The sequence below is a fragment of the Photorhabdus khanii NC19 genome (genome assembly GCF_000517265.1).
Classification (GTDB): Bacteria; Pseudomonadota; Gammaproteobacteria; order Enterobacterales; family Enterobacteriaceae; genus Photorhabdus; species Photorhabdus khanii.
The window spans coordinates 163,793-206,579 of sequence record NZ_AYSJ01000006.1 but is presented as its reverse complement, the minus strand read 5'-3'; the positions used below and the strand labels follow the sequence as shown (position 1 = coordinate 206,579).

At 40.8% G+C, this 42,787-nt stretch carries 28 protein-coding genes, 1 rRNA gene and 1 pseudogene (1 of these 30 only partly in view); 9 read left to right on the top strand and 21 right to left on the bottom strand.

What is annotated here, in order from left to right; translation table 11 throughout:
• Positions 1-11: 11 nt before the first annotated feature.
• The 4 genes from rrf to gntU all read left to right on the top strand — a co-directional run bounded on the left by rrf (position 12) and on the right by gntU (position 4,323).
• Positions 12-127 (top strand): 5S ribosomal RNA (gene rrf, locus PTE_RS07825).
• 1,156 nt (positions 128-1,283) lie between these two features.
• Positions 1,284-2,279: a gluconate operon transcriptional repressor GntR gene (gntR, locus tag PTE_RS07820; RefSeq protein ID WP_023045065.1), complete on the top strand. Its 996-nt coding sequence runs from the start codon at positions 1,284-1,286 to the stop codon at positions 2,277-2,279.
• A gap of 167 nt (positions 2,280-2,446) precedes the next feature.
• Positions 2,447-2,986 carry a gluconokinase gene (gene gntK, locus PTE_RS07815; RefSeq protein ID WP_036844718.1) on the top strand — a complete coding sequence of 180 codons (540 nt, stop codon included), beginning with the start codon at positions 2,447-2,449 and terminating at the stop codon, positions 2,984-2,986.
• On the top strand, positions 2,986-4,323 hold the full coding sequence (gene gntU, locus PTE_RS07810) for a gluconate transporter (protein ID WP_036844715.1): 1,338 nt from the start codon (positions 2,986-2,988) through the stop codon (positions 4,321-4,323). Before gntK ends, gntU begins: the two co-directional genes overlap by 1 nt.
• 116 nt (positions 4,324-4,439) lie before the next feature.
• Here the strand turns inward: gntU and PTE_RS23500 are convergent, their stop codons facing one another.
• The 13 genes from PTE_RS23500 to PTE_RS07745 form a co-directional block, all read right to left on the bottom strand.
• Entirely contained in the window at positions 4,440-5,234 is a 795-nt protein-coding gene (locus PTE_RS23500) for a GNAT family N-acetyltransferase (protein WP_274534111.1), read from the bottom strand.
• Positions 5,235-5,572: 338 nt separating this feature from the next.
• A complete protein-coding gene (locus PTE_RS07805) occupies positions 5,573-6,793 on the bottom strand; it encodes an SGNH/GDSL hydrolase family protein (protein WP_036844712.1) in 1,221 nt (406 codons plus the stop codon).
• On the bottom strand, positions 6,780-7,916 hold the full coding sequence (locus PTE_RS07800) for an SGNH/GDSL hydrolase family protein (protein ID WP_036844709.1): 1,137 nt from the start codon (positions 7,914-7,916) through the stop codon (positions 6,780-6,782). Before PTE_RS07800 ends, PTE_RS07805 begins: the two co-directional genes overlap by 14 nt.
• Complete coding sequence (locus PTE_RS07795) at positions 7,903-9,315, bottom strand: MBOAT family O-acyltransferase (RefSeq protein ID WP_036844781.1); 1,413 nt, start codon at positions 9,313-9,315, stop codon at positions 7,903-7,905. The genes PTE_RS07800 and PTE_RS07795 overlap by 14 nt, the downstream gene beginning before the upstream one ends.
• A gap of 195 nt (positions 9,316-9,510) precedes the next feature.
• On the bottom strand, positions 9,511-10,299 hold the full coding sequence (locus PTE_RS07790; RefSeq protein ID WP_036844706.1) for a protein bax: 789 nt from the start codon (positions 10,297-10,299) through the stop codon (positions 9,511-9,513).
• Positions 10,300-11,575: 1,276 nt separating this feature from the next.
• Positions 11,576-12,655, bottom strand: a complete 1,080-nt coding sequence (locus PTE_RS07780) for a fimbrial protein (RefSeq protein WP_036844700.1) — start codon at positions 12,653-12,655, stop codon at positions 11,576-11,578.
• Positions 12,656-12,666: 11 nt separating this feature from the next.
• Complete coding sequence (locus tag PTE_RS07775; protein WP_036844698.1) at positions 12,667-15,141, bottom strand: fimbria/pilus outer membrane usher protein; 2,475 nt, start codon at positions 15,139-15,141, stop codon at positions 12,667-12,669.
• 25 nt (positions 15,142-15,166) lie between these two features.
• Positions 15,167-15,865, bottom strand: a complete 699-nt coding sequence (locus tag PTE_RS07770; RefSeq protein ID WP_036844696.1) for a fimbrial biogenesis chaperone — start codon at positions 15,863-15,865, stop codon at positions 15,167-15,169.
• Between the two features lie 67 nt (positions 15,866-15,932).
• On the bottom strand, positions 15,933-16,511 hold the full coding sequence (locus tag PTE_RS07765; protein WP_036844694.1) for a fimbrial protein: 579 nt from the start codon (positions 16,509-16,511) through the stop codon (positions 15,933-15,935).
• A gap of 815 nt (positions 16,512-17,326) precedes the next feature.
• Positions 17,327-18,439 carry a DUF4056 domain-containing protein gene (locus PTE_RS07760; protein WP_036844691.1) on the bottom strand — a complete coding sequence of 371 codons (1,113 nt, stop codon included), beginning with the start codon at positions 18,437-18,439 and terminating at the stop codon, positions 17,327-17,329.
• Complete coding sequence (locus tag PTE_RS07755; protein ID WP_036844688.1) at positions 18,436-19,581, bottom strand: BamA/TamA family outer membrane protein; 1,146 nt, start codon at positions 19,579-19,581, stop codon at positions 18,436-18,438. The genes PTE_RS07760 and PTE_RS07755 overlap by 4 nt, the downstream gene beginning before the upstream one ends.
• The gene (locus tag PTE_RS07750; protein ID WP_036844685.1) at positions 19,581-20,567 is read right to left on the bottom strand and encodes a hypothetical protein; all 987 of its coding nucleotides are present in this window, start codon (positions 20,565-20,567) and stop codon (positions 19,581-19,583) included. Before PTE_RS07750 ends, PTE_RS07755 begins: the two co-directional genes overlap by 1 nt.
• Positions 20,568-20,714: 147 nt before the next feature.
• Positions 20,715-21,908, bottom strand: a complete 1,194-nt coding sequence (locus tag PTE_RS07745) for a benzoate/H(+) symporter BenE family transporter (RefSeq protein ID WP_036844682.1) — start codon at positions 21,906-21,908, stop codon at positions 20,715-20,717.
• Between the two features lie 267 nt (positions 21,909-22,175).
• Between PTE_RS07745 and PTE_RS07740 the strand changes: the two genes are divergently transcribed.
• A complete protein-coding gene (locus PTE_RS07740; RefSeq protein ID WP_036844679.1) occupies positions 22,176-22,844 on the top strand; it encodes an epoxyqueuosine reductase QueH in 669 nt (222 codons plus the stop codon).
• A gap of 74 nt (positions 22,845-22,918) precedes the next feature.
• Here PTE_RS07740 and PTE_RS27205 read toward each other — a convergent pair whose 3' ends face one another.
• Together PTE_RS27205 and PTE_RS07735 are read right to left on the bottom strand one after the other, a co-directional pair.
• Positions 22,919-23,023 carry a DUF3761 domain-containing protein gene (locus tag PTE_RS27205; protein WP_422615319.1) on the bottom strand — a complete coding sequence of 35 codons (105 nt, stop codon included), beginning with the start codon at positions 23,021-23,023 and terminating at the stop codon, positions 22,919-22,921.
• Between the two features lie 8 nt (positions 23,024-23,031).
• Positions 23,032-23,262, bottom strand: coding sequence for a hypothetical protein (locus PTE_RS07735; protein WP_036844676.1), 231 nt, complete (start codon positions 23,260-23,262; stop codon positions 23,032-23,034).
• Between the two features lie 960 nt (positions 23,263-24,222).
• On the opposite strand from PTE_RS07735, the gene PTE_RS07730 reads away from it, so the two are divergent.
• A complete protein-coding gene (locus PTE_RS07730; RefSeq protein WP_036844673.1) occupies positions 24,223-25,827 on the top strand; it encodes a hypothetical protein in 1,605 nt (534 codons plus the stop codon).
• A gap of 149 nt (positions 25,828-25,976) precedes the next feature.
• Here the strand turns inward: PTE_RS07730 and PTE_RS07725 are convergent, their stop codons facing one another.
• From PTE_RS07725 to PTE_RS26975, 5 genes are all read right to left on the bottom strand, one after another.
• Positions 25,977-28,841, bottom strand: a complete 2,865-nt coding sequence (locus tag PTE_RS07725) for an RHS repeat protein (protein ID WP_036844671.1) — start codon at positions 28,839-28,841, stop codon at positions 25,977-25,979.
• A gap of 61 nt (positions 28,842-28,902) precedes the next feature.
• A complete protein-coding gene (locus PTE_RS07720; RefSeq protein ID WP_036844669.1) occupies positions 28,903-33,366 on the bottom strand; it encodes a SpvB/TcaC N-terminal domain-containing protein in 4,464 nt (1,487 codons plus the stop codon).
• Between the two features lie 865 nt (positions 33,367-34,231).
• Positions 34,232-34,819: a hypothetical protein gene (locus tag PTE_RS07715; protein WP_245219003.1), complete on the bottom strand. Its 588-nt coding sequence runs from the start codon at positions 34,817-34,819 to the stop codon at positions 34,232-34,234.
• Between the two features lie 522 nt (positions 34,820-35,341).
• Complete coding sequence (locus tag PTE_RS07710) at positions 35,342-36,361, bottom strand: fucose-binding lectin II (RefSeq protein ID WP_036844666.1); 1,020 nt, start codon at positions 36,359-36,361, stop codon at positions 35,342-35,344.
• Between the two features lie 92 nt (positions 36,362-36,453).
• Positions 36,454-38,166, bottom strand: a complete 1,713-nt coding sequence (locus PTE_RS26975) for a fucose-binding lectin II (protein WP_339366716.1) — start codon at positions 38,164-38,166, stop codon at positions 36,454-36,456.
• Between the two features lie 614 nt (positions 38,167-38,780).
• Between PTE_RS26975 and PTE_RS07695 the strand changes: the two genes are divergently transcribed.
• Positions 38,781-39,674: a type 2 periplasmic-binding domain-containing protein gene (locus PTE_RS07695; RefSeq protein WP_036844664.1), complete on the top strand. Its 894-nt coding sequence runs from the start codon at positions 38,781-38,783 to the stop codon at positions 39,672-39,674.
• 227 nt (positions 39,675-39,901) lie between these two features.
• Here the strand turns inward: PTE_RS07695 and PTE_RS07690 are convergent, their stop codons facing one another.
• Complete coding sequence (locus PTE_RS07690) at positions 39,902-40,321, bottom strand: hypothetical protein (protein WP_036844662.1); 420 nt, start codon at positions 40,319-40,321, stop codon at positions 39,902-39,904.
• Between the two features lie 683 nt (positions 40,322-41,004).
• Between PTE_RS07690 and PTE_RS07685 the strand changes: the two genes are divergently transcribed.
• Both PTE_RS07685 and PTE_RS22740 read left to right on the top strand, forming a co-directional pair.
• Positions 41,005-41,901, top strand: a complete 897-nt coding sequence (locus PTE_RS07685) for a hypothetical protein (protein ID WP_036844661.1) — start codon at positions 41,005-41,007, stop codon at positions 41,899-41,901.
• A gap of 394 nt (positions 41,902-42,295) precedes the next feature.
• Positions 42,296-42,787 (top strand): annotated as a pseudogene (locus tag PTE_RS22740) (ISAs1 family transposase) (it continues 551 nt past the right edge of the window).

Sequence of the window (42,787 nt, the reverse complement as noted above, 5' to 3'; positions counted from 1 at the left end):
AAATGAATTTGCCTGGCGGCGATAGCGCGGTGGTCCCACCTGACCCCATGCCGAACTCAGCAGTGAAACGCCGTAGCGCCGATGGTAGTGTGGGGTCTCCCCATGTGAGAGTAGGGAACTGCCAGGCTTTATATCTAGTGAATACCCTCAGCATAAGCTGGGGGTTTTTGCGTTTTTGGGAGATGGTTTTATTGATTGATTGACCTGCTTCGCCTGATGCCTATCTACTTTAAGAAACACACCGTTGGTTCATCAATCTGTGAATAATCAAAATACGCTATAGCAGTAGCCGACATAAAAAATAACTTAAACAGCTTTTTAAAGCGGATAGAAAAGAAGATGAGTCACGATATTTTAAGTTCAGCTTGTTATGATGGAAATCTTCCAAAATATTCATAAGTCTAGCTTATATACAAATAGTGAGCCCGAATATCTGCTTTAGAATAACCAGAAATTTTTACCTTTTCATTGTTACGGTTATAACTTTTGCTCTGAACCTCTTTCGTTAGCTGCCTGGTTTACTCATGTAGTAGGAATCATGTATGCATTATGTTTATATAATCTAATAACGTTCCATCTTTATATCGTTATGAATATAATTACAATCAGCCCCAGGCGATAATTAATTACTTATTTTTCCATTTACATCACAACCAAAACTGGAATATATCAGCCTTGCCATTATTATGGTTATGTAAAATATTATCATTAGTATGATTAGTTAGAATAGTATTTAGAAATACAGTTGTATTAGTACTGACCGATATTTGGGGTTGAATGCTCTTTTTAATGCTGGTAAATGACGGTAATTAGGCATAGAAAATAGGAATCCGTCACTATTCAATTATATTTGCCGGTTAAAGCATACTGATTATAATCATTGCAGTAAATGGCTGTATCGTTTCTCTTGCATTTTATGTTGTTACCGTTCTCGTATTAGTCCCCATAATGGTGCTTTTCTGGGAGATAATGTCAGTAACAGCAGATTAATCAGTAGATTAGAACTTCAATCTTATCTGAGGTTAACCGACAAATACCATAGAAAACATTGCCTGTTAAATTTTACATTTTTGCTGGAATTGTAGATAAATGTTATCGTTGTATTTTACAATATATATTGAATGAAAATTGTCCTACCAAAGTCTGAATAGATAATAAATCGGGATCACTGTTCCACTACCAGACTAAACTCAAAAAAAGCGTGTTCTGATAGTGTATAAATATGTCATAGCGCTGTGTTTATTATCCTAAATTTTTTTACTAATTTTGTATTGTATTGAAATATGAAGAAAAAACGTCCTATTTTACAAGATGTGGCTGATCGTGTTGGTGTTACAAAAATGACAGTGAGTCGTTTCTTGCGTAACCCCGATCAAGTTTCTGAGCAATTGCGAAAGAAAATAGCTGATGCTTTGGATGAATTAGGTTATATCCCGAACCGAGTTCCGGATATTCTTTCTAATTCTACTAGTCATGCTATCGGTGTTTTGTTGCCTTCTTTAACTAACCAGGTTTTTGCGGAAGTTATCCGTGGTATCGAATATGTGACAGATCGTAATGGTTATCAAACCATGCTGGCTCACTATGGTTACCATTCAGAGAAGGAAGAGGAACGTTTAATTTCCCTGCTTTCCTACAATATTGATGGCTTGATTCTTTCTGAACGTACTCACACACCGCGCACTTTGAAGATGCTGGAAACGGCAGGGATCCCTGTCGTTGAGCTGATGGACTGTGTTTCTCCCTGTATCGACACGGCAGTCGGTATTGATAACTTTGAAGCAGCCCGACAGATGACTGCGGCAATGATTGAGCGTGGTTGCCAGCGGGTGATTTATCTTGGAGCAAGGCAGGATGAAAGGACCATTATTCGCCTGGAAGGTTATGAAGCTGCAATGAAAAGCGTAGGTTTAAAGCCAGGTAAGGTAATGACACCTGACAGCTCTTCTTACACCTTAGGGGGGAAACTACTGAATGAAGCACGAACAAAGTATCCTGATGTGGATGGTCTGTTTTGTACCAATGATGACCTCGCTATCGGAGCAATTTTTGAGTGTCAACGTCAGGGGATAGCTGTACCGCATGATATTGCGATAGCGGGTTTTCATGGTCACGATGTTGGTCAGGTGATGACACCAAAACTTGCCAGTGTGTTGACATCTCGTGACCTAATGGGACGGAAGGCTGCTGGATTATTGATGGCACGGCTGAAAGGTGAACATTTACCACAGAAAATGATCGATATCGGTTTTCAGTTATCCTTAGGAGAAAGTATTTAATCGGTCAACTGGATTCACATTTTTTGAATTCATTTGCGATAAACATCACATTTCCATTTCTTGAATATTCCGTGTTGTTGCGAAATTTCCCTCTACTTCTGATAATGTTACCGATAACAGTTACCGGTAACATTTTGTGGGTGAAATATCTGCGCTAAGGAGTTTATATGAGAGATACCCAGCATTCGAATCATGTTTTTGTGCTTATGGGGGTATCCGGCAGTGGTAAGTCTGCTGTTGCCAATGCTGTGGCTTATAAACTGGACTCCGCTTTTTTGGATGGTGATTTTTTACACCCAAGATCTAACATTAATAAGATGGCTAAAGGTCATGCACTGAATGATGAAGATCGTAAGCCTTGGTTGAAATCACTAAATGATGCGGTTTTTGCTATGCAACGCACAAATCCGGTTTCCCTGATTGTTTGTTCTGCTTTAAAAAAGCATTACCGGGATATGTTGCGTGATAATAATAAGAATCTGTCATTTCTTTATATGAAAGGTGACTTTGATTTAATTGAAAATCGGTTGAAAGCACGTAAAGATCATTTCTTTAAACCTAAAATGTTGGTATCTCAATTTGAGGCATTAGAAGAACCGGGTAGTGATGAAAAGGATGTTTATCTGATCGATATTAGATCGTCTCTTGATGAAGTGATTAATCACTCAATAAGAATAATTAATAGTGTCATTTCAGGGGAAAAATAATGAGTACTTTGACTTTAGTGCTGACAGCAGTTGGCTCGGTTCTTTTACTACTGTTTCTGGTGATGAAGGCCAGAATACACGCTTTTGTTGCGTTAATACTGGTTTCTATGGGGGCGGGTGTTTTTTCTGGTATGCCATTGGATAAAATTACCGAAACAATGCAAGAAGGCATGGGTGGAACATTAGGCTTTCTGGCGATTGTTGTTGCACTGGGAGCGATGTTTGGTAAGGTGCTGCATGAAACAGGTGCGCTGGATCAGATTGCGATTAAATTATTAAATAGTTTTGGTGAAAGCCGTGCGCATTATTCATTGGGGATCGCTGGTCTGGTTTGTGCTTTGCCGCTGTTTTTTGATGTAGCGATTGTTTTATTGATTGGTGTGGCGTTTGCAGTAGCGCGCCGTACTGGCGGTAACGTAGTGAAACTGGTTATTCCTTTGTTTGCCGGTGTTGCGGCAGCCGCAGCGTTTCTGTTACCTGGCCCAGTTCCGATGTTGTTGGCTTCACAGATGAATGCTGATTTTGGCTGGATGATCCTGATTGGTATCAGTGCAGCAATTCCTGGGATGTTACTGGCTGGTCCAATCTTTGGTAGTTTTGTCAGTAAATATGTTACTTTGGATTTACCCGCGGATATAAGTGAACCAAGTCTTGGTCAAGGTAAGATGCCATCTTTTGGTTTGAGCTTGTTGCTGGTTTTATTCCCTTTGGCTTTGGTTGGATTAAAAGCTGTTGGTGAGCGTTTTGTTGAACAAGGTTCTGGATTGTATTTGTGGCTTGAATTCATCGGTCATCCATTCTCTGCGATTCTGGTTGCTTGTCTTATTGCCATTTATGGTCTGGCAATTCGCCGTGGGATGAGTAAAGAAAAAGTGATGGATATCTGCTCTTCGGCTATTCAGCCTGCTGGAATTATTTTGTTGGTTACCGGGGCCGGTGGTGTATTCAAACAAGTGTTGGTGGATTCCGGGGTTGGTCCTGCGTTGGGGAACGCATTGATTGGCGCGGGCCTGCCAATTGCATTAGCCTGTTTTATCCTTGCTGGTACCGTGCGTGTTATTCAAGGGTCTGCGACTGTTGCCTGCTTGACAACCGTTGGTTTGATCCTGCCGGTTGTTGATGTATTGGGATATTCGGGAGCTCAACTTGCAGCTCTTTCAATCTGTATTGCGGGGGGATCTCTGGTATTGAGCCATGTTAATGATTCCGGTTTCTGGTTGTTTGGTAAATTTACTGGTGCGACAGAATCTCAGACACTAAAAACATGGTCAATGATGGAAACTATTCTTGGAATAACGGGAGCTGCGGTTGGGATGATTTTCTTTGCCATGATGTAATGTTTCTTCTGAGTTTTTAAGATGCTGTCACAAGATGGGAAGATGAAGATCTTAAATTAATGCCGTTTTCTAGGAAAACGGCCATATAAGTTAGTTATGTAAAGATATCGATGAAACTAGAATAGGCTCCTTACTAATGGATGACGATTGCACCAGCGATCTTTATAGCTAAGAGAAGGTCTGCCAATAGAATAACGCATAGTTTTTTGATGTTGCTGGCAGAGGTCTGAAGCATTCTGAATATTTAACCACATTAAAATACTGCCAACACTGAGATTGGAATATTCAGGATCGAGCCCGCCGTCTACTGCGTCAAATGAAATCCATTGGGGACTGTCTGCTTTTATGACTAGATCATAGGCTACCGGGGCACCATTGATAGTTAATACATTCCCGTACAGATGTTGTTTGAGTTCGGTATATAATTCAATTAATTTTTCTTTTTCTTCTTCATTGTGCGTTTTATATGTCCAGCGTTTTTCGTACAGTGCAGTGTAAATATCGACGAACTCTTGACAGGTAAAATCGTCAATTTGATGTATTTCCCCGCCAGAACGCTTAAATTTGTTAATTTCATTACTTCGATTTCTTCTTGTTTTATAAGAAAAATTATCTTTAGCAAGACAAACTGTTCGTTTGTTTAACCGACCATAACAAACGTTGATAAAATTTTCTTTGTGCAGGAGCGAGATGGTTTTAGATTTCCCTGGGATTAGGGTTTTTAGATGTTTGGCGATAGGAAAGATAATTTCATCATAAGTGAAGAAGTGGTAATCTTTTTGATGACTTGCTGCCAGATGATGATCTTTGCATGTAAAGTATGCACCTTCGATAACGTTTTCTATTGTTGGGTTTTCTTTAACGTAAAAGATAAAATTATTCCCAAATTTTTTGTTTAAAAAACTTACAATATTAGGGTGGGTGGATATTCCACCGCCATAAAGAGAATAGGCTTACTGGTAACGTTCAAAACTACATTCTTTCCAGCCGGAAATGAATCTTCTTATAGAACCTTTAGGATATTTTTTTGAAAAAATCATATTTTAAATACTCTTTTTAACGCTATGTGTTACAGATGGCATAAACTTATTTTTCATTGCATTAAATATAGTGAAAAAGATAATTTATCTTTAATTAAATTGATATCTTGTGAGCTTGCTCATATTGTCGTTCACAACGCTAAGATTTTTTTGCACTAAATACAATATTGGTACTTAGCGTTATTCCTAACGAAGCTTCATCGCGTTGCTTATTGATCGAGAATATTTATTAATTGCTGATATAGCGCTTCAGCACTGCGTTCATAGCCTATGGCTGAAAGGTGAACATAATCTGGGCGCGCAAGATCTTGTTGCGCCCAGCTTCTAATTGAACACTCACCACCCATATATTCACGCCAATTCCAGAATAGTGTGTGCTGCTCCTGAGCGACTTCCTGCTGAATACGGATGACGTCATTCAACATTGCTGGTTGTTGTGTTGTACAACTTGCTGCTTGACTGTTTTTCAAGGAATCCCCTGGCCCGATAATAAGGATAACTGCTTTTGGTAAATGATGACGAATCTGTTTTACCTTGTTTTCCAGTTGCTGGCGATAACTCTCTAAGTCTAGAGAATCATTAAATGCTTCATTGGTGCCATAAGCGAGGATCACCATATCCGGGTACATTTGCGCTAATGTATTAATCCATTGTGGCTGCCACTTATCCATCATGCTAATAGTTGCACCATTAATACCTAAAGCGGACAACATAACACCTGGCTGTTTACGTTTGATAAACCAGCCACCTAATTTTAACTGATTATTTTGTATCGCTATAATATTAACCGGGAATGTGACCGATTCTTCAGTGGAAAATTGCCATTGACCGTGAGTTACCGGTAATTTAAGTATTCTCTTGGTTGCAGACTGAACCAGAATTTGAGAATCACCTGTTGCCTGGTATAACGTTTTAAGTTGATAGCGATCACGAGATGGTGAAAACAGTTCTAAAGTTAATTGACTCGTTTGGCTATCGGGTTCTGCAATTGCACCACCGAGAGGGAAATCAGGCTGATTATCTTTGCGACTGGTCGTTAGTTCCCATTGCTGTTGATTGCCTGTCATGCTGATTATCGCGTTACGTTGGCCGGGCACATTTATTGGGCTGATAAAGCCAATACCTGCATTACCAAAACGTTGTTGTAATAGAGACCGGAGTTTGCCGGTAAAAAAGTCTGCGGCAGTATGGGAGTCACCTATCTGAACAAAATGCAGTTGATTATGGCGGCTGTTGTGAAGTTTATCTGCCAGTAAGGTGAGATTGTCTTCACCAAAGTCTGTTAACTGCTGGTTTGCGTTTACAGGCTGTTGCGTTGGCAACGGCTCTGGTCTTTGCTTATGGCATGATATCAAACTTAAAGAGAGTATGATGACCAGACCAAGGCCGGTGGAGTGATATCGCCGGCGGCATTGTTTAAATCTTTCCATTTTGTTTGGCTGGTTCCTGAATAAATTCAATTAATGAGAATATATTGTCCGAGATAGTTTGCTGGCCTTTCAAACTAAAATGTATACCATCACCGCTTCTGAGTTTAATTTTGTTACTATTATCGCCAATATAATCAGAATAATCATCCGTATGGTATTTAAAAATGTCATTAACAGAAACGTAGATTTCCCCGGCTTTCGCCACTTCTGATTGATACAATGATCTTAGATATTCCATATTAGCAGAGAGTTTTTTCTGTCGCATATTGGGAGGGCCAATCCAGATAACATTAGCGCCGTGGTTATGTGTTTCGGTAAGGATCATATCGATACGTTGGCGATAGAGGTTTTCCCAATCAGGACTCGCGAATTTCAGGTAGGTGCTTCCATGTCTTGGTGGCATATCCCAGGGGTCATTTGGGCCCAGGAAAATAACAACCAGCTTGATATCGTGATTAGCTTCCAGTGCCTTATTGATAGTTTCCGGCCAGTTAAAAAAACTGGGGTAAGCAAGCCCGGTACTTTGTTTGCTGAGATTAATACTTGAAATACCGTAATCCTGATAGAGCCGACGTTTCAGATGCGGGGCAATGCCTTGCATCATTGAGTCTCCGGCAAAAAGCACTTTATCCTTGGCTGTCAGCGTCACATTGGTTTTGGCGATAACTATACTGGAATGAACATTATTGTCTGAATTGCGGAGCACTGATGAACCGATAGAATTAGCATAAGGAGATTTTTGTAATAATTCAGGGAAAGTGGCAGGAAGATTTGCCATAGGAGAGGTATAACCACCCAAGAGCTTCAGCCCGATCTGAAAACCCGCAGGAAGGGTGATATTCGCTTCCAGGGGAGTTTGCTGATGATTGTCACTGTTATTGCCGGTGGTATGTAAAATGAATGTTTCTCCCGCCGCGAGTACACCTTGTTCCAGATTATCACCTAAATCCCAGAGCGGATTACCTTGTAAGGCTGCCCACGGGCTTTGCTGGTGGTATTTTTGTTGCCAGAATCTATCCAGTGAATGGTGATTCAGCCAGATTAACAGTAGACTCGTTAATACCACGATAAAAATGGCTTGCCCGGCAGTTTTTAAATTAGATTTGAATTCAGAAATTAGCATAGATGAATCCTGGCATTCCTTGTGGTGAAAGCATGAATACTAAAGTCAGAATAATTGCTAATGGTATTGGGTAGTATATCCATGAAATCTGAGAATGAATTTTCCCAACGGCTATTTTTAGATTAATCAGCCACGGATAAATAATAAAGAGTCCCCAGAACATCAGTAACAACCCACCGCTGGCTATTATCGAGTGAAATAAATCTGGTGATATCAATTGATTTAATAATGTCAGGGCATCATCCAGAGTAGGGCAACGGAAGAAAATCCATGCCAGACAGACAAAGTGGAAGGTGATAATTCTGGACAAAAATGAGGTTGCCGGATTTTTGGATGTATTTTCGTTTTTTGAAGAAAATAACTGATATTTAACATTGAGGATGATTAATCCTAATCCATGAATCGTTCCCCAGATAATGAAGTTAATTCCGGCGCCATGCCATAAACCGGAGATGACCATAGCGGCAAACAAATTAAGATTTTTACGTATAAATCCCTTTTTATTACCGCCAAAAGAAATATAGACATAATCACGGATAAATTCAGATAAACTAATATGCCAACGGCGCCAGAAGGCTTGTAAGTTTTCCGCCAGATAAGGGGCATTAAAGTTTTCAGGTACTCTGAATCCGAGGAGTAGCGCTAATCCGGTAACAAGATTGGTATAGCCAGAAAAATTAAAATAGATATGCCAGGCATAGGCATAAATACCAACCAAGATTTGCCCTGCATTGTAGCTGGTAGGATCATCAAAAACTGGGTTTACATAATTTTCGGATAGATAAGAGCTGAACAGGAATAGTTTGGTTATTGCCAATGCAATCAGCAACATTGCTCTTGATGGTTCAATGATCACTCTTGATGAAATCTGGATTTGAGGTAAGAAATCTTTAGCTCGATTTATAGGTCCGGCAACAATACTGGGAAAAAAGCAGAGATATAAAACGACATCAGGGAATGATGCCCGGGGGATTTCTTTTCTTGTGACAGAAACGACATAGCTGACGGAATGAAATGCATAGAAAGATAAACCCAAAGGCAGGAGTAGTGTCAGTATGGGTAAATCTATGGATAAACCAAAGGTGGCAAATGCTTGTTGCAGGTTTTCTTGAAAGAAAGAGTAATACTTGAATGCGGTGAAACATCCCAGAATACCTATCGTCAGAATGGTAAATGTGATGCGGTCGGATAGAAATTTGCCAGCTATGTTTGTTAAAAGATAGATAAATAGCGTATAGCCAAATAAGATACCGGCGAAAAGTGGATTAAAAGAAAAGACAAACAGATAACTTGCGATTATCAACAAGTAGTTTTGTGCTTTTGCACTTTTTTGTAGCATCCAATACAAGAAAAAGAGGGCAACAAAGGACCCTAGAAACTCAAAAGAAAAGAAATTCATATTAAACTCTGGCTAATCATTTCGTCGCAGTACAAGGGTAATAATGAGCAATATTATAATATCTAATCTAAATATTCTATCAATGAGAAAGATACGCTGGTGAACGTAAAAAATCATCCGCTTCATGCCTTTGTTATGAAGCGGATGATATTGGTTGTTGGGGCTATATATGCGGGTTCATACTTATTTAGCATCTTAGTTATGGTCGTTTTTAGCGAACTCTTGTGCTTGAGTAATAAGCCCTTTGTTGCTGTTAAACACTTTATGCAGATAGCTGTTGTAAGTAGAACCTAATTGTGAATATCCTTCAAGATTATCAATCAGTTTGCTGGTATTCAGCGATTCCTGGCTGTTTCTCTGTTTAGCGCGTGAAACACGTAATGATTCATAAGCGTTATGGGTATTCATATTTCTCATATAAGCTTCGACAGAATCATTGATAGTCGGGTAGGACGAATAACCTTTTATCTTACCCTGGGCCCTCTTACAGCTGTTACCGCAACGCATACCAAACAAGTTGTTATTTTGTTGTGCAAGTTTAGATGTTCCCCAACCAGATTCTGTTGCAGCCTGAGTTGCGACAAAATGGGTTGGGATAATGTCAACACGGCTCAGTAGCTTGTTCCAGTTAACTTTTTTAGGCGAGATGCTACAGCTCACATTATAGTTTTTGCAAATACGTTGCAGGAACCTGATATCCTGAGTGGACCAATGTTTGGCTTTCTGGTGTTCCAGCAGCCATTTCCGTTCCTGCATAATTTGTTGATTGTGTTTATCAATCACAGGGACAACAACATTTAAAAACGCTTTCTTACGTGGGATGCCCGAAGGGTATTTTCGCAAATCTGGCAAATTGCTTTGTGTGCCATTGTGAGAATACTCCATGCTTTTAGTGGTGCTGGTTGATGCGTGACTAAAAGCGGAAAACAATAGTGAAATAAAGAAAGCGAAGATGGCAGTTGTCCTCGTCGTTTGAGAGGGCATTGCTTTTCCTCGTTTGCTCTGAATAAAAAACAGACTAATGCTAGCAAAATAAATCCAGCATAGCCAGAGTTATTGGTCATTCATAAATATATTTTCTGTAATTAAAATTGTTATTTTGTGAATTTACTCTATAGTTTTTTATTAATTTATAGATGGTTAAGTATCATTTTTGTATAAAACGTTGCTTTCCTGGATTAGGCTATTCATTAGGTATGATAATGATTGTTTTGTTCATTTCACGCCTGCGAGGTTTTTTCCAAAAGAAAAATGATCTGTAAACCAGCGTGTCGAGTATCCAAAATTATTGAACTCAGTTCGAGCCATTTATTTATAGTACTGCTAATCGTAAAAACACCGCAGCGAGCAATAAACTAATGGATATTAATATTGCCGCTATAAGAATAAGTATCATTTTCATAAAAAGGTAACCTGTTACCGATATGGTTTTTACTCTGTGAGTTAAAATTGAGCTGTATCTGTCATATTTGAGTTGATTTTATAATATGCCCATTATCGTTGGCTTGGCTCAGTTCAGGATATTCGATATGGTTCTAAATGTTAAGTTAAAATAAGTAACAATGTGTTACAATTATCTATTTTGGTAGATGTTATAATAACACAGTAATATATATGTATATAAAAATAATAGTTTTTAAATAATTTATTTTTTTATAATATAAATAACTATCTCTTGGTTTTTATATTAGCAGTGTTTTTTTGAATTTGAATTATATTTGATTTGTGATCGAGTAAGTTATGTTTGTTATATTCTTGTATTGCATATAAATATATTAACGTCTAATAACTTGTTTTTTTACTTATTTATCTTTTATTTATATTGTTGATTTTTAACCAATTATTATATATTTTAATATGTTGCGATAAATTTTTATTTTATGTTTTTTCATTATTATCCATATTGTTTTTCTACCTGATTATTATCCTTTTTATATATTTAAATGTAATGGTTGTTATGAATTTTTTATATTTTAAATAAAAATGTAAAACATAGATTTTGTATTGTTTTTTTATACTATTGGTAATGATGATGTGTTTTTTTCTATTTTTCAGATAATCGTACCATTTTATTAGGAAATTAAGCGAGTATGCTTGATTATTTAATATTAGAATTATCATTACCTTACATAAGTTTCAAGTAAGTTGTAAATGTAAATGGATTTTCTTGCAGAAACACTTTGTTACACATTGTTACTTATTGAAACATAAATTTTTGGTTAGACAGCGAGAAATAGGGAACATTTCCTTTGCCTCCTGGTTAATTGTATTCAAAATTCAGAACAGAAGTTGCTTTCAATTCCCCTGCTATGATGTTTTGGGGATCATAAACGTAGTAGTAGGCATTAAAATCGATTGTAAAGTGTTTATCGATAACGTTGTCGGCATTTTTGCTGAATAGCGGTGTTGCTCCGCGAGAGGAAGACGGTGAAGCGCTGAAAGTTATGGGTGTTGAATTACCTTGTTGAGAGACACGGATACCAACGCCTTTAGCGGCATCTGCTTTGCTATCAATTAACGTTTGGTTGTCGTTTGGTAGTAAATTATTACTGCTTAGGTAGGCTTTAACTGAACGTGAAGTTTTACCATTTTTGAGATAATCACATGCAAAGTTGAGTGTAAAAGGTGTTTCTCCTCTATTTGTTCCGTTAAGCAGTGTAGCGCGGTTAACTTTTGGCAGATTCACTGTTAATCCCGCATTTGAGAAGTTACAAGTTGTCTCTTTACGATCAAAAGTCATGGTGATCGGTTGGTAATAGATATCCTCAGAATGAGTTGGCCACACCCAGGTGAGAATAAAAGTCAGGAAATCTGTAGCAAAACGAACAATAGCGTCAAGGATCCCTAGATTAGTAGTGTCCATCGCAATAACAGCTGTTTTTAATGTTGCATTATTGCCGGAAAAGACGTGAATGTTATTACCTCCAGGTCTGCCATTCAGTAGCTTAACATTAAGCGTAAATTGGGCTTGTAATGTGCTGGCTGGATAGGTTGTATTACTGTTTCCCAGACTAATAGTGCCGCTGGGAGAAAGATTTGTGATAGTCACTTCTACATAATCTTTACCACCATTGAATCCCAAAACAACTTTGTTTCTGGTAAAAGGAGAGCCATTAGCAACAGAGTTTTGTTTCCACAATGCGTTTCTGGTGCATGTAAAATAGCCGGAATACCGGGTGTTCAATAGCCAAGTTTCATTACTGTTCAGATAGAGATTATCTGTCATATTAATTGTGATTGCCGGTGCGGTTATCGCATGATTGGGTTTACAGTCTGCATAAGCGATACTGCTGCCACTCAGACTGATTAAAGCCGCCAGATACAATAGCTTAAGTTTCATGATTTTCTCCCTTAACGGCAAATATTGGCGGTTGAGTCCATTTCAGGCTGTGGATCGTTTATTATGCAGCTTTTTTCGCCTGACTGACCGATACGGACATAAATTTGCTGTGGTAATTTCTCTACTCGCAGGAAAACCATACTGCCCTGACCAACATATCCCAGGCTGTGACCTTCTGAATCGACAATTTCAGTACCAAAAGGTAGAGGTTTACCATTGGCTTGAGTGGCGTAGAAAATAAAAATTTTCCGCTGGTCTGTTTTAAATCCGAGATGAGCAATGGCACCGGAATACGGCGCAACGTCTCTGATGTTACCGATAAGTTCAGCCGCCCCTTCCGGCACTTCACTGGTATCTAGCATGATGGCGTTTTTACGGTAAGGAGAAAGATAAGGTATCAGCAATTTACCGCTGTTATTGGTTACCATGCTTTTATCACCATTCACAGAAGCGTTAATTGTGCCTGGCGCGTCAATGATTGCAAAGGTTTCCCCTACTTGGTTAGCGGCCAGAATTCCACCCCGATAAGCGACTAAACTGCCTGTTGCACCCAGCCCCATTTGGCGATAACTCTTGGATTGGCTATAAGAGCTATTTAGTGTGGAAACGGATGTTTTATAGGTCAGATTTGCACTGGTTGTTGTGGAACCACTTTTCTGATCTGAAACGTTGAAGTGGTAATTCAGGCGGTTGTTCTGGTCTGCGCTGCCACTTAATCCCAAATCACTGTTGTTGTAATGCTTGTCATTGATTGAGACATTACTCGTCAGATAGGCTGGGGAATCAAACAGCTCAAAAGGAATAGAGAGTGTCAGATAATAGCGCTGCTCCTCTTTGTTTTCTGTTTCATTGATATTGTATCGGACACGGCTTGCCGTCAGGGTATAATTGATTTTACCCAGATTGTTGGAATACCCCATTTGATACTCTCTGTTTTTGTTCTTTGTTCCCCAATAATCACGGAATGTCCCTGAAAGAAAAAGTGAACCCGCACTGTTACCAAGACTCTGGTTCAAATTGATATTGAAGGTGTTTTTCTGGTGAGAATAGTATTGTCGGTTATATCCGTTGCTCATCCTGTCATGTAGATTAATGGCATCGAGCAGGTTCAGGTAGTTTTTAGTTGAATAGCGATAAGCCGCCAGAGAGAAGTTCGTTCCTGTTTGTGGAATATAGCGGCTATAAGACATTTTGTAGCTCTGGCCTTTCATTGTTGGGTTGTTATCAAATTTGGCACTGGATCGTGAAATATCAAGTGAGATAGCGCCAATTGGTAGGTTAAAGCCACTGCCTAACAGTAATGAGTAATAATCTTTACTGATGATGGTACCTGTATAACCCGTCAGGACATTATTAAAGCCATATTGATAGCTGGCTTGGAAAAAGTTTGGTTTATAACGACTGTTGGCAATGTGTGTTTTACCTGCACTGATATCGTATTTGCCAAGACCTTCTTTCATCATATTAGGAACAGATGCAAAGGGAACAGTAAAGCTGTTGGTACGTCCTGTCGCTTCTGTGACTTCGACAAATAAATCTCCACCCGAACCTGTTGGTAAAATAGTATCAATGGCAAAAGGTCCTGGTGGTACATTGCCCTGATAAATAACAACATTATTCTGGGAGATTTTTACCAGAGCGTTAGTTTGTGCAACTCCCCGGACGATAGGGGAAAACCCTTGCCAGGCATCAGGGTACATGCGCATATCTGTTTTCAGGTTGATACCCCGGAAACGGAAAGAATCGAACAGATCACTTGATGTATAGCTATCACCAACGCGAAGTTCTGCGTTAATTGATGAAATGCCCCGTTGCAAATAACGGGTATTATTACTCCATTTATTGCCACTTGAACGTGTATAGTAATAAGAGGATTGATCACGTAATTGCCAGCCAAACAGGTTCAAACCGCTATTAAGTGACACGTAAGCATTATCTTCATTCTCATAGTTACTGCTCTGTTTATTTCTGTTTTGAGTATGGTAATAGTTGGCATTATAGGAAAGCATAGCGCCTGGAATTCCTCTGTCCCAGAAGGCAGGATCGATATAGCCTTTCAGTTCATGTTTAATATAAGCCTGAGGAACGACCAGATGCAGGCTGAGTTTAGGAACATCAAGATTAGCGGTTCCCTCATGTATTACTTTAGCCAGAAGAGTTTCACCTTTGGATAAATTTTCTGCTGGTAGTTGATTTGTATCAATTTTTATCCCCAGTCTTGGTAGATCTTCGGTTAATAAGTAGATGTCTTTGCCATCGTTCTGGATATTAATATCAAATCGACCTTTCCAGTCATTATTCAGGTATATATTAATATCGTAGCGGCCGGCGGGTAATTCTGAAGTAGACGAAAATCGAGATAAATCCGCTTTTGCAGATTCGCCGGCCAGAAAATCAGTATTAAATGTTGCGGCATAACATAAGCAATCTGTATACAGGATAGTGGCTATTATCAGAGTTAACGGGCTAACTTTTTCTCGTATCATGTTTTATGCTATGCCAGTAATATCATTATTGAAGTGGTAAAGTTAATTTATTTATAGCACCAAAATCATCAACAATAGCTAGAGTTAATTTGTCTCCCGCTTTTACTTTTTCATTGGTACTGAATGAATGAGAAGAGAACGGTTTGATGATGGTTCCCTCGTTTAATAAGTTAGGTTGAGCATTGGAAGATTTAAGACCGACGATATTCAGGATATAGGGTGATGAATTCTCCAATTTTAGTTGGTTGCCATCACGTTTTAATGCAATATGCTGTCCGATCTGCTTAGGTGAAATAGAGAGCTTTTCAGGCCGGTAGAAAAATTTGATCCGGGTACGAATAGCAATCTGCATGACGTTTTTATCGGTACTATTTTCTGCAATGGGTGGAATATCCATAACATTTAAATAAAACAGTGATTCACGATCAGTAGGTAGGTTGCTATTAGTGTGTTTTATTCTCAGTTGCTGGCCGTTATTGCCGTCAACTTTAACTACTGGGGGAGTCAGCAGAAAGGGAACTTTAGCTGTTTCAGGTGTTGAATTAGGATCGCCATCATCTATCCAGGATTGTACCAGAGAGGGTTGATCGCCCGTATTTAATAATTGAACGGATACTTCTTTATTATCGGCTGGATAAATAACCCGTGTTGTATTAATAACGATGTTGGCATGTGCAGATAAAGCTGTTACCGAGAATAATGTAGCTAGGAATAATTTCTTCATAACGTTATTTTTTTCAAAGTAAAGAAGCCTATTTGGATAAATAGGCTTTATCTGTTGTAGTAAATGCTTATAAGTAAGCAACGTGATAAGTTACCATTGTTATTACTTTACCTGGTTCCGCATCAGCAATACCTACTTTATAATATTTCGCATAGAAATCGATAACTTCAGGTGCTGGAGTAGAGCCTTTAATTCCCGTATCAAAAGCTTTATTTAGCATGAGCGGGGTATTTTCTTCTGCATATTTAACAATAGCGATACCTACGTTTTTAGGTTTACCATTTGCATTCAGTTCCTGGTTCATCAGATATTTACCATCGTTAGCAATGGAGTGCGCTGATGAGAAGTGGATTTTCAACATGGAGGTTGCTGGGTCGAAACCGACTGCTTTGGACTGGCAGTTAGAAAATTCCAGTGAAAACGCTTTTTTACCAAAATCGATCAAGCCTTCCTTTTGTCCGGCTTGGGTGATTGAGATAGGTTCCAATACTATCGTCAGATTAGCTGCGGCACCACCGTTAATAGTACAAGTGGCGTCAGTAACTGCACCTGAGAAATGTAATGTACCACCGGCGGAATTATCAGCCGCAATAGCAGAGCCTGTAAAAATAAGAGCGGCGGCAGTGGATAATGCTAGTTTATTCATTTTTCCTCTCCAGGAGTAGGGACATCTTTAATTGATCTTATCAGGGGGGTGAAGATAGGGGCCCTGAATCCCCTAATACATTAGAAAGATTTAAAAATAATACCTGTATCTATCTGTAGAATAAGATTTATTTTATGAGCTTAAAATATAAATCAACATATTATATGGTTGAAAATAATCTAGTAACTTAAGCCAGCTTAAATAAATTTAATTTTTTTAATGTAAGTTCTTATTTTATCTACTTAGATGAGGCTGATATTGTTCATACATATTTATAACTTAGAAGTATACATTATAGACAGGTTGAACTTATTTAAGAAGGTATTTGCATTATTTAAACTAAATTAAGAATAAATGTCTGTTTTCATTATTAATATAGCGAAAATACTCTAATCTTGGTATTAAAAAAGAATTAATATCTGATTTTTGTGTTGTTTTTGAATTTTATTTCTGTTAATAGTTGTTTTGTTGACTAATGTTTTTGTGATTTTTTTATTTATTTTTTAAATGTTGCTTAATATTAATTATTTTATATCAGCTGGTTATTGGTTTTTTATCTTTGTAAATGTTTTAATACGGTTTTTGTATCCTGTGAAATAATGTCTTGGTAATGTGGGTTTTTTTCGTTGACTGTGATTGGCATAGTTTGGTTTTATTATAGATGATGTTAATTTTATATTGTGATGTGACATTATGAGAATGATAAGTAATAATCAATTATAGTTAAATGGGATTATTATTTGAGAAATAGTAATCTAAGATTTTTTCCTCGCTGTGAAGAGGAGCAGTCAATAGAAATAGATGAGTCAATGACTCTATTGCTGCTCTTTCGCTTTTTCTGCTAATTGTGGGAAATCAAGAGCAGTCCAGTAGTGTTCTGGTACTGGAAGCTCTTTCATTTGATGGCTGGGCCACAATTGTAATTCAGCCAATTCAGATAATGTGTAGCCAGAATATTGTTGTGGCAAAGTAAGCCTGAGTGGATGCTGCTGCTCTGTCGGCACCATATTAGGTGTACGATCGCTGTGAGTATGATAATCACGTTGAAGAACTAAGCGCTTATCAGGCACACGACGTTTACTGTCCCACCAGATACCATCGATCTGTTCAAACATTTTCCGGGTTTCATCAGAGGATAGGGCTTCCAGTTCATTCAGTGCAGGCGGCAGAATAGCTTGCATTGATAAGCGGTATTGCTTCATGGAAGGCACTTGTCCTGACAATATCAATGAAAGGGAAAGACGCGCTCCCAGCAAATTAGAGTAGAGATCTTCAGGAGAAAACGCAGAGACTTTTTCAGAAAACCCCGGTACAGATTGATAACCATACCATTGGGCAATTTCATGCCATGCGGCAAGTTCAAAAGCCAGTTTTACCGCCAGATAAGCACTTAGGGTATAACGTTGTTCTATCGCCGCTGGTGGCGTGAATTGATAAAACTGGATGCGGCGTGATGCTAATTCGTTGCCTAATTCTATTTTCCACTCTTCCCCAAGACGAGGCCAAATTTGACTGAACAGAAAAACTGCATTATCAGCCGTATCCCGCACATGGGAAATATCAATGAATCCACCTCTGCGAGTATATATTATCCCTACTTTTTCATTACTGATTCCTGTTAATGAAGCAACGGTACCAAAAAAACTGTTGTTATAGCGATGTTCGCCAAGATCATCGGCATCCAGCACATTAGCTATTTGATAAAAAGGGACTGGAATAGCCAGTAATTGTGTTTTTAAATCATAACCAAAAGCACAGCAGGCCCTTAATCCTTCGGGAGAGCGGATTGGATCAAGAGCAGGCCATGCACGGGTTGCTTCGGCGGTTGTTTCACTATTTAGATCAGGTTGTATTGGTACAATTGGTGAAAAAGTTCCCTGACATCCTGCAACTAAAGTTAGAGCGGCAATCCATAAACGCAATTTCAAAAAGCCTCTCCCACCTGAAAATAAAATCCGTTGCTTTTTTTACCGATACCAAAGTCCAGTCTTACATTCATTTTTGGTTTAAATTCAAAACGATATCCTGCGCCAACGGTGGGGAGCCAGTTTCCTGAGCCAATATCTTCGGCCTGATGGCTCATGGTGCCGGCCCCTGCCCACAAGACAAATCCGTGTCGCCAGTCTAGTTTGTGTCGGTATTCCAGTTGGGTGCTGATAACATTTTTGTCCCGATATCTGCCTTCATAATATCCGCGCATCCGGTTACTGCTTCCCAGCATCGACAGCATATTCCACGGTACCTGACCATCAGCGAAACGGCCATGACTATCGAATGCCAGTACCGATTTTTCATTTAATTGGTAATAGATGCTGTATTGCATATCTACGGTGTTAAACCGGCGGTCACTGCCTAATGTCGGGGAAAAATGGGTGTAAGTAAGATCAAGAACTTGTCCCCGATGAGCGTTAGGTAGAAAATCCCGTGTATCATAACTGAAATAGGCACTGATACCTGAACTTAATATGGATTGTCCGTCCTTTTCTGCGGCGAACAGTTTTTTCGCGCCTTTATCGGGATCTTTAGCGTATAGCGATGAAAAATCCCAGCCAGCGCCCAGATAGGTGGAATCAGCAACCTGATAGAGAACTCTGGGTTGCAGGCGCAATTCCTGTGATCGGTATTTTTCTTTATTATCATCTACCTTACCCGCGTCATATCCGCTTCCCCAGTAATAGGTGGGAACGTTATTCAGTGTGCCGGAAAGGAAAAAACGCCATTGATCATCAGCAAAAAAACTGTAGTTATCAAATGTGAACCCAAAAGCACCTGTTGAAGAGGCAAATCCATTCAGGGAAAGGGAAGAGATTTGGCTGGTATGGTCGTGATCATCTGGCCGGTAAAGCCCAACTACGGCAACACCGATGCCAGCGCCTAATTCAGGGGTATAAAAAGGACCGGGCAAAATGCCCCAGTCAATGGTTTTACTGTTGTCATAGGTATTACTGCCCCCTAATTTTTCCAGCCAGCCGTCGATTTTTTCCCTGCTAAGTGGTAATTGACCATATGAGAAATCAGAAATAAAAAAGCTGGCTAAAGCCAGCCCATATAGAGTACAGCGGATTTTCATTAAAAGCGGAACTCACCTGAAATATAGAAGCTATTACGTTTGTTAAAGCCAACTTCAGTCAGTAGATTGAAATTGCGCGTGACTTCCAGCCTTGCCCCAACGGTATTATTCCAGCGGGAAGCAACATGCTGTTTTACTTTGAATTTCATACTATCGTAATCATCGAATGCACTTACCAATTTGTCAAACATGGGGGGTAAATTCAGATTACTAATATTGCCTTCAAATTCCTGAGTAATTCTCTGGTACATACCGCCGGTCCATACCTGCAATTTGGTATTTCCCTGTCCGGGGATGATTGGCTGGAATGTAAACTCATAACCAATACGCGGTGTGACAACCAAAGCACTGATTTTACCATCAAGGATATCTAAATTAGTGTAGGTATAGTTGGTATCAAGGGTACCAAAGAATTGATCGTAACCCCCGGCCAGAGTAAAACCGGCGCCATAGGTTTTACCTTTAAAATCCAGTGCGAAGGGAATATCTTTCATTCCAGGCACAGTAGTACCCATAAAGCTGATTCCCTCGATGTTGGTCTTCGATGTGCCCTTTGTCCAACCATAAACGCCATAAACATTCAGAAAAGGCAGAACCCAAGTATCCAGCTTGAGCATATGCGATTCATTCTTTTCTCTGGTTTTGCCTGTTTGAATACCCAGTGAATCTTCAAATCCAGGGGTGTTCGGTATAATAATTTTAATCTCGTCTACGACGATATTCTGTCGCATATTCATATAACCGTAACTAGCGCCAAAAGGCTCCGGTAAGTCATAGCCTCTGGCTCTGGCCTCATCACCCCAAAAAGGAAGTACACGTGATTCCTGCTTATTTGGTTTTCTGGATAAACTACCATCAGCAGTCATTTGACTTCCACCAGACTGGCTGACAGAAAGAGAAAGAATTGGGCGGTCATCTGCATAGCTATAAGGGATTGCCAGACATGATAAAATAACAGCTAACTTACTAATATCAAAAAGTTTCATAATAGAAAACTCGGTTTGCGAGTAGAGAGATTAAGGTTATTGATGTCCCATCATAATTTTCAGATTACAGAAGCACTGGCAAGCTATCACAAGTTTTATGGATAATAATTATCATAAGGTGCTGAAAATTATAATTTTACTGTATGTTTAATGAGCTATCTTGTTTTTTCCAGGCAAAGATAAAAGGATCATGGTTATTACACCACCGATTAATCCCCAGAATGCAGCGCCTACGCCAAGTAGTGTTACGCCGGAAGCGGTGATTAAAAATGTAATTACCGCAGCGTCCCGCTGTTTTTCATTCTGCAATGCCTGGAGCAGGCTGCCAGAAATTGTTCCCAGTAAAGCCAATCCGGCGATGGTATGAATAAGAGCAGTGGGCAGTGCGCTGAATAACATGCTGATTGAGCCACCAAACAGGCCTGCAATCAGGTAAAACACCCCCGCAGCGGCAGCGGCCATATAACGGCGATTAGGGTCGGTGTGGATTTCCGGGCTCATACAAATAGCGGCTGTAATGGCGGCAATACAGACGGAAAAGCCACCAAAAGGTGACAGGATAAGTGCGATTAACGCCGTCCAGCTTATCAGTGATGAAACCGAGACTTGATATCCTGCGGCTTTCAGTGTCGCGATGCCAGGCGCATTCTGAGAGGCCATCGTGACAATGAAAAATGGGACGCCTATGCTTAATAATGAAGAGAGTGTGAAACTAGGTGCAATAAATTCAGGGATAGCAAAGGCGACAGTTGATTGTTGTTCAAAATGAATATCCCCCTGTAAAGAGGCGATAATTAGCCCTGATAACAGTGTAAAAATAATGGCATAGCGGGATAAATATCTGCGTGCCAGCAGATAAGTCAGACACATTCCAGCAGTCAGTACAAAATTGATTGAAAACGAGGAAAAGGCGTCAAGGCCAAAACGTAACAGAATTCCAGCCAGCATTGCTGCGGAAAGCGCCTGTGGAATATAGTTCATCAATCGTGCGAACAGGCCGGTAATGCCACATAACAAGATCAGGGCAGAAGCAAAGATAAATATACCAATGGCTTCATTGATTGATGTTCCTGGCATGGTTGTCGCCAGCAGCGCTGCGCCTGGTGTTGACCATGCCGTAAGGACCGGCGTTCGGTAATAAAGCGATAGCCCCAGAGAACTGATGCCCATCCCTAGCCCCAGCATACTCAGCCAGCCACCGATCTGCATGGTTGTGGCTCCGGCGGCTTCTGCTGCTTGAAAGATAATTGCCGCCGAGCTGGTATACCCAACCAGAACAGCGACAAATCCGGCGATGATTGCCGGAAAAGAGAGGTCACGCAGGGAAATTGCATGGCGCATGTGGTCTCCATTTAAATTATTTTGGTTAAAAGAATCTGAATTTGTCTATAATTTAGCTAACTATCAGCGTAGAACAAATTTATCTATCGTGAACTTGTTGGTACAAACTTGGATTACGACGATATAACGGTGGAACCTGCCAGAATTTCAAGTAATTTAATACTATCGTAAAGACAAGTAAGCCATCATGAATTCCTTGTCGAAAGATTTGCAGCTAAAATAACTATTTTTATAATTAATTCTTATAATTATTATGGAGCCTGCCCAATGGAAAACTTTGTTCGTCCTGTTTTAACGTTACCGGATAGTGCGGAACGATTATTATTGCACTCTTGTTGTGCTCCTTGTTCCGGTGAAGTGATGGAGGCGTTGCATGCCTCTGGCATTGATTACACTGTCTTTTTCTATAACCCTAATATTCATCCAAAACGGGAATATTTGATCCGCAAAGAAGAGAATATCCGCTTTGCAGAACAACACAATGTGCCATTTGTGGATGCGGATTATGACAGCGACAACTGGTTTGAACGCGCTAAAGGCATGGAATGGGAGCCGGAAAGAGGTGTTCGCTGCACGATGTGTTTTGATATGCGTTTTGAGCGCACTGCTTTGTATGCTTATGAAAACAATTTCAGCATGATCTCAAGCTCTTTAGGTATTTCCCGCTGGAAAAACATGCAGCAGATAAATGATTGTGGAAAACGGGCTGCAAGTCAGTATCCGGGGGTTAAATATTGGGATTACAACTGGCGTAAGCAAGGTGGCTCCGCCCGGATGATTGAAATCAGTAAACGGGAAAGATTTTATCAGCAGGAATATTGCGGTTGTATCTATTCATTGCGTGACAGTAATAAACACCGCAAGTCTCAGGGGCGGGATATTATTAGGATTGGTGTGAAATATTATGGTGATGACGATACAGAAGGTGCTTGTTAAGCTATTCACTTTAATAGGTTGAGGGGGGGGATTTGCCCCCCTGAATTTACGGCTATTACACTATCAAATTTGTGTTATAACCACTTGTCGACACCGCCATGATGGGAACAAGTTCCTCTACAATGCTGGCTGTAACTGAAAGAACCATCTCTACGGCGTGCGGTTACCTCAGATGAGATGGGATAACTCAGTGAGTTTTTGCTTCTTTCGTCTTTCCTGTCGTCGCCTTATGATGTGAATGTTGTTTAGATGTGGCTTTGCCTGGTTTCTTTTCTGGCTGGCCTGCTTTGGTTTTCTCCACATGGGAAGATGTAACCTTGGTATCCGAAGATTGGGTTGCAGATGTGGTTGGTGCGGCTAATACTGCGCCAGAGAATAACAGTGATAATGCAGTTATAGATAAGCCTAAACGTGTCATGATAATTTTCCTGTGTTTTAACTTTGTTGTTTCATTTGCTGGGATACATTTTTAGCGCCTGACAAGCCACTTGATATTCCAGATTTGTTTTAATGCACAGTGAGTATACGGTTGTGATCGTTAATTCAGCAAATTTAAGATAATACCTTTTTATAGTTTTTTATAATTTGTTGAAGAATTGTTGAAGTTTTTGACATGATTTGCCTGACAACAGGGAGCGTTTGTTTAATAGCACGGTTTTTTCTTGGTTAATTAATAGGCGATTATTTCAGGTGATGTGGTTAATGAGCGGACATTCATTGGCATAGCTAATGTGGCATGGTTTGTCTCCCGGTATCTTGTGCTAGTGAATTATAGAGAATAGTCATGTTTACGAAGGAATAACTCATTGTCATACTTACAAAGAAAAATGCCAGACTCTTATTACGTATACACTATGGGAGTTATATACCCTTCATCTTTCAAGTTGCTGCTTTGTTGGCTGTTTTCACTCACCCCAGTCACAGAGTTATCTATGCTCTTGGGGATTCGTTCATTTGCCGCCGTGCTGCAACTTGAAATCTATTAGGTATATATAATGACAAATGGCATTCAATTGTGGGAATAAATAGTTATCTTAAAGGGATTCTTTCTGCAATAATTAATGAAAATAAATGTAATTAATGGAATTGCCCTATAATAATGTTTTTTATTTAGATGGGGTAGAATGTTATTACAACTAATTCTATGTCATTTGTGGAAAACGGTGAAAACTACACTATTATGAAATTGATGCATTGAAATAATTAATGCGAATTTAGCCGTTCAGTAACTATATCACAGTCGATAATAACACATTGAATATATTAACGCTCTATTAGGGAAAAACTTATACAGTTCATGATGAAAAGGCAATGAAGTGTCATAATAACTCATTGTCTATAGTCAGAAAAATAATGTTAACCAAGTGGAGATAGATGTATGTCTAAATGCAAACTAAACCGATGTATATTAGCAAGTGCTGTATTGTTCTCCTTCATATTAGGAAATGTTATTGCCGCCAATCCTAAAATATCTGCATATTATCTGAGTGGGCCTGCTGCACAGGCTGATACTCAAGAATATTATGCCAGCCTTGATAATTTTAAAAGATTAAGCAGAGATATTGCTAAAAACAAGAGTAACTTTAATACGCTGGTATTGTCTTTTGTCCAGCCTGGTTTTGTTAATTATGAGAAAAACAGCCTGAAATGCTCAGGGTTATTTGGTTATACCTGTACCTCTAATCAAGTCATTAGCACAAGAGAAGCTGAAAATGCCAGGTCTGATTTTGTGACATTAAAAGGTATTATCGCTGATTTAAAATCTCATGGAGTGAGTACTTATATTGCTGTCGGTGGATGGAACTTTAGTTGTTATCCGAAAATTTATGATATAACCGCCAACAAAGAAGACGCTTGTGGTAATGAACCGGATGCGGTCTATGATATTTTCCCCAATCCAATGACTAAAATTCCTCGTTTTGATAGTAGTATTACGGGTAAGGAGGCAGATGGTGCATATAGAAACATTGTTAATTTGGCTGCCGCTTTAGATGTAGCAGGGATTGATGTGGATTATGAAGAGTTTTGGCACGCTGATATTAATGCAAAAAGCTGGAAATTAACGCCTGATTCAATCAAGGTTCCCTCTAATAACAGTGAAACTCTTATTACATCAACGTTAATAGCAAAGGGATTAGGTGGTTATGTTTATGATGCGTCAATGAATATTGTCCCTGGCGCAGAAAGAATTCCCCGCGCGATGCCTGCAACCGTGGATAAATTCGCCGCTATTTTAAAGTCTTTTTACACTTCAATTAATGCAGTTAAACCATCGCTTCAGTTAAGTACCGCTGGTCCTGCAACTGGGGGTATCCCGAATATGTCGGCTAACTGGGGAACCAACGCGAGGAACAGTGGTATTTATGGTGGTGCCTGGTGGGGAGGAAATCTCTATGGTTTGATTTATAATACCGCACTGAGTTACCCCAAAATTATCAACCGACTCAGTTATATTGGTGTAATGACTTATGATTTGAGTGAAAAAGATTGTGGATTTATCGGGGGAGGTGAAACTTATATTCCTTGTGATCTGCCTGGACAAGTTAAGTATTATTATAGTCAATATATTAACTGGCTTAAATCAGGCAATGAAGTTGTGACTTTTCATGTCAAACTGAAAGGAGCGCGTAATTACGCTCAGGCATCAATTCAACCGCAAAAATTATTGGTTTTGCCGCCTATTACGGTGGGGTTTGAAGTTGGTAAACCTGCAACCGGCAATTTACCGCTCACGAAAGCCAAGCTCAACAGCATATTGGATGGTACGATCAAATACGGTAAAACCGGTCTTATTATGTGGGATCTGTTTAAAAAGGAGCGTTATGACGGAAATAACTGGAAAGATGAGTGGGCAACACCTAATGATGTTTTGTCTACTGCCTGTAAAAAAATAGGACTGACAGGAGAGCATTATAATTGTGATAGCTCTGTCCCGACACCTGAGCTTGTCCCGGCTTTTACCAAGAGAAAAAATCAGGATTGAGGTTTTATTTTTAATTCTTAGTGTATGCAGGTTTCCTTTGAAGAAGACCTGCATGATTATATAAGGACAGCAGAACGTACCGGAAATGCTGAATATCCATATTTGCAACGATGCCAGCTCAAACTTTTTGGGATGAGCTGGCTATTTCGTTATCGTCTGCCGCGCAGCAGTGGCCGGCTGGTGACCTGAGAGGGTTTATCCATTAACTTCCAATGCTCATTTTCCGAATAGACTCTTCCACTCTTAGGAATGATAGAGCCAACGAGTAAATCAACATGGTGAGGTTGTAGACCAAGTTGGTTAAATGCTGCAACATCGACATTCATTGGTGCTGTCGGGAACTTTTTGTAGTCCTTTTCTAAAATGGCATCTTCTGCAATCGCTTTAAATACTGAAGAAGGTATCTCAAATGATTTTATAACAAACGGCAGTTTTTCTTTGGGATTTTCAGTTTTTTGTTCGTAAAACTGTAATGCCCGACGTGGGTTGCCGAAATTATAGAACGCAAGATTGCCACTGGATTTACCCTTATTGGCAGCAATATAATTTTTAGAAAATTGATACCATCCACCTTTCTTCTGCGCCTCGCCTGGCATGGTTTTATTCAGGTAGTCCTCTTTGCCGCCATGTTCGTTATTCCTGTTAGGAATCGCTATTTTCACTCCCCCGGTACCGGTAATCCCAGTATAAAGAAACTTCTCTGATTGTTGCGCCACTTCCACACGATAAACAGTGACGTTTTCAGTTGTTATGCCATGCAGGTTAATTTCTTCAGCCGTTGCCACTTTAGGTTCTGCAAAAGGCAACTCGTTAAAGAGACCCAATGTTTCCCGTTCTTTGGTTGGCCCACGATAAGCTTCATGCCATAAACTATTTGTGCCTGATATTTTTGGTGCAAGTTCATCGCGTGTACCCAAACTATGCTCGCTGAAAGGTAATTGTTTAAACGCTTCCCGGGTATACCACTGTTCCGGTGCTAATCCATCGGGATCATGTAATGTCACTGGATTATTCCGAACCATCCTGTAAAGGTTCACTCCATCTGCTGTTCCGGCAGGGTCTGCACTTAACCATCTCCCTACCCACGGTTGATAATATCGATAACCATAGTAGTACAGCCCCGTAGCATCCCGTTCTTTGCCTGAGTAGCGAATAAATTTGTAACTGGCTTCAGTTTGGTTTCTCACTGACCATAAAGCCGTACCACCGAATGGATAGTACTCTTCGTGGCTGATAATTCCCCCCTTGTAATCCAGCTCAAGCTGGCTGGAGCCGGTGAGGTTATCGTAGCTGTAACGTATTTGATCGTTTTTGATATCTGTTGGTGGTTTGGTTTCCCAGTGCAGTATCCGCACTTGTGCACGACCGGCCTCACCCACAGTGATAACTTGCAATTCTTGCTTTATGATAGGGCCGTGTTGGGTTGTGCGCAGCTCCAATCCTGGCAGATAAATGACTCGCTGTTGGTGAGTGAGGTATTGGGTTTGCTGTTCACTCACTTTCAGCAATCGCATTCCATCGCTGCCATAGCGATACCATTCCCTATCACTATTGATTCTGTTTCCCTGAGTTGCCTGTATCACCTGTTCTAACTGACCGCGGGTGTTCCAGCTCAGGTAGTGTCCCTGTACTAATGTATTCTGGTGGCCGCCGGCGTCAAACAAATCATCCACGAGCATTGGATTATCGGTCAATGTGCTCCACACTGCGCGGTTACTGTGGTTTGAAACCGTTATCTTTGTAGTATAGCTGCCTTGGATGGCGGGTGAACTGTGTTGGATTCGAGTCAGATTGCCGCCACGGTCATAAGTATAGGTACGGATATATCTGGTGTAAGTATTGCTGTCAGAAGGCAGAACAGGAGAGGGTAGTAAGTTATTGTGCTGGCCGATATTCGCCATTTCCCGGCCAGTTGCTTCGATTAACTGGTATAGAGAATCGTAGCTATAGGTATTCTTCGGTACCACTTTTTGGTTGCGCCAGAAGCGGGTGGCTTCTGCACTATTACGAATATTAATGACATTACCCACCGGATCATATTCATAGCGTAAATCTTGTAACACTTTGCTGTCTAATTCGCGGTGGGTGGTAATGCTAATCAGACGTTGTGTTTCCGGTTCATAAGTGTATTCGGTAATTATACCGTTACCATGTATTTCTTGCAGTTTCTGCCCAGCGGCTGAATAATTCAGGGATTTGACTATAATCTGTTCACTCTGGTCTTTTACTGTCAGCTTGCTGCTGCTCAATTGTCCGGCAATATTGTAGGTCAGACGCTGTATATTGCCTTTTGTATCCGTCTGCGTCAGTAATGCACCGGTAGCGTCAAAGGTGTTTTGTGTGGTGTAGGCCTCGCTATCCAGTAGACTCTGGTTGGTGACTTGGTTACCATCTTTCCAGTCTGCCTGATAATTATCGGACAGCAATTGACGGGATTGTGATAAGACGGTTCCGGTTAGTGACCGGCTTTCTAACTGGGTTAGCCCCGCAGTGTCATAGTGATTCACACACTGGCCGACAAGGTTGTGGTCTTTTTCCGCCTGTGTGTTCCGGGACCAGATAAGGCGTTCAGTCACTCGGGCAGTTGCTTCTCCAGATACCTGTTCAGTGACTGATAACAGGCGGCCCGGCAAGGAAGTGGCTTCATATTGCCGGGTTTGTATAACGTTGGTTGCGGTTTTTGTCAGTACCGGGCGGCCTTCAATATCATTGAGGGTGACGGTGTGGCCTGCATCAACACTCTCTGTACTTAGGATATTGCCGGTCAGATCGTACTGCCAGGTAAAATTGGGTTTTACTGAACTATCAGTTTGCATGGCGTCATACAGGCGCGGATCAATACTTTGGATCCGGAATCCATAAGCATCGTACTGATGACGGGTGATACAGGTATCGGTATCACCTCCTGCTGTAGTGCGGTGAAAACTGATTTCACGGATGGTCAGGCCACGGTTGTCCCGAACGCTGACGGTAGGAGTGCCGGCAAAGGTTGCCGGATTAAAAAAGGATGTCATATTACTGTTCCTCATGTTGATAGATACTGCCCCGCCATGTATTGCGGGGCAACGGGTAAAATTATGGGTTTCTTGACGCGGTGTCGTTTTCATCCTCACTGACGACAAACCACGGGGTGTACTGTTTTTCCCGCAGGTATTTCTTCGCGGTGATGACTTTGTATTCACGTCCCAATGGATCATAAATGTGGGTATCGGCGAATAGGTCATCGCGCGCGCTGTCGTCACTGACATAGCGCCAGTCATTCAGAAAATAGGGTTGATAAGTGCGCACAGGCTGACCTTTATCATCATATTCCGTGCGACCGGAAACGGCCCAGCGGGTGTCCGTTGACGTACTGACCAGCGCCCCATTAGCATCCACTACCAGCCCGCCGTCCTCTTGCCGTTGCCAAGCATCGCCGGATTCATGGCGAACAGAACTCTGGAGTAACCGGCCAAAACCGTCGCTGAAACTCACCGTTTGTTTCTGCTGCTGTGGCTCGCTGTCGTAACGATCGGTGGTGATCATCAGCCCATGTGGAGGCAAACGGGGAATATCCGCCAATAAGGAGGCTTCATGAACAGTCAGTTTCTGGCTGTCTGTCGCGTGTTTCCAGCCCAGAGCGTACACCTTCCCATCCTCGGTGACTACCTGAGTGGTACGAAGTTGCTTCCATCGGGTTTCGGCCTGTTCTTGTGATCCGAAAAGCTGAGACGGGGATAGCGACGGCATCCAACTGTCAACGGCATAAACTGTACATTGAGCAACGGGAAGCGCACCTGTTAACGCCAGCGCTTTATCAACGGAATTTGGTGGCGTAAAAGGTTTCTCTTCTGGTGTTGAATAACCTGTGGCTTGTCCGGACTCTGTGCCCCAGAACCGGCTGGTGGTCATGCGGCCCAGCGCATCTAGTGTCACAATGTGTTGATTATCATTAACATCTGTCAGTTGTACCGGCGTCAGGAAGCGATAATCGTAACGGGCTTGCGTTGTTAATCCTGCGGCGTCCTGAGTTTGAGTGACGACACAATGATAGGTATCCCAGCTCAGGGTGGTTTTTCCTGTTAGTAATGAGTTGCGTTGAGCCTGAGGCCGCCAGAATTTGCCGGCATCACCGTAATCGGTATATCCCTGACGTGCTACCCATACCTGACTTTCTGATCCGGTATTAAACAGCCGTGCAGCCTGTTGATAACCGGCTTGTGTCAGTACGGTATTCAGCTCCTGCTCTTCCATGACGTCTTTGTAAGCCTGCAATGAAGTTTCGTCCAGCATGGCAGTTTCGCTGAATGCCACCAGTGCTTGAAGTGTTGGTTTTTCCAGCGGTGTATCTGATTGACCTGCGGTATACAATGTCCTTTGTTGTCCCAGATAAACCGCAGCGTTCTCATCTGCCAGCAAGCCATCTTCTTTCAGCAACACTTCAAGAGAAATCCCTTCTGCTGGAATTTTAGTCCGGTCATAGGTATAAACATCACTGCGTTGCGCATCAGGTAAACCCAGCCGCCAGTTTTCTCCGTCAATCAGGTGATACCAGCGACTTTTTTGCCGAACCAGACGCAGCAACTGTTGCTGGTCATCATAGCTGCTGTCGAACAGCGTATCCGGCAGCGTTGGCGGGTAGGGATTTTCAGCGGGTTTTACCCTGCGCGGCCAGGCAATATCAACGCTTTGCAGAGGGTGACCAAAAATATCTTGTTGCAGTTGGATATGCTGAGTGAGCTGTGGGTCACTGGTAATACGCTCATAGTGATAGTTGCGGTTTTCAATGGCGGTGATCCAAACGGCTAATTCAGTTTCTTTATTGACGGGAATAGACCGTGCCTGATAGCGCGACTCACTGATGGCATAAGGGATTGTTTGATTATCTGTTCCGTCCAGACCATAGACCTCATTGCGCAGCAGCCGGCCTTTAAGTGCTCTGGTCAGCCAGTGACGCTGTGTGTCATTGGGGGTGAACACCTTGTCTGTTTGGCTGGCATTGTCCCAGGTGGTATAGCGGGTTTCAAATCCGGTATAAGCCTGAGTGTCTCCTTGCCAGTATTCCCCAGCTAACTGGCTATCTACTTCATCCATCCCGGTGGCGAACCAACTGATGCTCAGTGACGGTGCGGCCTGTTCCGGTGCGGTACCGTGAGAAAACGTCGTGATATCTGTCTGTCTGACACAACCAAACCCTCTGAACTCGCGCTCTTTACCATCCCAGACGCCGTGGCTGTAGCTGACTTCACTGGTGAGTCGGTTACCGCTGATTTCATCCTGAATTTCGGTATGCCATAGCAGATGCATTGGAAACGGCAGGTAACAAGCCGGTGATTTGCCCGCTTTAGTGAGCTGTAACTTCTCATCCAACCAGAATTGGGCAGAACTGCGGTAATGCAGGGTGTGATGTGCGCCGCGGTTATTGTTCATCGCATTTAATAACCAGGGCTTGGTCAGTGACAGGTCACAACGCCAGTGATGTGGTGCCATATGAGGCACGGTCAAAATCAGGCTGGCTACTCCCAGCCCCTGGATATCGGCAACCTGTAGCTGACAGGTGTTATCGAATTGTACCCCTTTAGGCAAAGTTAATGTTAGTGGGGCATCAAACTGATTACCGCTTTGGTTGAGATAAATCAGCAGGGAGTTGGATTGAGCATAGATAAGGTCGGTGGTGCCGGAGCCGTCAATATCGGCCAGAAACAGCTGTTCAGGATTGAAGCTGCTTTCGGGCTGGCTGAATCCTGGCAGGATCAGTGGCTGACCGAAACGGCCATGCCCCAGATTGGGCCAGCAAGTGACGCGGTTAGCCCGGATTTCCACCAGATGTTGCTGACCGGAACCGAGCATATCACTAAATGCCACCAGTTTACGGGCATCGGTTCCGGTGACCGGCAGGGTGATACCTGCGGATTGGGGGACATCCTGACCTTTGCGCCAGCCATCTCGCTGGTTCGCATACAGACGTACACTTTTCGGCCCGATTAACACCAAATCGGATAAGCCTGCCCCGACAAGATCGGCGAACTGGGCGCTTGGATGGAAATATTCCACTGGCAAGGCATTGATTGGCGTAAAGTGAGTCCATTTACCGTCGGGCTGCTGGCTGTGGTATCCCCGGACACCGGAGGAGGTGACCACCCAATCCAGTTGACCATCCCCGTTGATATCCATCAATGAGGCATTTTCCTGCAAATTGGGCAGGGTGGGCAGCGGCGCTATTTTGCTGTAAACCACGGCATTATTGTCTTCGCCTTCCTGACGTTGCGGTGCTTTATACCACCAGGCACCACGTTCCTGATATAACATGCCGGGCAACCCTTCTCCGCGCAAATCAACCAGTTGATAACGTTGTTGGGGATTAAAGTTATCCAGCCCATCGAACCGTTGCCAGGCCGGTATCTTTTCATGGTCGAATCGTTGCCAGGCTAACTCCAGAGGAGGTAGGGTGATAGGAGTGCCGTCGGGTTCGTGACTTAATTGACGGGCGGCAGTTAATGTGGTGATACCGGCATTTTTGTCATAGTCCAGTATCAGGCGTCCGACCAGCTCCGGAGTGTTATTGGTGCCGACGTCTCCGGCCAGCAACGTGGTGCGGTGAAACATCAGCACTTGTTGACACAGACGGCGGGTACGCACTTCAAAACCGTATTCATAGCGGGAGAAAGTATCCGGGCGTACAGACCATTGCGCTGTACCTGTATCCCATGTTGGTACGGCATAAAGTGAAGTATCCCGCTCACCGTGGTCAAAGATCAGATGAAATAACCACTCTTCCGGGGCAGGTGGTGTGTTATCCAATATAAACAGGCTGGTTTGCGGTTTGACATTCCCATAATTCACCTGCACCAGATAGCGTTGTGCGGTGGTATTCGGGTGACGTGTTTTTTCGTTATCGTCGCAATTAGCTTCATCTTCGGCCCGGTACTGGTAGCTGACATGCTCACCGGTCGGCGTCACAGTTTCTTCCAATAACCACTGGGCGATTTGCTGGTCATTTTGCGGATTAGTCAGGCAAGCCTGTGCTGTTTTTCCCAGAATATGCCATTGTCCGTCCGGTGATGATATCAGCCAGAACGCGCGACCTTCCTGACCGGAGGCCGGTTGCCAGTATTCGATTTTACTGAAATCCTGTATCTGGCGGGGCTGATAGTGGGTCACGGTATAGGAAACCGGCAGGGTAACGCCTTGCAGCGTCTTAACGTCCTGTCGAATATCGGGTTGTCCCTGATCATTCAGAGCGATATTCATCACCTCACCGCTTGGGGATAAAAATGTGTCGTTATTATCGTACTGTGGAATACCGTGTTGAGTACGTCGGCTAATAGTCGTGACGCCGCATTGCCAGCCGATACCGAAAGGCCCGTTACCTGCACTGCTGCTATACGTTAGTGATAACCCAGGAGCAGGACCCCGCCCGGCAGAGAGAGGTAACGGCAGGGAGAGAGTTGCCATTCCATCAGGACCGGCGGCGTTAAGTGCTTCTCCCATACCACTGATAGCGCCGCCGCCTTTGGGGAGTGACAGCGTTGTAACTGATACTTCTGATGAATCCTGCATAAAATACTCCTTATGACAGGCCCCTTACAGGGACCTGTGATAGACAAAGAAAAGAAATTTACGCGTCTCTAATGATGTAATTCAGATGCACAATGATGTCACTCAAGTTGGCAACCCGATCATGTGGCGATTTCCGCATCCATTGTCAGCGTGGCTTCAATATCCCGATACGGCCCCAGCCGTGTTGGCAGGGTTACCGCGATACGTTTAATGCGGCGTTTCTTTTCGCTACTCATGTTGTTCGAGTGTACCTGATAACAATGATGTTTTATTTTGCATAACAGTCACCATGACATGGCTTAGAATTAGCACGTCTCGGAAGGTTAGTTGCGAAGATCAAGCTAGCTTTCTTTGTGTGACAACTCATAAGTATTCCTTTCTATTTTCACTTATTTATTGCTAATTCATTTAATGTGGTACATGGATGGATAAAATGACCAGCTCGAGAAATCCTATCCAATATGCTTATGACAAAAGGTGCTATAAAAATTAATTGATGATAATGGACTAATCCATGATTTATCTTAGGTATTAGACTTACTTCACTATTTGGTAAGTTTTCCTAATTGATAGAGGGATGACTTTATAGTGTGGGAGCTTATTATGTTAAGCTTATTTTTTATTAATCCAGGAACAAAAAATTAATCCAATGATGGCAGTGGAGGAACCACATAACGGTTTGAGCCTGAAAATAATCAGGCTTGTATTTATCGGGGCGTGTTTGATCTTCTGCCAGCCAATTTATTGATAATTTTTAGACGCTTCGTGAATAAATATCCTCTCTGTCTATTTGCTGGCTAAAACGCACAAAAGCCGGTTTTATTCGCTCTTGCCAGCTTCATTTGAGTTATAACGATGCTTGTTATTACCGCATCTTGCGCCACAATGGCATGATATTGGTTAATACATCAGGGGGAGGGCAAGGATCATTCACCTTTGTCATTTTCCATAAACCGGTATGGCTTTTACGGGCAGCATTATTGGACATAAATACTTGATATAACGAACCTGTGTCTCCGGCATGATTATGGGTATCGAGGAAGCCTTTGTTTCCCCACTGATTATAGAGAGAAAGGCTATCGCCTTCTCTGATGCTTCCATTTGGCGGCGTAGTTTCGCAATAAATAACCCATTCCAAGCTTGCTTTTTTACGGATATCTGAGGTGTAGACTTGGTGTATCTCCGTTGATTGCTCATCTTGATCCCTCACATCATAGTACCGTAAGTAACCGCCATCACAGTAATACAGGTTGTGAAGTAAGATAATATCATTATTCATTATCTCACTCCCGGTCGGTTTTTCTGTTGCTGACTCAATTCGCCATGCTCCACCATAAATAGCTAAAGATGCATCTACTGTGACAACGGCATATTTGGTACCGGGTTTATTACCGTTGCCAAATACACTGAGATATCCGCCGCTCCAATTCTTATAGCTGTTTAATATTGTCACGGTATCTCCATATTTAAGTACATTCTCCATCATTTCCTCGGAAAGTATGTTATTTTTCTTTGAACAATTGATACCTCCCTGAAATTACTTTCCATTCTATAATGCCATTTCTTGCATATATTCCTGGTGTCATTTCAGGATTTGGTTATCGTAACAAGCGGGTTATCTCGCCTTTTCTGTGATCCTTTGTGGGCCTGAAATAGGGTTGAATTCCTGCGTTACTGAATATTCATAGCAATGGGAGATAGAGAAAGAAAAGATAAAAAAGTTAATTTTTGTCGAATGAGGGGTTATTTGGCGGATTGCAGGTTATTTCCCGGTTATTACATTACCTAAAAGTTGAAATATTATTTCTTCTGTTTATCACTATGTAGCATAGCCCTAAAGGAAGAGTCTTTTTACTGATATATCTATCGTGGAACACAAAAAAAGCGACATAACGCCGCTTCAATTGATGGATAAATTTCATCTCTACTGGTGTTGCTGGATTTGCCAGGACAATATATTTTTACTTTTTGTGATTCACGCCTGCGGCCAGATCAACACCACTACGCTGTCGTTATACTTATTGGCGGTACCCGTTTCAGCGCCGATAATGGTTGTTCCTGGTTTTGAGTCAAGAGTGTTATAGGCATAACGTAACTTGCATGGTTTGCCATTTCCTGTAATTTCGATGCAGACTTTGCCTGTGCCTGATAGGTAGGTCTTGAAGCCCAATACGCTATTTATGCCTTTACCGGTTAATGTATCTGCCAGCTGGTCGTCAATATACACTTTTATCGTTTGCTGATGGATATCGGTATTAACGTAGGCAGACAGGCCAAACTTTACATTGTGAGGTAACTGGATGCAGTGTTTACCGGTGTTGTTGGTGCCACATGTTCCGCCACAATTTCCACTGCTGTTACTGCCTAATAGATCGGTATCAACCGATACCGCAGCTTGAATTTTATTGAAAGTCACTTCATGCCAATAGGTTTGAATGGTGGTAGGTCCACCATCAATAGCATTCGATTTCGTGTTATATCGGATATAGCGATTGCCTTTGAAAAGATAAATTATAGAGCCGGCAATATTCTTCCATAAAATAACCGCATCCAGATTTTCACTGAATCTTGAGTATTTCCCTGTGGTTCCCCATCGGTCTGAGATAGTTTTCTTATTGGCTGTATGTGAACTCATTGTATAATCGATGCAATCTTTGCCTTTAAGAAAACAAACGGTATTTGTTGTCAATTCTGTGGCTGCATCTATGCCGTTTTCAAACCCAGTTCCTTTCAACCCAGGCCATCCATCCACAATGGGTTTTGGTCCATCGATTATCTGTGCTTTTGCGATGTCGAATTTAAGATATTGCGATCCTTTGAAAAAATATAATGAGCCGTTTAAGTTAATCACATCGTCAATATCTTTTTGGAACTCGATGGGTAGGTTGGGCCAGTCATTACTGATAGGCTGGGGAGTATCTCCTTTGTTTATTTGAGGATCATCATAATATTTAATGTTTTCTGTATTAAGAAAGAAGTAGGTATTGGTATTCATTAGTGTGTATCCTTAATCATAGTTGAGTTAAACATTATTTTGGTGATTTATTAACTTTCTGCTTTCAGATATAACAGCAATACATTTCTGTCTTATGATAATGGCCAATTCAACACTACCACACTATCGTCGTAATTGTTATTGATTCCATTACTGGCGCCGATAATGGTGGTTCCCGGTTTTTCGTCGAGTGGGTTATAGGCATAACGGAGTTTGCATGGTTTGCCATTTCCGGTAATCTCGATGCAGATTTTTCCTGTACCGGATGTGTAGGTTTTGACATCTATTATGTGACTGATCCCCTTACCGGTTACTGTGTCTACCAAACGGTCGTCAATATACACTTTTATGGTTTGCTGATGAATGTCGGTATTTACGTAAGCTGTCAGGCCAAACCGGATACTGTGAGGCAATTTAAAACAGTGTTTACCGATATTATTAGTACCGCATGTTCCGCCACAGCTACCATTGATATCAGTACCTAATGCATTGATATCAACCGATACTGCCGCTTGAATTTTATTGAAAGTGACGCCTTTCCATTTAGTTTGAATCGGGGCTGGCTCACCATTAATAGTATTCAACATCAGATGTAATCGGAGATAATCATTACCTTTGAAAAGGTAAATAAAAGGACCGACATTTCGCCATAAAATAGCCGCATCCAGATTTGCACTGAATTTTGCGTATTTTCCGGTAATATTCCATCTTTCTGCGATGGTTTTTTTGTCAATGGTATGTGAACTCACGGTGTAATTGACACAATCTTTACCTTTAAAGAAGTAAACAATATCTTTTTTTACATCTATCCATTCTGTAGCGGCATCTATCCCATTTTCGAATTCAGTTCCTTTTAATCCGGGCCACCCATCCACAATGGGTTTTGGCCCCTCACTCACCTGTGCTTTCGCTATATCGAATTTGAGATATTGTGAGCCTTTAAAAAAATACAAATAACCATTTAAATTAATCACATCGTCAATATGTCTTTGAAACTCTATAGGCAGGTTGGGCCAATTGTTACGGATAGATTGGGGATAGCCAGTGTCTACTTTATCTAATAGGTCATCATATTTAATATTTTCTGAGTTAAGGAATAAGTAGGTGCTTGTATTCTTGTCACTACCTATATCGCTGTCACTGCCTAATAAATCTGTATCAACCGATACTGCGGCTTGAATTTTGTTGAAAGTGACGCCTATCCAATTAGTTTTATTAGGGGTAGTTGGCCCTCCATCAATAGCATTTAATTTCAGGTTAAATCGAATGTTAGAATTACCTTTGAAAATGAAGATATAATGGTATCCTCGGGTCCGCCATAAAATAGCCGCATCAAGATTCGCATTGAATTCTGCATATTTTCCTGTTGTTCCTAATTTTTCAGAGATAGTTCTCTGGTTTATCGTATGTGAGCTCACGGTATAATCGATACAATCGCTACCCTTAAAGAAACAAACAACATCTGTTTTGTCTGGGGTATTTATATCTATCCATTCCGTGGCTGCATCTATCCCGTTTTCAAATTCGGTTCCTGCTAATCCAGGCCATCCTTCCACAATGGGCCTCGGTCCATCACTTACTTGCGCTTTCGCGATATCGAATTTAAGATATTGTGAACCCTTAAAAAAATATAAATAGCCATTTAAATTAATAATATCATCGATATGCCTTTGAAATTCGGCAGGAAGGTTAGGCCAATCATTATTGATAGGTTTGGGATAACCTGAGTATACGCCATTAGAGCCAGAGATTTCATTATATTTAATATTTTCTGCATTAAGAAAAAGATAACTGGATGTATTCATTGTTATATGTCCTTTATGATGATTAGACTTTAGCATATTATTTTAATTTTTTTTCTTGCAACTGAAAAAATAGGGTAAGAATGATGTTAAAATATTATACTTTAATTTTGTCATGTTTTTACCTGTCGGCTATATAGAAGTATTTATATTATTGAAGTTAATGCTTTTGATAGGTTATAAGCAAGATTATATATTGGTAACTTGTTAATAGATTTAATGTTGTTGAGTTTTTTGTAACTGTGTATGCTGTTTTGGTTAACAGAGTATTTAATAAAATTTGACTTATATTATGGTTGATGTTTAGCTATGAAAATAAAATCCATATGATTCAGAGGTTATTATTTGAAATGGATTCACAATTCCTGCTGATTGTTTTAATAAGCTATAATAATAAAGAGAAATTATAATTTTTTGTTTATTAACTGAAATAGGCGTAATTTGTTTTTTGAAAATGGCGTTATGAATTGGTAATTTATTTCATGTGGTTGAATTTATCTTCTTGTTTTTCAAATAGACATGAAGATATTTCTTTATTTTAGCATTAAAAATGAATTCTCTCTGAGAAATAAAAAATTAATGTGTAATTGTATCTTTTATAAGAGGATATTTTAATTATGAAATTAGAACAAAATGAACATCTAATCTCAACTGACGGTTCATCTAATTCCAATGCAGTGCCAATAACAGTATGGGAGCCAAATTTGTATCCCGCTGGCCGGTGGGTTGATGCTACAACGCAACGGGCTGGATTGTTGTTTAAGGAATCAGCCCGTGTGACGAGTGCCTGGGATGTAGTAACTGTTGGAGGAAGGAAAGCTTTCAAATCGCAAACTTTGACTAAATCTGGCGCTAATGGTCAATGTTTTGGGATTGCAACAGATACGCCGGTTAATGCCAGACACTGTTATTGTGAGCTTGACTTGTTTTGCAATCCATACCCTGAAATTACAGTGTGTGTGCTATCTAAACAAACTAATGCAAGCGGTACATATGTAGATATTGGTTACGGCTATATGGCTATTCACTTGAGTGGGGGATATAAAAATAAGCCTCAATGGCAGCCATCAAACATTCCGTTAGGTTCTTCGATTGACACGGCGACGCCTTATGCCATGGTTTGGAACCTTCAAGCGGCTAATTTGATTCAGTCAGTAAATTTTGTTGGTAAACAAACAGATGGTATTTACAAAGGCCAACCGACGTTGGGTAATACTCATGCTGGCGTTGCGCTGAGTTATGAGTGGCCGAAAAATACTTGGTCACGCTGGCGTATTGGATTGCTTGCGGCAAATAATGGTACATTAATCATCGAATGGTATAACACTGTGGTCGATAAATGGAAGGTAGAGCTTTGCCAATATAATATGAACACGCTTATGACGGGAAATCTTGCGTCAGGTCAGATTGGGATTATGTATGGTACGCTTTCTCATGCTAGCACAATAGATCAACAAAATTCTCTTTATAGAACACCATTTGATCGAGCGATATTTTTTCAAGATTTTTAATATGGAGTATTGAGTTTGATTATTTAACTATCTTTTATGATATATATAAAGGGGCTTTCTTCTTAGCCCCATATATTGTTGTAATATATACCTGTTATCTTTCAAGTTGCCTCTTTGTTGGCTGCACTCACTCACCCCGGTCACATAGTTCGCTATGCTCCCGGGGATTCGCTCCCTTGCCGCCGCGATGCATCTTGAAATCTATAGGGTATAATCGCTGAAATTAATTAAGCCAAATGATTGCACTGAATAACCGCAGAGATAGATGCATATGAATCGATATGTACCGTGCTACCACGTACATTACTCCATTGAGCTTTTATAGTAGAAACATTAGACGCAAGAGAACAACGGGCGACCAGTGTGAATGGCATACGTCCATAGGATTCTGGACTCTTATTACTGTAAGTAAATCCACCAAAAGCCAATTGTTCGCCTTTATCAGTTACAATGATAAAGTTCCCTCCAGGAAAATTGTTACCTGAAGCATAGGGAGTTGGTATATTTAACGTGATTAATGCTGTTAAGCATGGTGAATTCGAATACTTTGAAACATTAAGTTCCAAACCAGGTATATCAACATAATTTTGGCTTGATGTTTGTAAGGGATTGCTGCGTGGATCTATTGATGTAAAAACAATTGCCATAATTAATACTCCTAGGTTAGTTATTTTCGTTTTTTCTTATTTAGATCCCTCTATAATGCTTATCCTAATTTTTAATTTATACAAATCACCTTATCATAGGATTCTATTATTTATCTCTTTAAAAATTAAACAAACATCACTGTTTTTTATTAATAAAGTTCATGGCTAAATTAAATAGATAGATGATTTATATTATTTTCACTGATTTTTAACTCAATGTCAATATTTAATTGACAGATAATTTAGATACAAAAGTTTCATCATTTCTCTTATTTTTTATCTGGTGTTGTTCATTTCGGTATATTAGTGCTATTATAGTTATAACTCAGTCCGTTTAGTGGTTTGGGATTTTTTGCAATTGATCAGATCACAAAAATTGGACTGAGTTTTCTCCAAGTGATCCATGTTTTGAAAAGTTATTTTGTATATGTAAAAATTAATACCATTAATGGATTATAAATAAAGCTATATATTAACAATTCATTAGTGAATTCAATGCTGTTTGTTTTTTTTGATTCTTTTAAATTTCTATAGCTGGTATTTTATTTGGTTGGGTTTTTCTTCTTTTTTTAAATGATTGTGAGGGTTTTTATTTATTTTTAAATTAAATCTAACCCTGATTTTAGGTATGAAAAGTAAGATTGAAGTGTAATTTTATCTTTATATAGGGGGATATTTTAGTCATGAAATTAGAACAACATGAAAGTTCAATCTCAATTGAAAATTTATCTAATTCCAATTCCGTTCCAATAACGGTATGGGAGCCAAATTTGTATCATGAAGGTCGGTGGATAGATGCGACAACACAGCAAGTTGGCGTGTTGTTTAAGGATTCAGCCTATGCGACTAGCGCTTGGGATATAGTCAGTGTTGGGGGAAGGAAAGCTTTCAAGGCGCAAACTTTGTCTAAATCTAGCAGTTATGGTAGTCAATGTTTCGGGATTGCAACAGATATACCTGTTGATGCCAGACATTGCTATTGTGAGCTTGATTTATTTTGTAATCCATACCCTGAAATTACAGTGTGTGTATTATCCAAGAAAACCAGTGCAAGCGGTACATATCGAAATATTGGTTACGGCTATATGGCGATTCACTTGACTGGGGGGTATAAAGGTAAGCCTCAATGGATGCCATCAAACATTCCATTGGGTACTTCGATTGATACTGCAACGCCTTATGTCATGGTTTGGAATCTTCAAGCGGCTAATTTGATTCAGTCAGTTAATTTTGTTGGTAAACAAATAGATGGTATTTATAAAGGTCAACCGACACTAGGTAGTACTTCTTCTGGTGTTGCACTGAGTTATGAATGGCCGAAAAATACTTGGTCACGCTGGCGAATTGGATTGCTTGCTGAAAATAACGGCACATTAATAATCGAGTGGTATAACACTGTGGCAGATAAATGGAAGGTAGAACTTTGCCAGTACAATATGAATACGCTTATGACAGGAAATCTTGCGTCAGGCCAGATAGGGATTATGTATGGTATGTCTTCTAACGCTACCACAGTAGATCAACAAAATTCTCTTTACCGAACACCATTTGATCGAGCGATATTTTTGCAAGATTTTTAATATGGAATCTGGTTAATTTAATCATCTTGTATGATATATACCTAATAGATTTCGAGTTGCAGCGAGGCGGCAAGTGAATGAATCCCCAGGAGCATAGATAACTATGTGACTTGGGTGAGTGGAAGCAGCCAACAAAGCAGCAACTTGAAAGATGAAGGGTATATCTTGCGTGAATATACAAAGGGGCTTTTTTTAGCCCCATATTTAAACCAGCGGATAAATATTTACACAGGAACTCTTAAGATTGTCTAACTTTGGTCAAGTATCAGGGCAAGATCTCACAATTTTAACAAGGTTATTTGGGTTAAATAAAGACCAAAATATAACTTTTTATAGCCACTTCTCTCATTAAAACGTTAAGATCTCTCTATTCTATAAAAGCGTGATCTTAATAATGAGTATTTTCAACTTTATCAGCAAGATAGATGACCCACGTTCTGACATCAATAAAAAACATGAATTAATGGATGTGATTTTTTTAGCTTTTTCTGCTGTGTTATGTGGGGCTTCTGGCTGGAAATCAATCCAGGAATTTGGTGAGATACAATTCGAGTGGCTTAAACAATATACCAACTTTACTCACGGTNTTCCTCGCCGCCACTGTATTGCGAATATTATCAAAATGATAGAACAAGATGCACTGGTCGAAGCCTTTTATGCCTGGATCAACCGACGCCGGGTTAAAGCCGGAAAAAGTCTCATCGCCNTTGATGGAAAAACAATGAGGGGGACCTGTAAAGGAACCTTGTTTGAAGCCCTGCNTGTGGNCANTGCNTANGATGTGGAANCGGGTGTTGCCCTGTNCCATCNGGCNGCCGAAANTNAAGGTCAGGAAGGCCCTATTNCNAGACAACTGATTGAATTATTNGCGCTTGATGGGGNNNNT

Bases quoted from the DNA above. Each gene is read 5' to 3' on its own strand.
- gntR (WP_023045065.1), top strand. From the start codon at position 1,284: ATGAAGAAAAAACGTCCTATTTTACAAGATGTGGCTGATCGTGTTGGT.
- gntK (WP_036844718.1), top strand. From the start codon at position 2,447: ATGAGAGATACCCAGCATTCGAATCATGTTTTTGTGCTTATGGGGGTA.
- gntU (WP_036844715.1), top strand. From the start codon at position 2,986: ATGAGTACTTTGACTTTAGTGCTGACAGCAGTTGGCTCGGTTCTTTTA.
- PTE_RS07805 (WP_036844712.1), bottom strand. From the start codon at position 6,793: ATGGAAAGATTTAAACAATGCCGCCGGCGATATCACTCCACCGGCCTT.
- PTE_RS07800 (WP_036844709.1), bottom strand. From the start codon at position 7,916: ATGCTAATTTCTGAATTCAAATCTAATTTAAAAACTGCCGGGCAAGCC.
- PTE_RS07795 (WP_036844781.1), bottom strand. From the start codon at position 9,315: ATGAATTTCTTTTCTTTTGAGTTTCTAGGGTCCTTTGTTGCCCTCTTT.
- PTE_RS07790 (WP_036844706.1), bottom strand. From the start codon at position 10,299: ATGCCCTCTCAAACGACGAGGACAACTGCCATCTTCGCTTTCTTTATT.
- PTE_RS07780 (WP_036844700.1), bottom strand. From the start codon at position 12,655: ATGAAACTTAAGCTATTGTATCTGGCGGCTTTAATCAGTCTGAGTGGC.
- PTE_RS07775 (WP_036844698.1), bottom strand. From the start codon at position 15,141: ATGATACGAGAAAAAGTTAGCCCGTTAACTCTGATAATAGCCACTATC.
- PTE_RS07770 (WP_036844696.1), bottom strand. From the start codon at position 15,865: ATGAAGAAATTATTCCTAGCTACATTATTCTCGGTAACAGCTTTATCT.
- PTE_RS07765 (WP_036844694.1), bottom strand. From the start codon at position 16,511: ATGAATAAACTAGCATTATCCACTGCCGCCGCTCTTATTTTTACAGGC.
- PTE_RS07755 (WP_036844688.1), bottom strand. From the start codon at position 19,581: ATGAAAATCCGCTGTACTCTATATGGGCTGGCTTTAGCCAGCTTTTTT.
- PTE_RS07750 (WP_036844685.1), bottom strand. From the start codon at position 20,567: ATGAAACTTTTTGATATTAGTAAGTTAGCTGTTATTTTATCATGTCTG.
- PTE_RS07745 (WP_036844682.1), bottom strand. From the start codon at position 21,908: ATGCGCCATGCAATTTCCCTGCGTGACCTCTCTTTTCCGGCAATCATC.
- PTE_RS07740 (WP_036844679.1), top strand. From the start codon at position 22,176: ATGGAAAACTTTGTTCGTCCTGTTTTAACGTTACCGGATAGTGCGGAA.
- PTE_RS07735 (WP_036844676.1), bottom strand. From the start codon at position 23,262: ATGACACGTTTAGGCTTATCTATAACTGCATTATCACTGTTATTCTCT.
- PTE_RS07730 (WP_036844673.1), top strand. From the start codon at position 24,223: ATGTCTAAATGCAAACTAAACCGATGTATATTAGCAAGTGCTGTATTG.
- PTE_RS07725 (WP_036844671.1), bottom strand. From the start codon at position 28,841: ATGACATCCTTTTTTAATCCGGCAACCTTTGCCGGCACTCCTACCGTC.
- PTE_RS07720 (WP_036844669.1), bottom strand. From the start codon at position 33,366: ATGCAGGATTCATCAGAAGTATCAGTTACAACGCTGTCACTCCCCAAA.
- PTE_RS07710 (WP_036844666.1), bottom strand. From the start codon at position 36,361: ATGAATACCAATACCTACTTCTTTCTTAATACAGAAAACATTAAATAT.
- PTE_RS26975 (WP_339366716.1), bottom strand. From the start codon at position 38,166: ATGAATACATCCAGTTATCTTTTTCTTAATGCAGAAAATATTAAATAT.
- PTE_RS07695 (WP_036844664.1), top strand. From the start codon at position 38,781: ATGAAATTAGAACAAAATGAACATCTAATCTCAACTGACGGTTCATCT.
- PTE_RS07690 (WP_036844662.1), bottom strand. From the start codon at position 40,321: ATGGCAATTGTTTTTACATCAATAGATCCACGCAGCAATCCCTTACAA.
- PTE_RS07685 (WP_036844661.1), top strand. From the start codon at position 41,005: ATGAAATTAGAACAACATGAAAGTTCAATCTCAATTGAAAATTTATCT.